Genomic DNA, 57,197 nt, shown 5'->3' on the forward strand with positions numbered 1-57,197 from the left:
TCGCCGGGTTTCGGCACGTCGCGACGTTTCAAGCCGAGCGCCTCGGAGATGCGCAGGCCCGAGCCATAGAGCAGTGCCATCACCGCCGCATCACGTACCAGGATCCAGGTCTCGCGTTCCTCGCCGGCGCGCTCGTCGGCATCGGCGAAGCGTTTTGCCGCCGCCACGTGGATCGGCTTCGGCAGGCTCTTTGCAACCTTGGGCGCGCGGATCGCGGAGAGGGCGCCGACCTTGCCCTTGCCTTCGCGCTCGAGGAATCGGCCGAACGAGCGCAGGCCAGCCAGGGCCCGCATCAGCGAGCGTCCGGCGACATCGTCGGCGCGGCGCATCGCCATGAACGCCCTGATATCGGTGGCCTCGAGGGCCGCAAAACCTTGCAGCGTTACCCGCGTGCCCCAGTGCTGGGCAAGAAAGGCGAGGCATTGGCGGACGTCGCGGGCATAGGCCTCCAGCGTTTTCGGCGACAATCGCCGTTCGGCACGCAGATGCGATAGCCAGTGCGCCATCTCCTGCGTGACGGTTTCGTCGGCGCAGTCGAGTTCGATCACGGGAACGGCGGGAAGCGCTTTGGCCATGGACCTGTCTTATGGACCTGTCTTGACGGACCTGTCTTGGAGGCGATCTTGGAGGCGATGGTTTAAGCCATTATATCGCATCGCTTTCGTTTACCGTTCGCTAACTTGCGCCAGCGGCTCTACCCTCACCTGCAATCGGAACTTACGATCTCCTGAATGGACACCGCGCGCAGCCACGCTTCCTCGCTCACGCCGACCTCCATGGTCGATGTACTGGTCCCGGTCGCGCTCGACCAGACCTATTCCTATCGCGTGCCGCGCGGCATGGATCTGAAGGCCGGCGATGTCGTCGCGGTACCGCTCGGTGCGCGCGAGGTGATGGCGGTGGTCTGGGCGGAAAACGCCAAGCCCGATCCGCGGCTGCACAACCGGCTGAAGGATGTCAGCGAGAAGCTCGACGTGCCGCCGCTGAAACCGGAGCTGCGCGCGCTCGTCGATTGGGTGGCCAATTACACGCTGTCCGCCCGCGGCATGGTGCTGCGGATGACGCTGCGCATGGGCGAAAATCTCGGCCCCGAGCGGATGCGCCTGGGCGTACGGCTGGTTGGCGAGCCGCCGCGGCGAATGACGCCGGCGCGGCATCGGGTGATCGAATTGCTCTCCGACCGCCTCTTGCATGGCAAGTCGGAAGCGGCGAGGGAAGCCGGCGTGAGCAGTGGCGTGATCGACGGCCTCGTCGATGAGGGCACGCTGACGGTCGAGCCGATGCCGCCGCCACCAGCGCCGCCCATGCCCGATCCGGATTGCGCGCAGCCGGACTTCTCGGGCCAGCAACGCGCCGCCGCCGATGCGATGCGGACGCTGGCGGCGAGCGGCAGTTTTCATGTGGCCCTGCTCGATGGCGTCACAGGATCGGGCAAGACCGAGGTCTATTTCGAGGCGATCGCCGAAAATATCCGCCGTAACAGGCAGTCGTTGATCCTGATGCCGGAGATCGCGCTGACTGGCCAGTTCCTCGATCGCTTCGCGCAGCGCTTTGGCGTGCGTCCGCTGGAATGGCATTCCGAGCTCTCGCCGCGCACCCGCGCCCGCAATTGGGCGGCGATCTCGGGCGGCGAGGCGCCGGTGGTGGTCGGCGCGCGCTCGGCGCTGTTCCTGCCCTATGCCGATCTCGGGCTCATCATCGTCGATGAAGAGCACGACCAGGCCTATAAGCAGGACGATGGCGCGCATTACCATGCCCGCGACATGGCCGTGGTGCGCGCGCATATCGCCAAGATCCCGATCGTGCTCGCCTCCGCCACGCCATCAATCGAAAGCGAGGTCAATGCGCGCAAGGGGCGTTATCAGCGCATTGCGCTGCCTTCGCGCTTCGGCGGCCAGCACATGCCGCAGATCGAGGCCATCGATTTGCGGCGCGAGCCGCCCTCGCGTGGCCGCTTCATCTCGCCGCGGCTCGCCGAGCAGATCCGCTACGCGGTGGAACGGCGCGAGCAGGCGCTTTTATTCCTCAATCGCCGCGGCTATGCGCCGCTGACGCTGTGCCGCGCCTGCGGACACCGCTTTGCCTGCACCATCTGCGATGCCTGGCTGGTCGATCACCGCTTCCGCCAGCGCCTGGTCTGCCACCATTGCGGTTTCTCGATGCCGCGCCCGAACATCTGCCCACATTGCGCGGCGGAGGAATCGCTGGTGGCGGTCGGCCCGGGCGTGGAGCGGCTGCAGGAAGAGGCTGCGGCGCTGTTTCCCGGCGCGCGCACCATGGTGCTCTCCAGCGACCTCATCACCTCGATCGAGACCATGCGCAGCGAACTGAACGAGATCGCCGAAGGCCGGGTCGACATCATCATCGGCACGCAGCTTGTGGCGAAAGGCCACAACTTCCCGCGCCTCAATCTGGTCGGCGTGGTCGATGCCGATCTCGGCCTCGGCAATGGCGATCCGCGTGCGGCCGAGCGCACGTTCCAGCTCCTCAACCAGGTGATCGGGCGCGCCGGCCGCGAGCAGGGCCGCGGCGTCGGGTATCTGCAGACCCATCAGCCCGAGCATCCCGTGATGAAGGCGCTGGTCGCGAGCGACCGCGAGGCGTTCTACGCCAGCGAGATCGAATCGCGCGAGCGCACCGGCTATCCGCCATTCGGGCGATTGGCGAGCCTGATCATCTCGGCGGGCGACCGGCCCACGGCGGAAGGCTTTGGGCGCAAGCTGGCCTCGGTCGCGCCGCTCGACGAGCGCATCCAGGTGCTCGGCCCGGCGGAGGCGCCGCTTGCGGTCATCAAGGGCCGCTACCGCTTCCGCCTGCTGGTGAAGTCGCTGCGTTCGGTCGATCTGTCGCAGTACTTGCGCGAATGGCTGGCGGCCGGGCCGAAGACCACGGGCAACCTCAAGCTCGAGGTCGACGTCGATCCGCAGAGCTTTTTGTAGCCCTCTCGCCGTCATTCCGGGGCGCGACGAAGTCGCGAGCCCGGAATCCATCGGACCGCGCGCGCAGGTGGCGCGATGGATTCCGGGCTCACGCTACGCGTGCCCCGGAATGACGGCGGCGAACTCATGAAAAAGCCTGCCGTCATTTCTGACGGCAGGCTCTCATCGGTGCGCGGAAAGTTCCGCGGCCGTACTCTACGCAACGCTTACCGAAACTGGTCGGAAACGGCGCCTGAAGGGCGCCTTTAGGAGACGACCTCGGCGGTGACACGGCCGACGCCGGCACCAGTCAGGCCGATGGCACGGGCGGCGCCCGTGGAGAGATCAAGCACGCGGCCACGGATGAACGGGCCGCGGTCGTTGATGGTGACGACCACGCTGCGGCCGCCATGGGTCACGCGCAGCTTGGTGCCGAACGGCAGGCTGCGGTGGGCCGCGGTCATGGCGTTCTGGTTGAAGCGCTGACCGGACGCGGTGCGGCTGCCGGACTCGTTGCCGTAAAAGGACGCCATGCCCGAGAAGCTCCGCCCGCCGGTGCTGGGCGCAAACGCCGCATTGGCATCGCGCGACGCCGCGTCGGTTGCGGCACGGGCCTGGTGATGGTGATGGCGATGATGGTGGTGCCGGGATTTAGCCGACGCTTCGGTGATGCTTCCACCAACCAGGAAAGTTGCGGCGACGACAGCCAGCGCCGCGCGCGACGGCCGGGTTGCGTTGCCCCGAGCCGGCTTCTTGTATTTCAACATTCAAGACCCTCAAACAGTATTGCCACATACGTGGCAAATGGAACCCCCGTCCCTTCGTCGACCAAGGCCGTGTGATTTCGCAATGAGGCATGAATTGGGCAGTAAATTCGGAATGTATCAGACTGAAATATCTTGTTACTGCCGGAGTGCTGCCGGACAGCTTCAGCTATTCTTTAGATTTAACCAAACTTTAACCGTCGTAATACTTACGAATACTGTTTAATTTACGTCTAGGAAAGGTTTCCGCAAGTAATCACGAAATGGAGAGCGAGCGGCGGTTTTGTTCCGTCGCGGGAACTGCGGCCTGGTCTGCGATTGCCAATGGAACGATCGGCGGTCTTCCTGCTTGGCGGTGAAAATTCCTGCGCGCAGAATTTTGCTCGGCAAGGTCCTCGCGGCGCTTCGTTGCGGCCGTGCGGCAAGGCATCACCTAGATGTGACGTCGTGTTGCACCTGCGCGCCTGCCATGCTAGCAAAGCCGCGATTTTAACGATCCCGGCACTCCGCGTGTCGGTCGAAAATCGAAGTCCCGCTTGAATTCCAAGGGCTTGGATCGCTAGGCGCCGCTGCAGCGGCGACGGTTTTTCCCTTGCGAATTTGACAGCAAAAAAGAGCGCGTCTGTGGCTGCTGAAGATCCGTCCGTTTCGGGAGTTGCCGGTCGTTACGCAACGGCCCTGTTCGATCTGGCTCGCGACGAAAAGTCCGTCGATGCCGTGAAGTCCGATCTCGATAAATTCAATGCCCTTCTAGATGAGAGCGCAGATCTGAAGCGCCTCGTTCGCAGCCCGGTGTTTTCCGCCGAAGCGCAATTGAAGGCGCTCTCCGCGGTGCTCGACAAGGCCGGTATCTCCGGCATCACCGCCAAGTTCCTGAAAGTGCTCACCTCCAATCGCCGCTTGTTTGCGGTCGCGGACGTGATCCGCGCCTACAACGCGCTGGTGGCGAACTTCAAGGGCGAGGCGACCGCCGAAGTCACCGTCGCGGAAGCGCTCAATGACAAGAATCTCGACGCGCTGAAGGCCGCACTGAAGTCGGTGACGGGCAAGGACGTCGCGCTCAACGTGAAGATCGATCCCTCCATCATCGGCGGCCTTGTGGTCAAGGTCGGTAGCCGCATGGTGGATAGCTCGCTTCGCACCAAACTCAATTCGATCAAGCACGCGATGAAAGAGGCAGGCTGATGGACATCCGCGCCGCGGAAATTTCCGCGATCCTCAAGGACCAGATCAAGAATTTCGGCCAGGAGGCCGAGGTCACCGAAGTCGGCCAGGTGCTGTCGGTCGGTGACGGTATCGCCCGCGTCTACGGGCTGGACAATGTCCAGGCCGGTGAAATGGTCGAGTTCGAGAACGGCACCCGCGGCATGGCGCTCAACCTCGAAACCGATAACGTCGGCATCGTGATCTTCGGCGCCGACCGCGAGATCAAGGAAGGTCAGACCGTCAAGCGCACCCGCGCCATCGTCGACACGCCGGTCGGCAAGGGCCTGCTCGGCCGCGTCGTCGATGCGCTCGGTAATCCGATCGATGGCAAGGGTCCGATCCAGGCTGACAAGCGCATGCGCGTTGACGTCAAGGCGCCCGGCATCATTCCGCGTAAGTCGGTGAACGAGCCGATGGCGACCGGCCTCAAGGCGATCGATGCGCTGATCCCGATCGGCCGCGGCCAGCGCGAGTTGATCATCGGCGACCGTCAGACCGGCAAGACCGCGATCGCGCTCGACACCATTCTCAATCAGAAGCCGCTCAACGCGCAGCCGGACGAGAATATCAAGCTGTATTGCGTCTACGTCGCGATCGGCCAGAAGCGTTCCACCGTTGCCCAGTTCGTGAAGGTGCTGGAAGAGCAGGGCGCGCTGGAATATTCGATCGTCGTCGCGGCCACCGCGTCCGATCCAGCGCCGATGCAGTACATCGCGCCGTTCACCGCCTGCACGATGGGCGAATTTTTCCGTGACAACGGCATGCACGCCGTCATCATCTATGACGACCTGTCGAAGCAGGCCGTCGCCTATCGCCAGATGTCGCTGCTGCTGCGCCGCCCGCCGGGCCGCGAAGCCTATCCGGGCGACGTGTTCTATCTGCACTCCCGCCTGCTCGAGCGCGCCGCCAAGCTCAACAAGGAGCACGGTTTGGGCTCGCTGACCGCGCTGCCGGTGATCGAAACCCAGGCCAACGACGTGTCGGCCTACATCCCGACCAACGTGATCTCGATTACCGACGGTCAGATCTTCCTGGAAACCGACCTGTTCTTCCAGGGCATCCGTCCCGCGGTGAACGTCGGTCTGTCGGTGTCGCGCGTCGGATCGTCGGCGCAGACCAAGGCGATGAAGAAGGTCGCCGGCAAGATCAAGGGCGAGCTCGCGCAGTACCGCGAAATGGCGGCGTTCGCGCAGTTCGGCTCCGACCTCGACGCCTCGACCCAGCGCCTGCTCAACCGCGGCTCGCGCCTGACCGAGCTGTTGAAGCAGCCGCAGTTCTCGCCGTTGAAGATGGAAGAACAGGTCTGCGTGATCTGGGCCGGCACCAACGGCTATCTCGATCCGCTGCCGCTCAACAAGGTGCGCGCCTTCGAGGATGGCCTGCTGTCGCTGCTGCGTGGCAAGAATGCCGACATCCTCGACGCGATCCGCGATAGCCGCGACCTCAACGACGACGTTGCCGCCAAGCTGAAGAACGTGGTCGAAGGTTTCGCCAAGACGTTTGCCTAAACGTCGTCGCGGCCGGACAAGGGTGCGGAGCTGGTCTTCGCGCCTGCGGCTCCCGGCCGACGAGAAGCGGATGCCCGGCGCAGGCGCCGGGCAGAACAATGGGATAGGCTAGCGGTCGGATCGCTCGATCGGATCGCCGGGGTGGACGAAGAATGGCGTCACTAAAAGACATGCGGGTCCGCATCGCCTCGACCAAGGCGACGCAGAAGATCACCAAGGCCATGCAGATGGTGGCGGCGTCAAAGCTGCGCCGCGCGCAGACCGCTGCCGAGGCCGCTCGGCCCTATGCAGACAAGATGGGCGCCGTGATCGGCAATATCGCCAGCGCCGCCGCAGGCTCGCCCGGCGCGCCGGCGCTGCTCGCCGGGACGGGCAGGGACCAGGTGCATCTGCTCCTGGTCTGCACCGGCGAACGTGGCCTTTGCGGTGCATTCAACTCCGCGATCGTGCGATTGGCGCGTGAGCACGCGCTGTCGCTGCTCGGTCAGGGCAAGGAAGTCAAATTCTTCTGCGTCGGCCGCAAGGGCTATGAGCAGCTTCGCCGCCTGTTCGAACGGCAGATCGTCGAGCATGTCGACCTGCGTGCGGTGCGGCAGCTCGGCTTCGTCAATGCCGAGGACATCGCCAAGAAAGTGTTGGCGCGCTTCGATGCCAGCGAATTCGACGTCTGCACGCTGTTCTATTCACAATTCAAATCGGTGATCGCGCAAGTCCCGACCGCGCAGCAGGTCATTCCGCTGGTGGTGGAAACGCCGGCCGGAAACGGCGGTCCGGCGACCGCCTACGAGTACGAGCCGGAGGAGGACGAGATCCTCACCAGCCTGTTGCCGCGCAACCTCGCCGTGCAGGTATTCCGTGCACTCCTGGAAAACAACGCCTCGTTCTACGGCGCGCAGATGAGCGCGATGGACAACGCGACGCGCAACGCCGGTGAAATGATCCGCAAGCAGACGCTGGTCTACAACCGAACCCGTCAGGCGATGATCACCAAGGAACTGATCGAAATCATTTCCGGCGCCGAGGCGGTCTAACCAAGGGAGCGCGAAATGGCTTACGTCACATCGGCTACCACCAAGGGCGGACGCAACGGCCGCTCCGTGCTCGACAACGGCGGGCTGGCGCTCGCAATGGCGCTGCCGAAGGAATTGGGCGGCGCCGGCGATGGCCACAATCCCGAGCAGCTTTTTGCGCTGGGCTATTCGGCCTGCTTTGGCCAGGCCATCCTCGTGGTCGCCAAGAACCATGGCGTCGACGGCCAGGCGGCAAAGGTCACGGCCGACGTGACGCTCAATACCGATGGCGGCTTTTCGCTCGCCGTCGAACTCAAGGTTTCAATCCCAGGCGCTGATAAGGCCAAGGTCCAGGCGCTGGTCGAGGAAGCTCACACGGTGTGCCCGTATTCGAAGGCCACCAAAGGTAATATCCCGGTCAAGCTGACCGTGGTTTAAAGCATGATCCGGAAAAGTGGGGACCGGTTTTCCGAAGAGATCATGCGCAAAAAAAGATGCGATCATGATCCGACCCGTCGGATCATGATCTGGAAATTCGGATCGAAGGAGACAGAGTAAATGGCTACAGCAGCCAACCAGATCGGTCGCGTCACCCAGGTTATGGGCGCCGTCGTCGACGTCCAGTTCGAGGGCCACCTGCCGGCGATTCTCAACTCGCTGGAAACCAAGAACGGCGGCAGCCGTCTCGTGCTCGAGGTGGCGCAGCATCTCGGCGAATCCACCGTGCGGACGATCGCGATGGATACGACCGAGGGTCTGGTGCGCGGCCAGGAAGTGACCGATACCGGCGAGCCGATCCGGGTGCCGGTCGGCGTCGGTACGCTCGGCCGCATCATCAACGTCATCGGCGAGCCGATCGACGAGGCCGGCCCGATCAAGGCCGAAGGCGTTCGCGCGATCCACCAGGAAGCGCCGACCTATACCGACCAGTCCACCGAGGCGGAAATTCTCGTCACCGGCATCAAGGTCGTCGATTTGCTCGCGCCTTACGCCAAGGGCGGCAAGATCGGCCTGTTCGGCGGCGCCGGCGTCGGCAAGACCGTGCTGATTCAGGAACTGATCAATAACGTTGCGAAAGCGCACGGCGGTTACTCGGTGTTCGCCGGCGTCGGCGAGCGTACCCGCGAAGGCAATGACCTCTATCACGAGTTCATCGAGTCCAAGGTCAACGCGGACCCGCGCAATCCCGATCCGAGCGTACAGTCGAAATGCGCGCTCGTGTTCGGCCAGATGAACGAACCGCCGGGCGCACGCGCGCGCGTCGGCCTCACCGGCCTCACGGTGGCCGAGCACTTCCGCGACCAGGGTCAGGACGTGCTGTTCTTCGTCGACAACATCTTCCGCTTCACGCAGGCCGGCTCCGAAGTGTCGGCGCTGCTCGGCCGCATCCCGTCGGCGGTGGGTTACCAGCCGACGCTTGCGACCGACATGGGCGCGCTGCAGGAGCGCATCACCACCACCCAGAAGGGCTCGATCACTTCGGTGCAGGCGATCTACGTGCCGGCCGACGACCTGACCGACCCGGCGCCGGCGACCTCCTTCGCCCACTTGGACGCCACCACCGTGCTGTCGCGTGCGATCTCGGAGAAGGGCATCTATCCGGCGGTGGACCCGCTCGACTCGACCTCCCGCATGCTGTCGCCGCTGGTCGTCGGCGAGGAGCATTACAACACTGCGCGCATGGTGCAGCAGGTGCTGCAGCGCTATAAGTCGCTGCAGGACATCATCGCCATCCTCGGCATGGACGAGCTTTCGGAAGAGGACAAGCTGACGGTGGCTCGCGCCCGCAAGATCGAGCGCTTCCTGTCGCAGCCCTTCCATGTCGCCGAAGTCTTCACCGGTTCGCCGGGCAAGTTCGTCGAGCTCGCCGACACCATCAAGGGCTTCCGCGGCTTGTGCGAAGGCAAGTACGACCACCTGCCGGAGGCTGCCTTCTACATGGTCGGCACCATCGAAGAGGCGGTCGAGAAGGGCAAGAAGCTGGCTGCCGAAGCAGCTTGAGCACACTCGTCATTGCCGGGCTTGGCCCGGCACTCCATCAAGGCAGAACTCTTTGATCGATGGACCCGCGGGTCACGCCCGCGGGTGACAGCGGAAAGAACGGAAAGACCATGGCCACCTTCCACTTCGACCTCGTCTCCCCCGAAGCGCTCGCTTTCTCCGGCGAGGTCGATCAGGTCGATGTTCCCGGCGTGGAAGGTGATTTCGGCGTGCTCGCCGGTCACGCACCGGTCGTGGCGGCGATCCGTCCGGGTATCCTGACCATCACGACCGGCGGGGCGCATCAGAAGATGGTGGTGCTCGGCGGTCTTGCCGAGGTCTCCGACAATCGCCTGACCGTGCTCGCTGATGTCGCGACCTCGATCCAGGAAGTCGATCGCGCCGAGTTCAGGGAAACCATCGCGGAGATGGAAGAGAACCTGAAAGAGAAGCACGGCTCGGAGCTCGACCGCGAGATCGAGCGGCTCGACCACTTCAAGAGCATCGAGAACATCCTCAACGCGACGGCTATGCACTAGGCCCCGGTGCACCGCGCCGGGGCCGAACAAAAACTTGAACGACCTTCGTCTGTCACATCGTGGCGGACGAGGGTTTTTGGATGCCGAATTCCAAACATTGCGCGGGCTTAGAGCTTCGGTTCTGATTGGATCAGAACCGAAGCTCTAGATTCTTGTTTTGACGCGTTCTTCACGCGAATCGGTATCCACTTCGCTCGAAAACGCTCTAACGGCGCTGCGTCCTGCTTGAAACCGCAGCATTGGCGTCCACCATCGGCGCCACTGCGACCGTGACATTCTGGGTCCCGCCGCCGCGCTCGATTGTCAGCCTGACCTGCTCCCCGATGCGAGCGAGGCCGACACGGTTACGGAGCTGCGCAGCGCTGCGGATCGGACGATCGTCGGCTCGCAGCACGACATCGCCCTTGCGCAGACCGGCGGCCTCCGCAGGCGATCCCGGACTGATGTCGGCGATCCTGGCCCCCTCGCTGCGCCCGCCGTCCGTCGAGGGATGCATATCCTGCAGCGAGACACCGATCCGGCCGCGCACGACCTTGCCGTTCTCGACGATCTGGTCCATCACGCGGCGTGCCATGTTGATCGGGATCGCAAAGCCGATGCCGACATTGCCGCCGGCCGGCGAAATGATCGCCGAGTTGATGCCGATCAGTTCGCCCTTCAGATTGATCAGCGCGCCGCCGGAGTTGCCGGGGTTGATCGCGGCGTCGGTCTGGATGAAATCCTCATAGCCCTGTTTGCCCAGCCCGGTGCGGCCGAGCGCGCTTACAAGCCCCGATGTCACGGTCTGGCCGAGGCCGAAGGGATTGCCGACGGCAATGACGAAATCGCCGACTTCAAGCGCATCGCTGTCGCCCAGTGCAATCGCCTTGAGTGCGGTCGGGGAGTGGATTTTCAGGACCGCGATATCGGTCGCGGGATCGCGGCCCATTACCTTGGCAGAGAACTGACGACCGTCCTTGATTGTGATCTGGACCGCCGAGACCTGATCCACCACGTGATTGTTGGTCAGGATGTAGCCCCGCTCACCGTCGACGATGACGCCGGAGCCGGTTGCGCTGATCTCCTTCTCGAGTTGCTTCGGCACATCGAAGAATTCGCGGAACAGCGGATCGCGATAAAGCGGGTTGTCCTCGCGGATTTTGCCATGCACGGAGATATTGACGACCGCGGGAGTCACTTCGCGTACCAGGGGCGCCAGCGTCGGCACCGTGCCCCCGGTTTTCAGATTCGGGACCTGACCTGCCGCCGGCACGATCATGATGAGCGCGCCGAGCACGGCGCCGAATGCAGTCGATATTGCTCGCTTCACGTCCGCTCTCTCTATCGGTCCAGCTGGAATCCGGCGCGCAAGATGTCGCGAGAAAGCAAATCCCGCTGCCATGCGAACCATGGCATCACCAGCAGCGCGGACGCCTGATTGACCCATGCCAAAGCCAAAATAGTTGGCGTCAACAAGGCGGGGCCTCATGGGAGAGATTGGTTCGCGAAGGCCGCGGCAGCGCAGCGCCGCCGCGTGGCGGCGGATCGTCGTCGTCATCTAGCTGCCGCGGCGCGGAAAGGATATCGGCCAGGCGAATGCTGTGGTCGATCCCCGGGATGTCGCGCAGGCTGGGGCTGGATTCCACCGCGAACATGTCGGATGCCCAGGACGATAGGATGACGCGCTTCTCGGATCGGGATAGCCGCGGGTCCGCCAGGACCTGGGCGGGTGAGTCGCAATGGGCGGCGGGGTGGAAGAGGGGGGGTGTGGCGGCGCTAACACTGGTCTCGCTCATCGAAGTGTCTCCTTTACGCTCCTTTCCAAGGACACCGTTTGAGTTGAAAGGCGGCGCCGGACGCGCCGCCTTTCATGTTATTGCTTGCCGATCGGGATGCGTTTGACGCTCTCGCGCGCTTCCTCCGATTTCGGCAGCGTGATCGTCAATACGCCGTCGCGGAAGGAAGCCTGCGCCTTGTCTTCGGCAACACCATCAAGGGCGATCCGCCGCTCGAACGCGCCGTAGTAGCGTTCGGAGAAGTACTTTCCGTTGTCCGTCCGCTCGGCTTTCTTCTCGCCCCGGAGCGTCAGCACGCCATTGGCGATCTCGACCTGAACGTCCTTCTCCGTCATGCCCGGAAGCTCTGCGGAGACGGTAAGCTCCTTGTCGGTTTCGCTGAGCTCGATCTTCGGCCAACCGAAGCGGCCTTCCAACAGCGGGCTGCTGATGGGACCGAAGGAGCCGAAACCGCGGAACACGTCGTCGAACAGCCGGTTCATCTCGCGGTGAAGCGTGATGAAAGGATCGAAATTCTCGCGCGTCGGCGCAAGCTCCTGGTTCTTCGACCAGGGAATGAGATCACGAAAAGCCATCTTATCCTCCTTGTCTCAGCTACGATCTCCCGCGCGGGCGGCTTGGCCCACGCGTGGCCTCGTCAAGCATCAGGCAAAGTCAGGCCGCCTGCTTCTGCTCGATTGCTTGGGAGCCCGTACCCGCGATCGGGATGCGTCGCGGCTTCATCGATTCCGGCACCTCGCGGACGAGATCGACGATCAAGAGGCCATCCTTGATGGAGGCCTGCCTAACCTGCACATGGTCAGCGAGGCTGAATACCCGCCGGAACGGTCGCGCGGCGATGCCCTGGTAGAGATAATCGCGCGCCGGTCCCTCAGGTTTCCTGCCTTCGATCGTGAGCATGTCCTGCTCGGCGGTGACGGTGATGTCATTCACGCCAAAGCCGGCAACTGCCAGCGAGATCCGATAGCTGTCCTCGCCGGACCGCTCGATATTGTAAGGGGGATAGTTGTCGTCGGCGGACTGCCGTAGGCTCGCATCGAGCAAATCCGCAAGATGGTCAAAGCCGACTGTGGAGCGCCACAGGGGCGAGAAGTCAAAGGTCCTCATAACCAAGTCCTCCTCAGAGCAAGATGGATACGAAGGAGCGTCGGACACTGTCCGCCGCCCAGTTCGCCGGACCCAAGCTGGCATCCGGCACCACCTTTCTTGGCGGCAAAATCGAATTAGAAAACCGGCGCGAACTTTCAAGAGGGGTGTCCGAAATTTTCCGGCCACTCAGGAAAGTTCGCCAATCGCGTAAGGCGACCGGCGGCATTATCCGCGGGCCGCCCTTGTTGTCGATCAGAAGTCCATCGGCGGCGGGGTGGGCGTCTGCTCGGACTTCTTCGGCTTGTCGGCGACCAATGCTTCCGTCGTGATCAGGAGCGAGGCAACGGATGCCGCGTCCTGCAATGCGGTGCGAACCACCTTCGCCGGATCGATCACGCCGGCGCGCACCAGGTCCTCGTACTCGCCGGTCGCGGCATTGAAGCCCCAATTGTAGTCGCCGCGCTCCAGGAGCTTGCCGACCACCAGTGAACCGTCCTCGCCGGCATTCTCGACGATCTGGCGCGCCGGTATCTGCAAGGCACGACGGACGATATCGACGCCCGCCTTCTGGTCGGCATTGGCGGTCTTGATCTTGTCCAGCGCCTTCAAGGCACGCAGCAGCGCCACGCCGCCGCCGGGAAGGATGCCTTCCTCGACGGCTGCGCGGGTGGCGTGCAGCGCGTCCTCGACCCGGTCCTTGCGCTCCTTCACCTCGATTTCGGTCGCGCCGCCGACCCGGATCACGGCGACGCCGCCGGCGAGCTTGGCGAGCCGCTCCTGAAGCTTCTCGCGATCATAGTCAGAAGTGGTTTCGTCGATCTGCGTCCTGATCTGGGCAGTGCGTGCCTCGATGTCCTTCTTGGCGCCGGCGCCATCGACGATGGTCGTGCTCTCCTTCTCGATCACGACCTTCTTGGCACGGCCGAGCATGTTCAGCGTGACATTCTCGAGCTTGATGCCGAGATCTTCGGAGATCGCGGTGCCGCCGGTGAGGATGGCGATATCCTCGAGCATCGCCTTGCGGCGATCGCCGAAACCCGGCGCCTTCACCGCGGCGACCTTCAGGCCGCCGCGCAGCTTGTTGACGACGAGCGTCGCCAGCGCCTCGCCCTCGATGTCCTCCGCGACGATGAGCAGCGGCTTGCCGGACTGCACCACCGCTTCCAGCAGCGGCAACATCGACTGCAGCGTGGTCAGCTTCTTCTCATTGGTCAGGACATAGGGCTCTTCGAGCTCGACCTTCATCTTCTCCGCATTGGTGACGAAATAGGGCGAGACATAGCCGCGGTCGAACTGCATGCCCTCGACCACTTCCAGCTCGGTGTTGAGACTCTTCGCCTCCTCGACCGTGATCACGCCTTCATTGCCGACCTTTTGCATGGCATCGGCAAGGAAGCGGCCGATCTCGGCATCTCCGTTGGCGGAGATGGTGCCGACCTGGGCGATCTCATCATTGGAGGTGATCTTCCTGGCATGGGTCTTGAGGTCAGCGACGATCGCTTCGACCGCGAGGTCGATGCCGCGCTTCAGGTCCATAGGATTCATGCCAGCGGCGACCGATTTGGCGCCCTCCCTGACGATTGCCTGTGCGAGCACAGTGGCGGTGGTTGTGCCGTCACCCGCGATGTCGCTGGTTTTGGACGCGACTTCCCGCACCATCTGTGCGCCCATGTTCTCGAACTTGTCCTCGAGCTCGATCTCCTTGGCGACGGTGACGCCATCCTTGGTGATGCGCGGTGCTCCAAAGGATTTTTCCAGCACGACGTTGCGGCCCTTCGGTCCGAGCGTCACCCTGACCGCATTCGCCAGCAGATCTACACCACGCAACATGCGCTCGCGGGCTTCGGTTGAGAACTTCACGTCTTTCGCGGCCATGACGTTTTCTCCTCTCCCCTTGATGGATCAACTGCGTTCTCTCGTCCTTGTCTGAGCATCGATATTTTCGGGAAAGCGGTATCCGCTTTTCCGGATCGTACTCTAAGCGGCCTTCCGCGCGGCCTCGGCCGTCCGGCCTGGGCCGAGAGGGTTGCTCTGCTCCATGATGTCACAGGACCAGGAGGCCGGGAACCCGTTCCGGCGGCGGAGATCGGGTGAGCCGGGCCGCCCGACCAGAGGAACGATGGTGAGGTGCAGGCGTTTATGTCACCGAAGGGCAGGCCTTCTGATGGATAGATCAGCCGCAGGTCGTGAGCTCGCGCAGGCAGCCCAGTTGCTGCGGCGCTCCGCTGTTCGCGAAGGCAGGCCGTTTCCCCTGGGCGCCACCTGGGACGGCCTGGGTGTCAACTTCGCGCTGTTTTCAGCGCATGCCACCAAGGTGGAGCTATGCCTGTTCGATGACGCCGGCCAAACCGAGGTCGAGCGGATCGAGCTTCCCGAATATACCGACGAAGTCTGGCACGGCTATCTGCCGACCGCGCGGCCAGGATTGGTCTATGGCTATCGCGTCCATGGTCCCTATGAACCCGATGCCGGCCATCGCTTCAATCCGAACAAGCTGGTGATCGACCCTTACGCCCGGCAATTGGTCGGGCAGTTGCAATGGGGTCCCGAACTGTTCGGCTACAAGATCGGCGATGCCGACAAGGACAAATCGTTTGATGACCGCGACAATATCCATCTGGTGCAGAAGTGCCGGGTGATCGATCCCGCTTTCACCTGGGGACGTGACCGCAAGCCCGCGACGCCGTGGGAGCGCACCATCATCTACGAGATGCATGTGAAGGGCTTCACCAAGCTGCATCCATTGGTGCCGGAAGCCGATCGCGGCACGTTCGCGGGCCTCGCCTGCCCGAACGTATCGGCGTATCTGCGCTCGCTCGGCGTCACCAGCGCGGAGCTGTTGCCGATTCATGCTTTCGTCGACGACAGCTATCTGGTCGACAGAGGCCTGCGCAATTATTGGGGCTACAACTCGCTCGCTTTCTTCGCTCCGGATCCGCGCTACCTGCGGACTGGCTTGGCGACCGAGTTCAAGGAGATGGTCAACCAGTTCCATGCCCACGGCATCGAGGTGATCCTCGACGTGGTCTATAACCACACCGCCGAAGGCAACGAACTCGGACCGACGCTGTCCTTCAAGGGCATTGATAACGCGAACTATTATCGGCTGCTGCCCGATCAGAAGCGCTACTACATCAACGATACCGGCACCGGGAACACCATCAATCTATCGCACCAGCGCGTGCTGCAGATGGTCGCCGACTCTCTTCGCTACTGGGCAACGGAGATGCGCGTCGACGGCTTTCGTTTCGATCTTGCCACCATTCTCGCGCGCGAACCCTACGGCTTCGATGAAGGCGGCAGCTTCCTCGATGCCTGTCGGCAGGACCCGGTGCTCTCCAGCGTCAAGCTGATCGCGGAGCCATGGGACATCGGCCCCGGCGGCTACCAGGTCGGCCAGTTCGCGCCGGGCTGGGCGGAATGGAACGACAAATTCCGCGATACGGCGCGACGCTTCTGGAAAGGGGACGCCGGGCAGGTCGCTGATTTCGTCAAGCGCACTACCGGGTCGGGAGACCTGTTCAACAAGCGCGGCCGCAAACCGTGGGCGAGCGTCAACTTCGTCACCGCCCATGACGGCTTCACCCTCAACGATCTCGTCTCCTACAACGACAAGCACAACGAGGCCAATGGCGAGAAAAACCAGGACGGCCATTCCAACAATCACTCGTGGAATCACGGCGTCGAAGGTCCAACATCGGATGCGGAGATTGTCGCGTTACGCGAGCGGCAGAAGCGCAATTTCCTTGCCACGATGGTCCTGTCGCACGGCACGCCGATGCTGCTCGCCGGCGACGAATTCGGTCACAGCCAGAAGGGCAACAACAACGCCTATGCGCAGGACAACGAGACCACCTGGCTCGATTGGATGAAGATATCGCCTGAAGGACGTGCCTTGCGCGAATTCACGCGAAAGCTGATCGCGATGCGCAAGGCGTTTCCGATCCTTTATCGGAGCCGTTTCCTGATCGGCACGCATAATGAGGAGCTCGACGTCAAGGACGTGACCTGGCTTGCCCCGTCGGGCGAAGAAATGACCGTCGAGCAGTGGCAGGACGGCAATGTGCGCTGCTTCGGGATGCTGCTTGATGGTCGCGCCCAGGAAACCGGAATCAAACGTCGCGGATCGGACGCGACCCTGCTGTTGATCTACAACGCCCATTATGACGTCGTGAACTTTACGCTGCCGGAAGTTCCGGAAGGACAGCACTGGCAGGGGTTGATCGACACCAACCAGCCGGAGGGGCAACTGCCAAGCTTTCCGTTCGGCCACGTCTACGCCGTGACCGGACGCTCCATGCTGGCGTTCGGTCTTGCGAGCGAAGACAGCGCCGTGCGCCGCTTGCGGCATGGCATCGGCAGCATCCTTGATGTCGCCGAGTTCCCGCTATCCGAGTAATGCGTTCACCTAGCGCATGATCCGGAAAAGTGTGAAGCGGTTTTCCGAAAAGATCATGCTCAAACAATAACCTAAAGCGCGATAATGATTCATCCTCATCTCATCGCGCTTTAGACGAGGTGAGGTTCTGCAATCCGGTCTCAGCGCGCTTGCGCAAAGGCGGCAAAGCTGCGGGCGACATGCCGGTACACTTCGCGGCGGAACGGCACGACGAGATCCGGGACGCGGTCGAGCCGCTCCCAGCGCCAGGCGTCGAATTCGGCCGGTTGTCCGTTGCGCGGTGTCAGCGGGTCGATTTCCTCGTCGCGCCCGGTGAATCGCAGCGCGAACCATTTTTGCCGCTGTCCGTGGAATTTGCCGAGACGATGCGGCGGTCCATTGTAGGGCGGGAATTCATAAGTGACCCAATCGGTCTCGCCGAGATAGTCGGCGGAAACGGCGCCCGTCTCCTCCCAGAGTTCACGCATCACCGTCTGGCGCGGTTCCTCGCCAGCATCGATGCCGCCCTGCGGCATCTGCCATTCAAGCCCGGGAAGGATGATTTCCGGACCATCGTCCCTGAATCTGTGGCCGATCAGCACGTGGCCGGACGTGTTGAACAGCGCGATCCCGACATTGGGGCGGTATAGTTTTTCCTCGGACATTCCTATCGGCCCGCGAGCCTGGAAAACTCCTGCACGACGCGCTCATACACCGGCCGCTTGAACGGCACGATCAATTCGGGGAGATTCTTCATCGGCTCCCAGCGCCAGTTCGAGAACTCGGCCTTGTGGCCGCCGCCGGGATTTTCCACGTCGATCTCATTGTCCTTGCCGGTGAAGCGAACCGCGAACCATTTCTGGCGCTGGCCGCGGTAGCGGCCCTTCCAGGCGCGCCCTGCGACCGTGCGCGGAATATCGTAGATCAGCCAGTCCTCGACCTCACCGAGTTTCTCGACCGATCGGACGCTGGTCTCCTCGTAGAGCTCGCGCTTGGCGGCTTCCCAGACGTCTTCACCGGGATCCACGCCGCCTTGCGGCATCTGCCAGATGTGGGTGTCGTCGACATGCTCAATGCCGCCGGCGCGGCGTCCGATAAAGACCAGCCCGTCTCGGTTGAGCAGCATCACGCCGACGCAGGTCCGGTAGGGCAGTTCCTCGTAACGCGTCATTCGATCAGGACTCCCAGAGCGTGATCCGGAACCAGTCGGAAATCGTTTCTCCCTCGCGACAAACGTAAAGCGTTCGCGTGGGAAGATCACGCTCCAACAAAAAGACGAGACCATGACCCGATTCACCTGGCGGATCATGATCTGGAAGACGGGCGGGTCCGGAAGTCCGAAGTCGCGCCATCAGGTTGAAGTTCTAGCCCGATTTTGATTTCAGCATCGCGGTTGTCAATGGCACAAGCAGTATACCGCGCGCCTCCAGCGTCTTGGTCCAGGCTGCGAGGCGCTCGATCGAAATCGGCAGCGCCGAGGCCACGCCGACCGCGACGCCGCGTTCCTTGGCGAGCGTCTCGAGCTTGACCAGCACGCGGTCGATCTCCACCGACGTCGGAACCGCATCGATGGTGAAATCGGCCTTGGCAAAGGGCAGCGCCTGGCCGGCGGCGAGCGAGGCCGCGACGCTGCGTGGCGTGGCGCCGTCGTCGAAATAGCTCAAGCCGCGCTTGGCTGCTTCACGCATGATCGGCTGCATCACCGGATCGGTCGCCACGAAACGGGCGCCCATGAAATTGGCGATGCCGGCATAGCCCTGGATGCGGCTGAAGTGCCAATAAAGCCGGTCGAGATTCTGTTCCGCGTTCAGGGTCGTCAGCAGCGTTTGGGGGCCCGGGTCATTGTCCGGGTAGTCGAACGGCTCCATCGGGACCTGCAGCAGGATCTCGTGGCGCTGCGCACGCGCCCGTTCGGCAAGCTTGGTCGGGTCGGCGCCATAGGGCGTGAAGGCTAGCGTCACCGCCGGCGGCAGTTTCATGATGGCGTCGGTGGTTTTGGCGGCGCCGACGCCGAGCCCGCCGACCACGATCGCCACCACGGGTGTTTTTGCCGCCTTGGCGCGGTCGGCATCGGCCGCATAGACCGTAAACGGCCTCAAGCCGTCGGCGACCACAGGGATCATGCCATAGCGCGATTTTTCCAGGAGGCGCTGGTCTACGCCGGCCATCGGCCCTGGCGCGGCGTCGGACTCGGCCTTGTCGGCGGCATCGCCGCTGACGACGACGTCATGCCGCGCGCCGCTCGAGCCGTCGATGATGGTGACCGTCTTGCTCTCGCCGGCAGCCTGCCTGGGCGGCGATTTCGCCATGGGCTCGGCGGCAGGGCCGGCCGCTGCGGGTTTTTCCTCCGCCATCGGCGCCTTGCGCAAGGCGATATGGGCGATCGGCTCGCCGCCGAGCGGATCATCGTTGAACAAGGCGATGCCGGCGAAAGTGACCAGGATCAGGCCGAGCATCACCGCCAGCACCTGCGTGGCCGTGAACGGCACCTGGAACCGGCGTTTTTTGGCCACGGTTTCCTGTCCGAGCGGTGCGCTCAGTTCGTCGGCCGCCTCTGCCATGAACCCCCCGAATCAGATGTGCCGACGATAGCACAGCCGCTTCAAGGGGAAGGCTGGACCCCGTAGCCCGGGGTGAAGCCAACGGGTCGCGCGAACGCGCGCCCGATGACAGGCTCCGCGCAACCCGGGGGGCTGTATCCGTGTCTACGAGCGGTCCCGGGTTACGCTGGCGCTTCACGCGGGCTACGGGACTACGGGCTCCCAAATAAAAAGGGCGGCCGAAAGGGCCGCCCTTGGTCTGAATTCGCGATGGCCGATCAGTTCGCGGCCTTGCTGCCTGGCTTGTTGTCGACCGCAGCCTTGTCACCGCCGGGCGGCGGCGCCGAGCTTGCGGTGGACTTGATGCCATGCAGGAGGTCGTCGGCCAGCTTGAGTGCCTTGTCGTCCTTGGCGTCCGGCGGCACGTAGGACTGCGAGCCGGTCTTCTCGTCGCCGTCGGATTTCAGATGGCCGCGCAGCGAGGCCTCACCCTTGGTGTCGGTGCGGGCCTTCAGTTCATCCGGCACATCCTGCAGCACCTCGATATCCGGCACGATGCCCTTGGCCTGGATCGATTTGCCTGACGGCGTGTAGTAGCGCGCGGTGGTCAGCCGCAACGCGCCGTTGCCGCTGCCGAGCGGGATGATGGTCTGGACCGAACCCTTGCCGAAGGAGCGGGTGCCGACCAGCGTCGCCCGCTTGTGGTCCTGCAACGCGCCGGCGACGATTTCCGAGGCCGAGGCCGAGCCGCCGTTGATCAGCACGATGACCGGCTTGCCCTTGGTCAGGTCGCCCGCATGGGCGGCGCGGCGCTGGGTTTCCTCGGCATTGCGGCCGCGGGTCGAGACGATCTCGCCGCGCTCCAGGAAGGCGTCGGAGACCGTCACGGCTTCCTCCAGCAGACCGCCGGGATTGTTGCGGAGATCGATGATGTAGCCCTTCAACTTGTCGCCGATCTGGTTAGAGAGATTGGCGATCTCCTTCTTCAGGCCCTCGGTGGTCTGCTCGTTGAAGGTGGTGATGCGGATATAGGCGATGTCGTCGGCCTCGACGCGGGCGCGCACCGAGCGGACGCGGATGTTGTCACGCACCAGCGTGACCTCGATCGGATTGTCCTGGCCCTTGCGGACGATCTTCAGCCGGATCTTGGTGTTCACCGGCCCGCGCATCTTCTCGACGGCCTGGTTGAGGGTCAGACCCTGCACGGCTTCGTCGTCGAGGGTGGTGATGATGTCGTTGGCCATGATGCCGGCCTTCGACGCGGGGGTATCGTCGATCGGGGAGACGACCTTGATCAGCCCGTCTTCCATCGTGACCTCGATGCCGAGGCCGCCGAACTCGCCGCGCGTCTGCACCTGCATGTCGCGGAAGCTCTTGGCGTCCATGTAGCTCGAGTGCGGATCGAGCCCGGCCAGCATGCCGCTGATGGCGGATTCCACGAGCTTGCTGTCATCGGGCTTCTCGACATAGTCGCTGCGCACGCGCTCGAACACGTCGCCGAACAGATTGAGCTGGCGGTAGGTATCCGAGGTCGCGGCGCGCGCGCTTGATCCCATCAGCACGGCGCGCGGTTGGGTAACGAACAGCGTCAACGCTGCACCGCATGCGGCGCTGAGGAGAACTACAGAAGTCTTGCGCATCATCCGCGAACCTTTTCGCCTTCATTTGCGGCCCACCATGGGCCTGGATCGATTGGAGTGCCGTCCTTACGGAACTCGACGTAGAGCACGGGTTGGCTCGCGTTTGTAGCGAAAATAGAGGCAACCTGGGACGTAGACCCCATGGTCGCGACCGGCTCCCCCGTAAGTACAAACTGGCCGATGTTTACCGAAATACGCTCCATCCCGGCGATCAAAACATGATACCCGCCCCCGGCGTTGAGGATCAAGAGTTGACCGTAGCTTCGGAAGGGTCCGGCATAGACGACCCAGCCGTCACACGGGGTTGTGACCTGGGCACCGGGCAGCGCTGCCAAAGAAATGCCTTTTTGCACGCCGCCAGCACCGTCAGACCCGCCAAAATCACGAATCCTGGTACCGTTAACAGGGTAGGCGAACAGGCCCTTGGCCGAGGCAAAGGCGACCGCCGGCCTCAGCCGCGCCGAATCCTTCAAAGCGCCCAGATTTGGCTTGCCGTTCGGGGCGGCGGGCGTGCCCTGGAGGTTGGCGGTGGCGGCCGCTTTCGCGGCGCTCTTCAGATCCTGTTCCATCTTGGCGATCAGGCCCTGCAGGTCGTCGACCTGCTTGGACAGGGCGATGGCCCGCGCGCCTTCCGCTGCCATGTCCTTTTCGATCGCGCTCTGCTGGCGTTGCCGCTCCTCGACCAGCGCCGCGAGCCGGACCTGGTCTTCCCTGAGCTTGTCGCGGTCGCGCGCCATTGCATCGCGCTCGCTGGCGATGGTTTTGCGCAGCGCAACCAGCTCGCCGAGGTCGGCGGTCAGCTTTTCCGCGCGCCCCCGCAATTCAGGCACGACCGCACCGAGCAGCATCGCGGTCCGCAGCGACTGCAGTGCGTCTTCTGGCCGCACCAGGAGCGCCGGCGGCGTGCGCCGGCCGGCACGTTGCAGCGCCGCCAGCACCTCGATGATCTCGGCGCGGCGAGAATCGAGCGAGGCGCGGATCTCCTGCTCGCGGCCGTCGAGCGGGCGCAGCCGCGCCTCCGCATCGACGATCCGGCCTTCGACGCCGCGCACTTGGCCCGCAATGTCGATGATCTGCTGGTTGAGCTTGCTGCGGTCCTGACCGATCGCGGCAATGTCGGCCTTCAATTTCTCCTGCAGCTCGGTGGCTTTTCGTTGCTGTTCGCGGGCGGCCTCAAGCTCCTGCTCCCGCTGCTTGATGATATCGGGCGAAGGCGCGGTTGCCGCGGTCTGTTGCTGTTGCGGCGGTGTTTGCGCGATCGCGGCTGTGGCAAGGGTTGCCGACAGCAACACGACCGGAAGGGGAAGCCAGGATGCCGGATACCGGCCGCGGTGCGCGGCGTCGGGATAACGGTGAAGGTCGCGCAGCGACGGCATCGGATTGTTCAGCGCTTTCTCTTGACGGTTCACGCGCGATGATAGGGGTGGCCGGCCAAAATGGTCGCCGCCCGATAAATCTGTTCCAGAAGCATGACCCGGACCATCTGGTGCGGCCAAGTCGCCGCGCCGAATGCGACGCGCAGCTTGGCCTTGCGCTGCAAATCAGGCGAAAGTCCGTCGGCGCCGCCGATGACGAAAATAGTGTTGGCGACCGATTGGTCCCGCCAGCGCCCGAGATACCCGGCAAAAGCCGCGCTGTCGACGTTCTCGCCGCGCTCATCCAGCGCCACGAGCAGGTGTTTTTCCGGGATCAGCGCCGAGATCGCCGCCGCTTCCTCGGCCATCCTTGTGGCGGCGTCGCGCGCACGGCTTTCCGAAATTTCATGAACGTCCAGGCCGCGGAAGCCGAGCTTGCGACCGATATCGTCGAAGCGCTCGCGATAGCGCTCCGCCAGTTCCCGCTCCGGGCCCTGCTTCAATCGGCCGATCGCGATGACAACTAACCGCATTAACGCATGTTAGCATGCGCATCGGCCGATTTGCATCGGCTCAGAGATCTAGACCGCCGCGACCGGGCTTTGCGTCCACAACCGCTCGAGATTGTAGAACTCGCGCACCTCGGGCCTGAACACGTGCACGATCACATCGCCGGAATCGATCAGCACCCAGTCGCAATTGGGCAAGCCTTCGACATGGATTTTGCTGATGCCGTTTTCCTTCAGGGCTTTCGTGACGTTCTCCGCGATCGCACCGACGTGCCGGTTGGCCCGGCCCGAGGTGATGACCATGTAGTCGGAGTATGCTGATTTGCCGCGAAGGTCGATGGTGACCGTTTCTTCCGCCTTCATATCGTCGAGGCGGGAGAGGATCATATTCAGGGTCTTGTCGGCGTCGCCTTGCGCCTTCAAGGCCGCTGTCGGGGTCGATGTTTTACGCGCAGGTTTTGCTGCCTTGTTGGCTGCCTTGGGTAAAACAGACTTGGACAATACAGGTGTGGCCAGGGACCATTCCTTTCACTGTATCGCGAACGCCGAATCTCGGTGCCCGCCGCCTATACTACGCATGTGGGGTTAAGGGTTTCAATATTCCAGTAAGCCCCACGCCACTTGCCGCATGATCCACCTCGATCATGCGCTAGACCGTCCTCCAGCTCCCATCAGGGTTCCGAAGGCCGGTCGAAGACAGATTGGATTTCATGCCAGTGAGAAAGACCCAGGCCGGCGCCCGCTGATCCGCCAGCCGGGGCGCCTGATTCTCGGGCAGACGATAGCGGGCGAGCGCCTGTGCGGCGGGCGCGGCGAGCGCGCGGAAACTTTGTGGCGGACGGTCGATCACGGCGATCGGCACATCGGAGGCGATGCGCCGCCAGTCTTTCCAACGGTGGAACTGCGCGAGGTTATCGGCGCCCATGATCCAGACAAAATGCACGCCGGAGACGCGGCGCCGCAAATGGATGATCGTGTCTACAGTGTAGCGCGTGCCGATGACAGCTTCGAGACAGCTCACATCGATACGAGGATCGTCGGCCACTTTCAGTGCGGCTGCAGCGCGCTCGGCGAGCGCATGCAGGCCGTCGTGACTCTTGAGCGGGTTGCCGGGCGTGAGCAGCCACCAGACGCGGTCGAGCTGCAGCCGCTTGAGCGCGAACTGGCTGATCGCGCGATGCGCTGCATGCGGCGGATTGAAGGAGCCGCCAAGCAGGCCGATGCGCATTCCGTTGGTGTAGAACGGAAGCGCCCGCGCGACCGATGGCGACGCGATCTGGGCTGGCTTCAATGGGATCACAAGTTTGGCTTCACGGCCGTGTCTGTCCGGTGCCGTGGATGCGATACTTGAAGCTCGTCAGTTGCTCGGCGCCGACCGGCCCGCGGGCGTGGAATTTGCCGGTGGCTATCCCGATCTCCGCGCCGAAGCCGAACTCGCCGCCGTCGGCGAACTGGGTCGAGGCGTTGTGCAGCACGATCGCGGAGTCGACCTCATTGAGGAATTTCTCCGCAACAGCCTTATCATCCGTCACGACGGCATCGGTATGCCGCGAGCCGTGCTGGTGGATATGCGCGATCGCTTCATCGACGCCGTCGACGATTCGAGCCGCGATGATCGCGTCCTCATATTCGGTGTCCCAGTCTTCCTCGGCTGCCGGCTTCACGCGGGCATCGACGCGTTGCACCGTCTCGTCACCGCGCACTTCGCAGCCGGCATCGATCAGCATCTCGACCAGCGGCTTCAGGCTGGCGGAGGCGCCGGCGCGGTCGACCAGAAGCGTCTCGGCCGCGCCGCAGACGCCGGGACGCCGCATCTTGGCGTTCAGCACGATCGACTTCGCCATATCGAGATTGGCGGAGCGGTCGACATAGACGTGGTTGACGCCCTCCAGATGGGCGAACACCGGCACGCGCGCTTCGGCTTCCACCCGCGCGACCAGGCTCTTGCCGCCGCGCGGCACGATCACATCGACGCCGCCGTTCAACCCGGTGAGCAATAGCCCAACCGCGGCGCGATCGCGGGTCGGCACTAGCGTGATCGCGGCTTCCGGCAGACCCGCCTCGCGCAGGCCCTGCGCCAGGCACTCATGGATCGCGCGGCAGGAGCGGAAACTGTCGGAGCCGCCGCGCAGGATCACGGCGTTGCCGGATTTCAGGCACAGCACGCCGGCATCGGCCGCGACATTGGGGCGGCTTTCGAAGATTACGGCGATAACGCCGAGCGGCACGCGGACACGTTCGATGGTCATGCCGTTAGGCCGCTGCCAGCTCTCGGTGACGGCGCCGACCGGATCGGGAATGTTGCGCACGGTGGCGACGCCATCGGCCATCGCCTCGATGCGCGCCTGCGTCAGCGTCAAGCGGTCGACGAATGCCGAGGTCGCACCGCTCGCGCGCGTCTCGGCGACATCCTCGGCATTGGCGGCAAGGATGGTCGGTGCATTCTCGCGGATGGCACGCTCGATCGCGGCAAGGGCCCTGTTCTTCTGCTCGGGCGGCGCGAGCGCCAGCACGCGCGCAGCGGCACGCGCTTGTGTCGCGAGTTCGTTCATGAGGGTCGGCAGATCGGCGTTACCGTCGATCGCCTTCAGCGGCGCAGTCATGGAGTGTCCCAGCGTTCTGTTAAGACCATGGTCTAGCACGGAAATCGGGGCCTTGGCGAGGCGAGGAACCGGCATGGCAGGTCGAACCGGGTCGGTTTCACCAACCGCCGGGAAGCCCGCAGGAGCTCGGCCAATGGCCTATTTGGCCGCAATAACCCCTGCAGGGCCGACCACCAGATCGTCGCGGTGGATCATCTCCGCCCGGCCGCTGATGCCCAGGATGGCCATCACGTCGGGGGAGGAGCGCCCCTTGATCTTGTCGGCCTCCTCTGCGTCGTAGGCGACGAGGCCGCGGCCGATCTCATGGGTATCGGGGCCACGGACGATCACCGCGTCGCCGCGGGCGAACTGGCCGTCGATCCGGATCACGCCGGCCGGCAACAGGCTCTTTCCGGCGCGTAGCGCGGCCACCGCGCCGGCGTCGATGGTCAGCGTGCCCTTCGGTTCCAGCGAGCCGGCGATCCAGCGTTTACGCGCTGTGATCGGGTTGGCCGGCGTCAGGAACCAGGTGCAGCGCCCGCCGTCCGCGATCGCCTGCAACGGATGCTCGATCTTGCCGGAGGCGATCAGCATGTGCGTGCCGCCGGTGGTCGCGATCTTGGCCGCTTCGATCTTGGTGCGCATGCCGCCGCGCGACAGCTCGGATCCAGCCTCGCCCGCCATCGCCTCTATCTCCGCGCTGATGCTTTCGACCACCGGGATCAGTTTTGCGTTGGGGTTGCCGGCCGGCGGAGCGTCATAGAGGCCGTCGATGTCGGACAGCAGGACGAGGAGATCGGCGCTCGCCATCGTAGCGACGCGGGCGGCGAGGCGGTCATTGTCGCCATAGCGGATCTCGTTGGTGGCGACCGTGTCGTTCTCGTTGATCACGGGCACCGCGCGCCATTCCAGGAGCTTGGCGATCGTCGAGCGCGCATTCAGATAGCGGCGGCGCTCCTCGGTATCCTGCAGTGTGACCAGGATCTGCCCGGCACGAATCCCGTGATCGCCAAGCACTTCCGACCAGATCCGTGCCAGCGCGATCTGCCCGACGGCGGCTGCACCCTGGCTCTCCTCGAGCTTGAGGGGCCCGCGCGGCAGTTTCAACTGGCTACGTCCGAGCGCGATCGAACCGGAGGAGACGACCAACACCTCCCGGCCTTCCCGGTGCAGCTTGGCGATGTCGGCGGCGAGCGCAGACAGCCACGACGACTTGACCTCGCCCGCCTCGGAATCGATCAGGAGCGATGAGCCGACCTTGACGACGATACGGCGAAAGCGATTGAGCGCGGGGCGTTTCATGGGTTCGGTCGGAGTAGAGCAGCGGAGGGATGCGCACCACCCCTTACTTTGAAAGCGGCGCTCGGGAAAGAGCGTTGGAATCAGCCCTGCGGCGTCGGTTGCGCCCAGGGTTCGGCATCAGTGCCGCCTTTGGCCTTGGCCGACACCGGCGCCTCGCCGATCACCTCGACCAGCGCCTTCAACGCGTCCGGAATGCCCTCGCCGGTGGCGGCGGAGACCAGCAGCGGCGTTTTCTTGGCCGCCCGTTTCAGCCGGTCCTTCTGCTTCTTCAATTCGTCCGGCGCGACCGCGTCGATCTTGTTCAGCGCGACGATCTCGATCTTCTCGGCGAGATGGCCCTCATAGGCCTCGAGTTCGGTACGTACCGTCTTGTAGGCCTTGCCGGCATGCTCGCAGGTGGCGTCGATCAGGTGCAACAGCACGCGGCAGCGCTCGACATGGCCCAAGAAGCGGTCGCCGAGGCCAGCGCCTTCATGCGCGCCCTCGATCAGCCCGGGGATGTCGGCGAGCACGAATTCGCGGCCCTGCGCGCTGACGACGCCGAGCTGCGGGTGCAGCGTGGTGAAGGGATAGTCCGCGATCTTCGGCTTGGCGGCGCTGACCACGGACAGGAAGGTCGATTTGCCGGCGTTCGGCAGTCCGACCAGGCCCGCATCGGCGATCAGTTTCAGGCGGAGCCAGATCCAGCGTTCCTCGCCGGGCAGGCCGGGATTGGCATTGCGGGGGGCGCGGTTGGTGGACGACTTGAAATGCGCGTTGCCGAAACCGCCATTGCCCCCCTCGGCCAGCACGAATTTCTCGCCGAGCTTGGTGAAATCGTAGATCAGCGTCTCGCGGTCCTCGTCGAACACCTGGGTTCCGACCGGCACCTTCAGCACGATCGGCTTGCCATTGGCGCCATGGCGGTCCTTGCCCATGCCATTGGTGCCCTTTTGCGCCTTGAAATGCTGCTGGTAGCGGTAGTCGATCAGCGTGTTCAGCCCGTCGACCGCCTCGATGATGACGTCGCCGCCGCGCCCGCCATTGCCCCCGGAGGGCCCGCCGAACTCGATGAATTTCTCGCGCCGGAACGCGACGCAGCCGTTGCCGCCGTCGCCGGAGCGAATATAGACCTTTGCTTCATCGAGGAATTTCATGAGCCTACCATAGCGTTTTCGAGCGAAGCATGCCCTCGGACTTGATCCGAGGGTGGATACCGGTTCGCGCCAGAAAACGCGTCGAAACAAAAGGCTAGAGCCACGGTTTACCAAGGCTCTAGGTAAGGCAGCGGCGTTGAGGCGGCAACCCTGAAGCTGGCTGATCGGATAAAAGGCTTAACTGTCAGCCGGTTGCTGGTTCCGTAAAATCGCGGCGAAGGTTCAGGCCGCCGGCTGGGCCGCCGCGTTCTCGTCGGCCAGCAGGTGCAACAGCGCACTCTTGATCGCGGCCTGCCGGGTCGGCGCAGTGATCTGCGCGCCCAGGAGGTCGGTGACATAGAACACGTCGCGGGCGCGCTCGCCGAAGGTCGCGACATGGGCGGAGGCGATATTGAGGTTGAGCTTCGAGATCGCGGTGGTGAGCTGGTACAGCAGGCCGGGTCGGTCGAGGCCGGAAACCTCGATCACGGTGTAGCGGTCCGACCACTGGTTGTTGATCGTCACTTCGGGCTCGACGGTGAACGCCTTCACCTTGTTGCCGCTGCTGCGATGGACGGCGCGGCGTGCCATCGCCTCGGGCAGGCGCAATTTGCCTTCCAGCACGTCCTCGATCATCTCGCCGATCCGGGTGGCGCGGCGGCCTTCATCCTCGTCGCGGTCGTATTCGCGGGAGATCGCGATGGTGTCGAGCGCGCGGCCGTCGGTCGTGGTGTAGATCTGGGCGTCGACGATATTGGCGCCAGCGGAAGCGCAGGCACCGGCGATGATCGACAACAGCCAGGGATGGTCGGTTGCCCAGATCGTCAGTTCGGTGACGCCGCGCGCCTCGTCGAATCCGACATTGATCGCAAGCTTGTGCCCGGCCTGCTCGCTGGCGCGGATGAAGCGCGCCTGGCGGATCTTGCGCGGCAATTCGACCTTGAGCCAGTACGCCGGATAGTGCCGCTCGATATAGGCGTTGAGCTCCGCCTCCGGCCATTCGGTGAAGGCGGCCCGGAATTCGGCCTGCGCCACCGCGATGCGGCGGGCGCGGTTCACTTCCGAGAAGCCGCCGGTCAACACCGGCTCGGTCTCGTAATAGAGCGTGCGCAGGAGTTGCGCCTTCCAGCCGTTCCAGACGCCGGGGCCGACGCCGCGGATGTCGGCGGTGGTGAGGATCGTGAGCAGTTTCATCTGCTCGACCGATTGCACGACGGCGGCAAAATTCTCGATCGTCTTGCGGTCGGAGAGATCGCGCGACTGCGCGACCGTCGACATCGTCAGGTGGTCCTCGATCAGCCACGCGACGAGCTCGGTGTCGGCGTTGCTGAAGCCGAGCCGGGGGCATAGCCGTCGCGCCACCTTCGCGCCGGCGACCGAATGATCCTCGGGCCGGCCTTTGGCGATATCGTGCAAAAGGGTCGCGATATAGAGCACCGGGCGATGCTCGGGGCGGATCTTGCGGAACAGGTCGCTGGCGACAATGAACTCGTCATTGCCGCCGCGCTCGATCTCCTGCAGGAAGCCGATGCAGCGGATCAGATGCTCGTCCACCGTGTAGTGGTGGTACATGTTGAACTGCATCATCGACACGATCTTGCCGAAGGCGCGGATGAAGTGACCGAGCACGCCGGTCTCGTTCATTCGCCGCAGCACGATCTCGGCATTGTCTGACGTCAGGATTTCCATGAACAGCCGATTGGCTTCCGCGTCTTCGCGAAGCTGCGTGTTCACGAGCTTGAGCGAGCGCGTCACGGTGCGCATCGCGTCGGGATGGAAGGCGAGGTTGTTCTTCTGCGCCAGGCGGAAGATGCGGATCAGGTTGACCGGATCGTGCTTGAAGACGTCGGGCGCGGCCAGGTTGATGCGGTTGTTGTCGACGATGAAGTCGTCGCTCTCGGGCACGCGCCGCTTGGTGCTGCCGGGCCGCAGGCGCGCCACCATGCGGCTCAGCACCGGCGCCGGCTTCTTCTGCTCTTCCTCCAGCTTGGCGCACAGGATCGCGGTGAGGTCGCCGACATCCTTGGCGATCAGGAAGTAATGCTTCATGAAGCGCTCGACGTCCTGCATCCCGGGATGCGAGGTGTAGCCGAGCCTGACCGCGATCTCGCGCTGGACGTCGAACGACAGCCGCTCCTCGGCGCGGCCGGCGAAGAAATGGATGTTGCAGCGCACCGACCACAGGAAATCGGCGCAGCGGCGGAAGGTGCGGTATTCCTGCGCGTCGAACACGCCGCGTTCGAGCAATTCATCGGTCTCGCGCACGCGGTAGACGTATTTCGCGATCCAGAACAGCGTGTGCAGGTCGCGCAGGCCGCCCTTGCCGTCCTTGACATTGGGCTCGACCAGATAGCGCGACTGTCCGGCGCGGCGGTGCCGCTCCTCGCGCTCGGCCAGCTTGGCGGTGACGAATTCGGCAGCGGTGCCCTGCACGACGTCCTTGTCAAAGCGGTCGACCAGTTCGTCATAGAGCGGCCGGTCGCCGGTCAGGAACCGCGTTTCCAGGATCGCGGTGCGGATCGTCATGTCGCCGCGCGCCTGGCGGATCGATTCGTCGACCGAGCGCGTGGCGTGGCCGACCTTCAGTCCCATGTCCCACAGGCAATAAAGGATCGCTTCGGCGACCTGCTCGCCCCAGGCGGTCTGCTTGTAGGGCAGGATGAACAACAGATCGATGTCGGATTCCGGCGCCATCAGGCCGCGGCCGTAACCGCCGGTGGCGACGACTGCCATGCGCTCCTCGCCGGAGGGGATCGGCGAGTGATAGAGGTGCTTGGTCGCCGCCGCATAGAGGATGCGGATGATCTCGTCCTGCACGATGCAGAGCCGCTCCGCGCAGCGTCGGCCGTGGCGGTCCTTGAGCAGTACGGCCTGTGCCGTGGCGCGTGCCGCGATCAGTTCCGCCTTGAGCAGTTGCGCCATGGCCGAGCGGAATTGGTCCTCGCGTCCCGCGTGTTTCTCGGCGAGCGCGTCGACCGCGGCGGTGATCCGCGCGGTATCGAAACGGTCATCCACTTCCGAGCGGGGTTCGGCCACGACACTATCCATGGTCTATCCCGATAAAGGACGGCGCCTGTGCTGTCACGGGACATTGTGGCCCCGCGATCACTCTGTGCTGAATTCCAGTTGATTTGGGCAAATTCATTCTCGCGCTGCCGCCTTCAGGATCCGGATTTTCTCATTGACCTTGCGGCCTAACTCATTGAGATGAAATGACGTTTTAACAAGATTTTCCAGTACCTGGAGGCTGAGGATGGTCCGGATTTCACGGCGCACTGTGGCTGCGATGATTTCAGGTTTGGCGCTTGCGCCCGCGGCAAGTTTTGCGGCGGAGCCGCTCAAGGAGATACGCATCGACTGGGCGACCTACAATCCGGTCTCGCTGGTCCTGAAGCAGAAAGGGCTCCTGGAAAAGGAGTTCGCCAAGGACGGCATCAGCATCGTCTGGGTGCAATCCGCCGGCTCCAACAAGGCGCTCGAATTCCTCAACGCGGGATCGATCGATTTGGGTTCGACGGCGGGCTCGGCCGCGCTGGTCGCCAAGATCAACGGCAACCCGATCAAGTCGATCTATGTCTATTCGCGTCCCGAATGGACCGCGCTGGTCACGGGCAAGGATTCTAAGATCGCCTCGGTCGCCGACCTCAAGGGCAAGCGCGTCGCGGTGACCCGCGGTACCGATCCGCACATCTTCCTGGTGCGGGCACTACTTGATGCCGGCCTCTCCGAAAAGGACATCACGCCGGTGCTGCTCCAGCACGCCGACGGCAAGACCGCGCTAATCCGCGGCGATGTCGACGCCTGGGCCGGCCTCGATCCGATGATGGCGCAGGCCGAAGTCGAGGACGGCGCAAAATTGTTCTTCCGCAAGGCGGACGCCAACACCTGGGGCATCCTTAATGTGCGCGAGCAGTTCCTGAAGGACCACCCGGACGTCGTGCGCCGCGTGCTCGCTACTTACGAAGAGGCCCGCAAATATTCGCTGGCGAATTACGACGAGCTGAAGAAGACCTTCATTGCCGTAACCAAGCTGCCGGAGGCCGTGGTCGACAAGCAGCTCAAGGAGCGCACCGAGTTGACCCACAGCCGGATCGGCGCCCCGCAGCGCGATTCGATCCTCGCCGCAGGGCTCGCGCTGCAGCAGGCCGGCGTGGTCGATGCCAAGGTCGACGTGAAGGCGGTGCTGAATTCGCTGATCGACGACCAAGTCCCTCTGCCGACGAATTGACGATCCGTAGCCCGGGTGGAGCGCAGCGAAACTCGGGCTACGAAGCCTCGACGAATACCCACCTTGCAATCTGGCGCGGGAAAGGGTTCTTGCCGTGGCGATGACCATTGAAGTGCCAGTGCTGGAACAACCCGACGCCGCCATGCCGCCTGCGGCGGTGCGGCTGTCGCGTTTTGTGCGGCCCGCGCTCGGGCTGCTGCTGCCAGCGGGTCTCGCCCTCGGCTGGGAGCTCGCGGTCTGGCTCGGCTATTCCAACGGCCGGCTGGTGCCGCCGCCGACGAAAGTCTTCGCCACGATCGTGGAACTGGCGAAAAGCGGTGAGCTGTCGCGGCACATCACCACGACACTCTCTCGCGTTGCCGCGGGCTTTGCGCTCGGCGTCGTCGCCGGCACGCTGCTCGGCGCCGTCTCCGGCTATTGGGGACTGGCGCGGCGGCTGCTCGATCCGACCGTGCAGGCGCTGCGGGCGATCCCCTCGATCGCCTGGGTGCCGCTGTTCATCCTCTGGCTCGGCATTTTCGAAACCTCGAAGGTCGCGCTGATCGCGGTCGGCGTGTTCTTCCCGGTCTATCTCGGCGTGATGGGCGCGATCCTCTCGGTCGATCGCAAGATCGTCGAGGTCGGCCGCATCTTCCGCCTCTCGGGCCCGGCGATGATCCGGCGCATCCTGTTGCCGGCGGTCTTGCCGGCTTACGTGGTGGCGCTCCGCGTCGGCCTTGGTCTGGGCTGGATGTTCGTGGTTGCCGCCGAGTTCATGGGCGCCTCCGAGGGGCTCGGCTATCTCCTGATCGACGGCCAGCAGCTCGGCAAGCCGGCGCAGATCGTCGCCGCGATCGTGATCTTCGCGATCCTCGGCAAGACTACCGACTGGCTGATCGAGCTCGCCACCGCGCCGCTCCTGCGCTGGCAGGACGCCTTCGGCCGCGAGCGCGGAGCCGCCTGATGCTCGCGCTCGACAAGGTCGGCAAGACCTATCCCAACGGGGTCCATGCATTGTCGCGCCTCTCTGCCGAGATCAAGCCGGGCGAAATCATCGCCATCATCGGCGGCTCCGGTTGCGGCAAGTCGACGCTGCTCCGCGCCATCGCCGGGCTCGATCGCGCCACGTCGGGCACGGTGACGCTCGATGGCGACACCATCACCGCGCCGCACGCCAAGATCGGCATCATCTTCCAGGAGCCGCGGCTGCTGCCATGGCTCAGCGTCGCCGACAATATCGGCTTTGGCCTGTCAGACCTGCCGGCCGATGCACGGCGTGAAAAGGTGGCGCGCGCGCTGGCCCGTGTCGGTCTCACTGACAAGGCCAATGCCTGGCCGCGCGAGCTTTCCGGCGGGCAGGCGCAGCGGGTGGCGATCGCGCGCGCTTTGGTGCCGCAGCCGGAGGTGCTGTTGCTCGACGAGCCGTTTTCCGCGCTCGACGCCTTCACCCGGCGCGACCTGCAGGATCATTTGCTCGACCTCTGGGCCGACACTCGCCCGACGCTGATCCTGGTGACGCATGACGTCGACGAGGCCGTGGTGCTGGCGGACCGCGTGCTGGTGATGCGGCCGCGGCCGGGCCGGCTGTTCGAGGAGATCGCGATCAACCTGGCGCGGCCGCGCGACCGAAGTTCGGCACATTTCGACAATTTCAAGCGCCGCGTGCTGACGGCGCTCGATCGTTCGCTCGACCGCAACGTGCCTGACAGCGAGGCGGCCGCGAATGCAGGCGAGGCGATGTGGTGGTGACAGCCGTGCGATAAGGCAGTACACCCGGAGGCAGAAAATCCGGGAGAACAACAATGGACGCCACCGAGCTCCGCGCGCTGCAAGCCCCGATCAAGGAACGCTACAAGGCCGACCCCGCCACCGCCGTCATCACGCTGAAAGCCAAAGGCTCGATCGAGAGCGAAGGCATCGCCTGCAAGGTCGAAACCGGCCGCGCCCTCGCGGTCGCGGGCCTCCATCCAGCGACCGGTGGCTCCGGGCTGGAACTCTGCTCCGGCGACATGCTGCTGGAAGCGCTGGTCGCTTGCGCCGGCGTGACCTTGAAATCAGTGGCGACGGCGATCGAAGTGCCGCTCAAGAGCGGCAACGTGTTCGCCGAGGGCGATCTCGATTTCCGCGGCACGCTCGGTGTCGACAAAGAGGCCCCGGTCGGCTTCGCCGAGATCCGCCTGCGCTTCGAGGTCGACACCGACGCGCCGCAGGACAAGCTCGACCTCCTCTTGAAGCTCACCGAGCGCTATTGCGTGGTCTACCAGACCATCAGGCACGGCCCGCAGGTCGCGGTCTCGTTGAAGCGGGTGTGATGTCGTTGCTCTTACCTCTCCCACAGGGAGAGGTCGCGCCCAACGGGTCGCGCCGAAGGCGCGCCCGATGACAGGCTCCGGCGCGGGTGAGGGGCTTCGCTTCCTTGAGGGACCTGAACCCCTCACCCGATTTGCTGCGCAAATCGACCTCTCCCTATGGGAGAGGTGAAAGCGGCCGTCGCTACGGCGATCCTGCAATAAATTCTTCGGCGCCGATGCCCCCCGAATTCATCTTCCTGCTGACGCTGCTATTGCGCATGGCGACTACCGCCGCCTTTGTCGTGACCGCCTCCATCATCACCGAGCGTTCGGGGCCAGTGATCGGCGCGCTGGTGGCAACGCTGCCGATCTCGGCGGGGCCATCCTATGTCTTCCTCGCGCTCGACCATGATGCGGCGTTCATCGCCGAGGGCGCGCTCGCCAGCCTGCCCATCAACGCGGCGACGATCTATCTTGGACTGACCTATGTCGTGCTGGCACAGCGCCATAGTGCGCTGCTCAGCACGGTCGCCGCCGTCGCGGTATGGCTCCTGCTCGCGTCCATCTTCCGCCAGTTTCACTGGACGCTTGCCGCCGGGCTGATCGTGAACGTCATCACCTTTGCGATCTGCGTGCCGCTGTTGCAGCGCTACCGCCATGTGAAGAAGATGCCGCTGATCACGCGCCGCTGGTACGACATCCCGCTGCGCGCCTCGCTGGTCGCCACATTGGTCGCGATCGTGGTGACGTCCTCAGGCTGGGTCGGCCCGCAGGTCAGCGGCATCATCGCCCTGTTTCCGGTGGTGTTCACCTCGATGATGCTGATCCTGCATCCGCGCATCGGCGGCCCGCCGACGGCCGCCGTGATCGCCAACGGCGCCTGGGGCCTGATGGGATTTGGGCTTGCGGTCGCGGTGCTCCACCTCGCCGCGCTGCAGTTCGGCTCGGCGATCGGCCTGAGTCTTGCGCTCGCCACCTGTGTGACCTGGAATCTCGGCCTGTGGTGGCATGGCCGGCGACGATTGCTTCGAACGTAGGGTGGGCAAAGCGTAGCGTGCCCACCTTTCTTGCACCGAACGTGGACGGTGGGCACGCTGCGCTTTGCCCACCCTACGGCAGTGTCTACTGCTTCGGCAGTTTCGCCTTCAGCGCGTAGAGCGCCTCCAGCGCCTCGCGCGGGGACATCTCGTCGGGGTGCAGCGCCTTCACGGCTTCCACCAACAGCTCCGCTTCGCTCGGCGGCGCGGCTTCGGCGGCGGCGCGGGAGGGGACAGCGAACAGCGGGAGGTCGTCGACCAAAGCGCGTGCGGTCTGGCCGCGGTCCTGCGCCTCCAGTTTCGCCAGCACGGACTTTGCGCGGCTGATCACGGCCGGCGGCAATCCTGCGAGCTTTGCCACCTGGATGCCGTAGGAGCGGTCAGCCGAGCCCGGCAGCACCTCATGCAGGAACACGACATTGCCCTGCCATTCCTTCACCCGCACCGTGGCGTTGAACAGCCGCGGCAGTCTTGCCGAGAGCGCGGTGAGCTCGTGATAATGCGTCGCGAACAGCGTACGGCAGCGGTTGTTCTCGTGCAGATGCTCGATCGCGGCCCAGGCGATCGACAGACCGTCGAAGGTGGCCGTGCCGCGGCCGATCTCATCCAGGATCACGAGCGAACGCTCGCTGGCCTGGTTGAGGATCGCCGCCGTCTCGACCATCTCGACCATGAAGGTCGAGCGTCCGCGCGCGAGATCATCAGCCGCGCCGACGCGGGAGAACAGGCGATCGATGATGCCGATCCGCGCTCGTGATGCCGGCACATAGCTGCCGATCTGGGCGAGCAGCGCGATCAGCGCATTCTGGCGCAGGAAGGTCGATTTGCCGGCCATGTTCGGACCGGTGAGCAGCCAGAGCTGTCCGGATTTCTGCGCCGGCCCTGGCGACAGGTCGCAGGCGTTGGCGATGAACGGCTGGCCGTCGCGCTTCAAGGCCTGCTCGACCACCGGATGGCGGCCGCCTTCGATCGCAAAGCCCAGGGAATGATCGACCTCGGGCCGCACATAATTCTCGTCGACCGCGAGCTTTGCCAGCGCGGTCGCGACATCGAGCAGTGCGAAGGCGAGCGCGGCGGCGCGCAGATCGTCGCTTGCGGCGAGTGCCATCGCGGAGAGCCGGTCGAAGATCTCGAGCTCGAGATTGAGCGAGCGGTCGCCGGCATTGGCGATCTTGGCTTCGATCTCGCCGAGTTCGGAGGTGGTGAAGCGGACCTGGCCGGCAAGCGTCTGGCGATGGATGAAGGTCGCGTTCAAGGGCGGCGTCATCAATTTGTCGCCGTGCTGCGCGGTCACCTCGACGAAATAGCCGAGCACGTTGTTATGGCGGATCTTGAGCGCCTTGACGCCGGTGTCCTCGGCGTAGCGCGCCTGCATCGAAGCGACGACGAGGCGCGAGGCGTCGCGCAGGTTGCGGCTCTCGTCCAGCGCCGCCTCATAGCCTTCGCGGACGAAACCGCCGTCGCGCTTGATCAGCGGCAATTGCTCGGCGAGCGCACGCTCGAACTCATGCGCCAAGTCCCGCGACGGACGGCGCAGCGCCTCCATCACGGCCACGATTTCCGCCGGCGGCTGGTCGAGCTGCGCCAGCCGCACCAAGGCCTGATCGGCGGCCAGGATGCCGTCGCGGAGTCCAGCGAGATCGCGCGGGCCGCCGCGGCCGACCGACAGCCGTGCCAACGCGCGCGACATGTCCGGCGCCGCGCGCAGCACGCTGCGGATATCCTCACGTGCCGCACTATCGGCGACGAAGGCCGAGATGGCATCGAGCCGCCGCGTGATCGCAGTGCTGTCGGTGAGCGGCGCCGCGAGCCGCTGTGCCAGCAGGCGTGAGCCGGCGGCGGTCACAGTGCAATCGATCGCATCGAGCAGCGAGCCGCGGCGTTCGCCGGCCAAGGTGCGTGTCAATTCGAGATTGGCGCGCGTCGCCGGGTCGATCGCCATGGTGGTGCCGACTGCCTCGCGCGCGGGTGGTGACAGCGGCGGGCGTTTGCCAACCTGCGTACGGTCGATATAGGTGACGGCGGCCGCGGCGGCCGTTGCTTCCAATCGCGACATCGCGGCGAGGCCGTCCATGGTCGCGACCGCGAAATAGTCGCACAGCCGCCGCTCGGCGGTGGCGCCGTCGAAGACGTCACGAGTAAGCGGCGTCACCGCCGGCAATTCGCGCAACACTGGCCCGAACTCGACGTCGCTGTAGAGCGCGTCGGTGACGATGGCTTCATTCGGATTGATGCGCGCCAGTGTCGCCGGAAGCTCGGCGATTGAGCACTCCGTCACCATGAATTCCGAGGTCGAGATATCGATCCAGGCCAGCCCGATGCGGTCGCCGCCGGACGAGCCGCGGGCGCGGGCGATCGCGAGCAGGTAATTGTTGGTGCGGGCATCGAGTAGCGTGTCCTCGGTCAGCGTGCCCGGCGTCACCAGCCGCACCACGTCGCGCTTCACCACGCTCTTGTTGCCGCGGGCGCGCGCCGTTGCCGGATCCTCGCTCTGCTCGCACACGGCGACGCGGTGGCCCGCCGCGATCAATCGGTGCAGGTAATCCTCGGCGCGTTCCACCGGCACCCCGCACATCGGGATGTCCATACCCTGATGCTTGCCGCGCTTGGTCAGGACAATGCCGAGTGTCTTTGAAGCGATCTCGGCGTCCTCGAAGAACAGTTCGTAGAAATCGCCCATTCGATAGAACAGGAGCAGGCCCTGATTGGCGGACTTGATTTCGAGGTACTGTTCCATCATCGGCGTGATGCGCGCGGGCGTTTCCGCACTCGGTGTCGCCTCGGATGGAACGGGAATGGGCTGCTGGACGGTCATGAGGGGGCGGAAACTACAAAATTTCGCTCTCCCGTCCCACCGCTTTGCCCCGCGATATTGGGTTTTCCACCCTCTCCACGCCCCCGACCTCATTTCAACGCGGGCGAGGGACGCGTCCGCCTCAATTGACCTCCTGCTAACCCGCTCCTAAAACTCGCCATCAATCCAAGCCTAGCGCGCAAGTCCGCGGCAATCAGGGAGAGAAATCAATGCGTGATGTGTATATCTGCGATGCCGTCCGGACCCCGATCGGCCGCTTCGGCGGCTCACTCGCCAAGGTGCGCACCGACGATCTCGCTGCCACCCCGATCAAGGCGCTGATGGCCAAGCATCCGAACCTAGACTGGTCGCAGGTGGATGAGGTCTTTTTCGGCTGCGCCAACCAGGCCGGCGAGGACAACCGCAATGTTGCGCGCATGGCGCTGCTGCTCGCGGGCATGCCTGAGTCGGTTCCCGGCCAGACGCTGAACCGGCTTTGCGCCTCCGGTCTCGACGCGGTCGGCGCGGCCGGCCGCGCCATCCGCGCCGGCGAGATCGATTTCGCGATTGCTGGCGGTGTCGAATCGATGACGCGGGCGCCATTCGTGATGGGCAAGGCGGCGGAAGCGTTCTCGCGCTCGGCCGAAATCTTCGACACCACGATCGGCTGGCGCTTCATCAATCCCCTGATGAAAGCGCAGTATGGCGTCGATGCGATGCCGGAGACCGGCGAGAACGTCGCCGAGGAATTCCAGGTTTCGCGCGCCGACCAGGATGCGTTCGCGATCCGCTCGCAGCAGCGCGCCGGTGCCGCAATCGCGGCCGGCTATTTCGCCGAGGAGATCACCCCGGTCTCCGCGCCGGGTGGCAAGGCGGGCCCCATTACCGTTGACAAGGACGAGCATCCACGTCCGGAGACGACGCTGGAAGGCCTCGCCAAGCTGAAGCCGGTAGTGCGCAACCCCGGCACGGTGACGGCCGGCAACGCCTCCGGCGTCAATGACGGCGCCGCCGCGATGATCCTTGCCTCCGAGGCCGCCGTGAAGAAGCACGGATTGACGCCGCGGGCGCGCATCCTCGGGCTCGCCTCGGCCGCGGTGCCGCCGCGCATCATGGGCATCGGCCCGGTGCCGGCGACGCGCAAATTGATGGAGCGGCTCGGCCTCAAGATCACTGATTTCGATTTGATCGAACTCAATGAGGCCTTCGCCTCGCAGGGCATAGCCTGCCTGCGCCAGCTCGGGGTCAAGGAGGATGCCGACTTCGTGAACCCGCATGGCGGCGCGATCGCGCTCGGCCATCCGCTTGGCATGAGCGGCGCGCGGCTCGTCTTGACAGCGGTGCATGGCATGGAAAAGCGGGGCGGGAAGCTTGCCTTGGCAACCATGTGCGTCGGCGTCGGCCAGGGCGTTGCAGCGGCGATCGAGAAGTTGAACTGACCTCTCTCCGTCATTGCGAGGAGCCAACGGGTCCCGCCTTTGGCGGGCCCGATGACAGGCTCCGCGACCAAGCAATCCATGCCTCGGCAAATGGCGAAATGGATTGCTTCGCTGCGCTCGCAATGACGGGACGAGGGACGGAAAAGCAAAACAGCGCTTTTCCGGATTAGTTATATCTTATAATGATCTGACGGCTGGCTCACCGGCAAGGAGCGCCAGGGAGGAAATCATCATGACCTTGCTCTATCCGCTGCAATCGCTCGCGGCGCACCCGCCGCGGCTGTCGCCGGGCTATCGCTCGACGGTCAAGCGCTCGCCGCAAAAGCCGTTGATCCCGATCCGGCAAACGCTCTCCGAACTGACCGGTCCGGTCTATGGCCACGAAACAGTGCGCGAGAACGATCACGACCTCACCATTCAGCACAAGGGCGAGCCGCTTGGCGAACGCATCATCGTGCACGGCCATGTGCTCGACGAGGACGGCCGCGGCGTGCCCCACGCGCTGGTGGAGTTGTGGCAAGCCAATGCCTGCGGCCGCTACGTCCATGTCGTCGACCAGCATCCGGCGCCGCTCGATCCGAACTTCACCGGCGCCGGCCGCGCGCAGACCGATGCGAGCGGCTATTACAGGTTCGTCACCATCAAGCCCGGCGCCTACCCGTGGGGCAATCACCACAACGCCTGGCGCCCGGCCCACATCCATTTCTCGGTGTTCGGCCATGCCTTCATCTCGCGCCTGGTGACGCAGATGTATTTCCCGGGCGATCCCTTGTTTCCGTTCGATCCGATCTTCAACTCGGTGACGGACGAGAAGGCGCGCGCGCGGATGATCTCCTCGTTCGATCTCGAAAACACCCAGCCGGAATGGGCGCTGTGCTACCGCTTCAACATTGTCCTGCGCGGCAGGAACGCGACGCCGATGGAGAATAAACAGTGAGCGAGCAGCGGCCGGACGGCATCACACCATCGCAGACGGTCGGCCCGTATTTCAAATACGGCCTGACGCCGAACGGCGAGTACGCGTGGAACGACGCCTTCACCAACAACCTGATCACCCCTGACGTTTCCGGCGAGCGCATCCGCGTCGAGGGCACGGTGTTCGACGGCGACGGCGTGCCGGTGCCGGACTGCATGCTGGAGATCTGGCAGGCCGACGCACAGGGCCGGTTCTCCGATCCGCAGGATGCCCGCGCGCTGCCGAACAGCTCATTCAAGGGATTTGGCCGCGTCGGCACCGATGCCAAGGGCGGCTATTCCTTCGACACCATCAAGCCGGGGCAAGTGCCCGACCCCGACGGCAAGCCGCAGGCGCCGCACATCCTGCTCGCGGTGTATGCGCGCGGCATGCTGCTGCATCTCTACACGCGGATCTATTTCGATGATGAGACGGCCAACGCCGCCGACCCCGTGCTGGCGCTGGTGCCGTCCGATCGCCGCGCGACATTGATCGCCAAGCGCAAGGCGGGCGCTGCCAATCCGGCCTATGTGCTCGACATCCACCTGCAGGGCGACAACGAGACCGTGTTCTTCGACGTCTAAGGTCACGCCTCAGCATTCTCTCGTCATGGCCGGGCTTGACCCGGCCATCCATCTCCAATGAGTCGTTTGCGAAGATGGATGGATACGCGGGTCAAGCCCGCGTATGACGGCTCGGTTGCGCGGCAGGCCTCACCGCACATTCGGCAAATAGCGCGATCCCTCCTTTCCGAGGAACTCCAGCATCGCCTGCGCCGGCGGCAGCAGGATCTTGTCGGCGCGGCGGATCGCGTGCCATTGGCGCATCACTGGCAGGCCCACGACCTCGAGCACCACCAGCCGTCCTTCCTCCAACTCGTGGAAGACGGTGTGCTGGGAGATGAAGGCGATGCCGAGCCCGGCCATCACCGCCTGCTTGATGGTCTCGTTGCTGTCCATGGCCATGCCGACCTTGGGCTCGATCCGATGCTTCTGGAGGAACTGCTCCATCAGCAGCCGCGTGCCGGAGCCGTGCTCGCGGGTGATGAAGGTCTCAAAGGCAAGATCAGTCGCGGCGACGCGTTTCTTTCCATTGAGCCGGTGATCGGCGGCGGCGATGATCACGTGCGGATGCCTGCCGAGCGGGCGCATCTCGACCTCGATGTCCGCTGGCGGCTGCCCCATCACGGCGATATCGAGGTCGTAGCCGCGTAGCGCATCGCGGATGTCCTCGCGATTGCCGATTCTGAGCGTCACGTCGATCTTCGGGAAGCGTTGCGAGAACGCCGCGATCGCGAACGGCACGAAATATTTGGCGGTGCTGACTGCGCCCATCGCGACGCGCCCGCCGTTCTTGCCCGCGATCATGTCGAGCGACTGCTCGCAGTCGGCGAGCGCGGATTCGATACGCTCGACCAGCGCGAGAACGGTGCGGCCGGCATCCGTCAACGCCATGCCTTCAACAGTGCGCTGGATCAGGGGCAGGCCGGCAAGATCCTGCAGGTTGCGAAGCTGCAGGGTGACCGCCGGCTGGGTAAGGTTGAGCCGGTTGGCCGCGCCTGTGATCGAGCCGGCCGCATGCACGGCGGTCAACGCGCGCAGCTGACGAATGGTGAGGTCGCGCGAGAAACGTCCCGGCATGAGTACCTCCATAAAAAATACTTTGGCCACACTTAAGATATTAAAATTTCACTAATTCTGCAATTCGCGTGTTGATAGTGGCGACAGCGACTCCGCTCCGGAGCCGCTTCAAGCGAAGCCCCGTCGAGAGGGCTCGGTGAACGGGAGAGCGGCCGTGGATCATCTTCCTGCATTGCAGGCCTATCTCGACGACCCCGCGCGTCAGGACACCGTCCGCGCGGCAGCCGTGGCGGTGGTCGAGGCGCTGGCCGCGGCCGCGGTCGAACTCGCAGGCGTCATCGCCTCGGGCCCGCTGGTCGGCATCACCGGCCGTGACGGTGCGGTCAATCCGGCCGGCGACACCCAAAAGGACATCGATGTTGTCGCAGATCGGCTGATGCGCGACGCCCTGCGCACAGCGCCGGTGGCCGCCGTGCTCTCGGAGGAAGTGGAACTGCCGGAGACGCTCGACGCCGAGGCGCCGCTCTGTGTCGCGATCGATCCGCTCGACGGCTCGGCCAACCTTGCGAACAACATCTCGGTCGGCACCATCTTTTCCATCCGGCCCAAGGCGCGCGACATCCTCTCGACCTTCTTCGAGCCCGGCACCGCGCAGATTGCCGCCGGCTGTTTCATCTACGGCCCGCAGACCGTGCTGGTGCTGGCGCTGGACCAGCGCGTCGACGTCTTCACTCTGTATCCGCCGCGGCGCGAATTCGTGCTGACCGGGCGCGGTATCCGGATTCCGCCCGATACGCCGGAGTTCGCGATCAACGCCTCCAATCGCCGGCACTGGAGCGGCGCGGTGCGCGGCTATATCGACGAATGCCTCGCCGGCGCCAATGGCGAACGCGGCCGCGACTTCAACATGCGCTGGATCGGCTCATTGGTGGCGGAAGCCTACCGCATCCTGGTCCGTGGCGGCGTGTTTCTCTATCCAGCCGATGCGCGCCCGGCCTACCGCGAAGGCCGCCTGCGCCTGCTCTACGAAGCCCATCCCGTGGCGCTGATCATGGAATGGGCTGATGGCGCCGCCTCCAGCGGGCGCGCCCGCATTCTCGAACTTTCGGCGCGGACGCCGCACCAGCGGGTGCCCTTGATCATGGGATCGCCGCGCACCGTGCGCGACATCGATATGATGCACGAGGGCGTCGAGCCGCTGTTCGAAAACGCCGACGCGCCGTTGTTCGCGCGCCGCGGACTGTTTCGCTGAAGGAGGCCGGCATGTCGCGGCGTCACCCCATCATATCGGTCACAGGTTCTTCCGGCGCCGGAACGACATCGGTCAGGAAGACCTTCGAGAACATCTTCCGGCGCGAGAATGTCAGCGCCGCCTATGTCGAAGGCGATGCCTTCCACCGTTACGATCGCGCCGAGATGCGCAGCAAGATGGTTGAGGAGGCCGAGCGCGGCAACAAGCATTTCAGCCATTTCAGCCCCGAAACCAATTTGTTCGAGGAACTCGAAAAACTGTTCCGCGACTATAGCGAGTCCGGCACTGGGACGACGCGGCACTATGTGCACGACGAGCAGGAGGCGCGGCTCTACGGCGGCGATCCCGGCACTTTCACCAAGTGGGAGTCGTTGCCGGAGAGTTCCGATCTGCTGTTCTATGAGGGCCTGCATGGCGCCGTCGTCACCGAGAAGGTGAATGTTGCCAAATATGCCGACCTCAAGATCGGCGTCGTCCCCGTCATCAATCTCGAATGGATCCAGAAGCTGCATCGCGATCGCAGCCACCGCGGCTATTCCACGGAGGCAGTGACCGACACCATCCTGCGGCGCATGCCTGATTATGTGAACTACATCTGCCCGCAGTTCACCGAGACCGACATCAACTTCCAGCGCGTGCCGACGGTCGACACGTCGAACCCGTTCATCGCGCGCTGGATCCCGACGCCGGACGAATCGATGGTCGTGATCCGGCTGAAGAATCCGCGTGGCATCGATTTTCCCTATCTGCTCTCGATGATCCCGCACAGCTTTATGTCGCGCGCCAATTCGATCGTGATCCACGGCGCCAAACTCGACCTGGCGATGCAGCTCATCCTCACCCCGCTGATTCTGCAACTGATGGAACGAAAGAGGCGAACGATATGACCGCACTTGCGTCTGTGGCCAGCCGCACCCAAGTCAGCCATGCCGAGATGGCGAACGCCATCCGCTTCCTCGCCATCGATGCCGTGGAGAAGGCGAAGTCCGGGCATCCCGGCATGCCGATGGGCATGGCCGGTGTTGCGACCGTGCTGTTTTCGCGCTTCCTCAAATTCGACCCCGATGATCCGGCCTGGCCCGACCGCGACCGTTTCGTGCTCTCGGCCGGCCATGGCTCGATGCTGCTCTACGCGCTGCTGCATCTGACCGGCTATGAAGGCGTCACGCTGGATCAGCTCAAGGCCTTCCGCCAGTGGGGATCGGCGACTCCAGGCCATCCCGAATATGGCCACACGCCCGGCGTGGAGACGACGACCGGCCCGCTCGGGCAGGGCATCGCGACCGCCGTCGGCATGGCGCTCGCCGAGCGATTGATGAATGCGCGGTTCGGCGACGAACTCGTCGACCACTTCACCTATGTCATCGCCGGCGATGGCTGTCTGATGGAAGGCATCAGCCACGAGGCGATCTCGCTCGCCGGGCATTTGCGGTTGAACCGGCTGATCGTGCTGTTCGACGACAACCGGATCTCGATCGACGGCGCGACGTCACTGTCCTGTTCCGACCATCAGCTCGCGCGTTTCAGGGCCTCCGGCTGGTCGGCCTGCCGGATCGACGGCCATGATCCGCAAGCGGTTGCGAGGGCGATCGATGAAGCCAGGAAGAGTGACCTGCCGTCGCTGATCGCCTGCCAGACCGTGATCGGCTTCGGCGCGCCGAACCGGGAAGGCAGCGAGAAGGTTCACGGTGCACCGCTCGGATCGGACGAGGTCGCCAAAACGCGGGCAGCGCTCGATTGGCGCTACGAGCCATTTGAAGTTCCGCCAGCCGTGCTTGCCGAATGGCGCGAGATCGGCGCACGCGGCCGGGCGGCGCGCCGCGCCTGGATCGAGCGTTCACGGAGCGCCTGCAATGGCGGCGGCAGGTCGCCGTTCCACGATGCGCTGAACAAAAAGCTGCCCGGCGCCTATACCGAGGCGATGGCGAAGCTGAAGGAGCGTTTCGCGGCCGAGCGTCCCAAGCTTGCGACACGGCAGGCGTCGCAGCAGGTGATCGATGTGATCGCCGAAGCGCTGCCGAACCTGCTCGGCGGCTCGGCCGACCTGACGCACTCCAATCTCACGCTGGCGAAATCACAGGTGCCAGTGCGGTCGGGCTGGCTGCACGGCAGCTATATCCATTACGGCGTCCGCGAGCACGCCATGGCGGCGGCGATGAACGGCATCGCGTTGCACGGCGGCTTCGTCCCCTACGGCGGAACATTCCTCGCATTCGCCGACTATAGCCGCCCCGCGATCCGGCTCGCTGCGCTGATGGGCGTCCGCGTCATCCACGTCATGACGCACGATTCGATCGGACTGGGCGAGGACGGTCCGACGCACCAGCCGGTCGAGCATCTCGCCGCGCTCCGTGCGATCCCCAATCTCCTGGTGTTTCGCCCCGCCGATCCGATCGAGACCGCGGAAGCCTGGGACTGCGCGCTGAAGGCCGAAACCTCGCCGTCGATCCTGTGCCTGTCGCGGCAGGCGCTGACCGCTTTTCGCGATGTTACCGATACCAACCACGTCGCGCTTGGCGCCTATGTGGCGATCGAGCCGGATGGAGGCCGTGACGTCACGCTGATTGCAACCGGCTCAGAAGTCTCGATCGCGCTCGAAGCGGCCAAGCTGCTCGGAAGTGAGAATGTCCGTGCCGCCGTCGTTTCCGCCCCGTGCTTCGATCTGTTCCGGAAGCAGCCGCGCGACTACCAGGCCAAGGTGCTGGGCGATGCGCCACGTGTCGGCATCGAGGCCGCGATCGAGGGCGATTGGGCGCGCTGGCTTGGCGATGATGGCGAGTTCGTCGGCATGAACGGTTTCGGCGCCTCCGCGCCCGCTGATGTGCTCTACCGCGAGTTCGGCATTACGCCGGCCGCCGTCGCGGCTGCGGCCAGGCGCGTGATCCAGCACGCAAGCGAAAGGAAATAAGCATGGCGCGTATAACCTTGAGGCAACTGCTGGATCATGCCGCCGAGCGCGGCTACGGCGTGCCCGCTTTCAACATCAACAATATGGAGCAGGGCCTTGCGATCATGGAGGCGGCGTCGGCCTGCGATGCGCCCGTCATCATCCAGGCCTCACGCGGCGCGCGCGCCTATACGGGTGACATCATGCTGTCGAAGATGATCGATGCGCTCGAGGAGATGTATCCGGACGTGCCGCTGTGCCTGCATCTCGATCATGGCAACGAGGAATCCACCTGCGCCACCGCGATCCGCTATGGCTTCACGTCGGTGATGATGGACGGCTCGCTGAAGGCCGATGCCAAGACGGCAGCCGATTATGACTATAACGTTGACATTACCCGCCGCGTCGTCGACATCGCGCATTGGGTCGGCGCCTCCGTCGAGGGCGAGCTCGGCGTGCTCGGCTCGCTCGAGCATGGCGGCGGCGAGCAGGAGGACGGCCATGGCGTCGAGGGCAAGGTCAGCCATGACAAGCTCCTCACCGATCCGGACCAGGCGGTCGATTTCGTCCGCGCCACCAAGGTGGATGCGCTCGCGATCGCAATGGGCACCTCGCATGGCGCCTACAAGTTCACGCGGCGGCCCGACGGTGACATCCTCGCGATGCGCGTGGTGGAGGAGATACATCAGCGGCTGCCGAATACGCATCTGGTGATGCACGGCTCGTCCTCGGTGCCGCAGCCATTGCAGGACATGTTCAACCAGTTCGGCGGCGAGATGCCGCAGACCTGGGGCGTGCCGGTCGAGGAGATCGTCCGCGGCATCAAGCACGGCGTCCGCAAGGTCAATATCGATACCGATTGCCGGCTCGCGATGGCCGCGGCCTTCCGCAAGGTCGCGACTCAATCGAAAAGCGAATTCGATCCCCGCAAATTCTTGAAACCCGCGATGGAGGCTTTGCGTGACCTCTGCCGCGACCGCTTCGAGCAGTTCGGCACGGCGGGCAATGCCGCGAAGATCAAGGTGATTCCGCTGTCCGAGATGGCGAGGCGCTACCGCGCCGGCGCGCTCGATCCGCAAATTGGGGCGATGACCGAAGCAGCGTGAGGGGCACGCCAGAAAGTTTTCAGGAGGACCATATGAACATGCAGTCGATGACCCTGCGCGGCAAGGATCGCTACAAATCCGGTGTGCTCGAATACAAGCGCATGGGCTATTGGGAGCCCGACTACCAGCCCAAGGACACGGACGTCATCGCGTTGTTCCGCGTCACGCCGCAGGACGGCGTCGATCCGACCGAAGCCTGCGCGGCGGTAGCAGGCGAATCCTCGACCGCGACCTGGACCGTGGTGTGGACCGATCGTCTGACGGCGGCGGAAAAATATCGCGCGAAATGCTACCGCGTCGATCCGGTGCCGGGTTCGCCAGGCAGCTATTTCGCCTACATCGCCTATGACCTCGATCTGTTCGAGCCGGGCTCGATCGCGAATCTCACCGCGTCGATCATCGGCAACGTCTTCGGCTTCAAGCCGCTGAAGGCGCTGCGGCTCGAGGACATGCGGCTTCCCGTTGCCTATGTGAAGACGTTCCAGGGCCCCGCGACCGGCATCGTGGTCGAGCGCGAGCGGCTCGACAAGTTCGGGCGTCCCTTGCTCGGCGCGACTGTGAAGCCGAAGCTCGGCCTCTCCGGCCGCAACTACGGCCGCGTCGTCTACGAAGCGCTGAAGGGTGGGCTCGATTTCACCAAGGACGACGAAAACATCAACTCGCAGCCCTTCATGCACTGGCGGGAGCGCTTCCTCTACTGCATGGAGGCGGTCAACCGCGCGCAGGCCGCGACCGGCGAGATCAAGGGCACCTATCTCAACGTCACCGCGGCGACCATGGAGGACATGTACGAGCGCGCCGATTTCGCCCGCGAACTCGGCTCGACCATCGTCATGATCGATCTTGTGATCGGCTACACCGCGATCCAGTCGATGGCGAAATGGGCGCGCAAGAACGACATGATCCTGCATCTGCATCGCGCCGGCCATTCCACCTACACCCGGCAACGGTCGCATGGCGTCTCGTTCCGCGTCATCGCAAAATGGATGCGGCTCGCGGGCGTGGATCATATTCACGCCGGCACTGTGGTCGGCAAGCTCGAGGGCGATCCGAACACCACGCGCGGCTACTACGATATCTGCCGCGAAGACTTCAATCCGATGCAGCTCGAGCACGGCGTGTTCTTCGACCAGAATTGGGCCAGCCTCAACAAGCTGATGCCGGTGGCCTCGGGCGGCATCCATGCCGGGCAGATGCATCAGCTGCTCGACCTCCTGGGCGAGGACGTCGTGCTGCAGTTCGGCGGCGGCACCATTGGTCACCCGCAGGGCATCCAGGCGGGTGCCACCGCCAACCGCGTCGCGCTGGAAGCGATGATCCTCGCCCGCAACGAGGGGCGCGACTACGTCCATGAAGGTCCAGAGATCCTGGCCAAGGCGGCGCAAAGCTGCACACCGCTGCGCGAGGCGCTCGAGGTCTGGAAGGACGTCACCTTCAACTATGAATCGACCGATGCGCCGGACTTCGTTCCGACGCCGAGCGTCGCGGTCTGAAAGGGGTACATCATGCGCATAACCCAGGGCTGCTTCTCCTTCCTGCCCGATCTCACCGACGAGCAGATCACGGCACAGGTGCAGTACTGCCTCGACAGGGGCTGGGCTGTTAACATCGAATTCACCGACGATCCGCATCCCCGCAACACCTATTGGGAGATGTGGGGCCTGCCGATGTTCGATCTGCGCGACGCCGCGGGTATCATGCGGGAGCTCGGCGAATGCCGGCGCGTGTATGGCGACCGCTATATCCGGATCTCCGGCTTCGATTCGAGCCACGGATGGGAGTCCGTGCGCATCTCCTTCATCGTCAATCGGCCCACGAACGAGCCCGGCTTCCGGCTCGACCGGCAGGAATCCGTCGGTCGCAACCTCCGCTATTCGACGCATGCCTATGCGGCGGAGCGGCCTGAAGGCGAGCGTTACGCAGACCGTTAACCGCGTCCGGTTCAAGCCAGGCGGGTGGCTCCCTCGGCCGACCTGGTCCGGATGCACTTCTCCGTCGTCGCCAGGTTGCGGCGACGGAGCTTTTCGACACGAGAGCAGGATGACGCAACCACAGCCACAGACTGACGAAGCCCCGCTGGAGGCCGTCGATCTCCGCCGCGAATTCGCCGACCTTGGCATCGGCGCCGTGCTCGACCAGCTCGATTCCGAGTTGATCGGCCTGGCGCCAGTGAAGACGCGCATTCGCGAGATCGCAGCGCTGCTGCTGGTGGAGCGCATCAGGCAGAAGATGGCGCTCGCCACCACCTTTCCGACCCTGCATATGTCCTTCACCGGCAATCCTGGCACCGGCAAGACTACGGTAGCAATGCGGATGGCCAGCATCCTGCACCGGCTCGGCTTCGTGCGCCGCGGCCACGTCATCAGCGTCACTCGCGACGACCTGGTCGGGCAATATATCGGCCACACCGCACCAAAGACGAAGGAGATCTTGAAGAAGGCGATGGGCGGCGTGCTGTTCATTGACGAGGCCTACTACCTCTATCGCCCCGACAATGAGCGCGACTACGGCCAGGAGGCGATCGAGATCCTGTTGCAGATCATGGAGCAGCAGCGCGAGGATCTGGTCGTGATCCTCGCCGGCTATGGCGACCGCATGGAAAAATTCTTCCAGAGCAATCCGGGTTTTCGTTCCCGCATCGCCCATCACATCGACTTCCCCGACTATTCGGACCCCGAGTTGCTCGCGATCGCCGAGTTGATGTTGCAGCAGCAGAACTACCACTTCTCAGCGGCGGCGCGCGATGCCTTCATCCGCTACATCGCCGTGCGCAAGACTCAGCCGCTGTTCTCCAACGCGCGCTCGATCCGCAATGCGCTGGATCGCATCCGGCTCCGCCAGGCCAACCGCATCGTCTCCCGGCTCGACCGGGTGCTCACGGCCGACGACGTGATGTCGATCGAGGCCGGCGATGTGCTGGCGAGCCGGGTCTTTTCGAAAGGCGCGACGGACAAGGAGACATGAGCGAGACGCTGACAGCCGTGCGGGCGGCGACCTTCGGAGACCTCCTTGCCCGCGCCCGCGCACTGATCTTTGACGTCGACGGCACAATGGCCGAGACCGAGGAGGTGCACCGCCGCGCCTTCAACGAGGCGTTCTCGCGCGCAGGCCTCAACTGGTACTGGGACCAAGCCACCTACGGACAGTTGCTGCGCGTCGCCGGAGGCAAGGAGCGGATCCGCGCATTTGCCATGCGCAAGCGAACCATGCCGCTGCTGTCGACGCGCGAGATCGCGGAGCTGCACCAGATCAAGACCGCGCGTTATGCCGAACTGATCGCAACGGGCGGCTGCCCGTTGCGGCCGGGCGTGGAGGCTTTGCTGCGAAAGGCACGACGGCGCAGCCAGCGGCTGGCGATCGCGACGACGACCTCGCGTGCCAATATCGATGCGCTATTGTTGGTGGCGCTGGGCGAGGATTGGGCCGAGTGGTTCGAGGCGATCGTCGCGGGTGACGATGTGCCCGAGAAGAAGCCGGCACCCGACGTCTATCTCATGATGCTGGCGCGACTGTCGCTCCCTGCTTCCCGCTGCATAGCCATCGAGGACTCGCGCAACGGATTAATCGCGGCCTCGCGCGCCGGCATTCCCGTGCTGTTCACCCGCAGCGCCTACTTCCGCGACGATGATTGCTCGGAAGCGCTGCTCGCCGTCGATGAACTCACCGAGATCGCCGGCTGACGCTGCCGCGTGCCAGCTGGAGCGCCGTAGCCCGGGTGGAGCGCCAGCGTAACCCGGGGCCGCTCACAAACGTTGATCCAGATGTCCCGGGTTGCGCTTCGCTCCACCCGGGCCACGGCCCTTGACTATCAGCATTCGGTTATATAATAATATAGTTATATAATGGATGCTTGATATGCCAAACCTCGACGCCGCCTTTTCAGCGCTCGCCGACCCGACCCGCCGGGCCATCCTGGCTCGCCTTGCGCTGGGCGAAGCGACCGTCATGGAACTGGTCGAGCCGTTCGAGCTGACGCAGCCCGCCATCTCCCGCCATCTCAAGGTGCTGGAAAGCGCGGGCCTGATCATTCGCCGCGTTGAAGGCACCAAGCGACCGTGCCGGCTCGCGCCGACCGCCGTGGCCGAGATCGACCAGTGGCTTTCGATGCTACGGCAAGCCCTGAACGCGAATTACGACCGGCTCGACCAGGTTCTGGCCGATATGAAAACCGAGAAGTGAAAGGCTTCCCATGACCAGACTGACGCTGAAGACCGAAGGCGATCGATATGTCATCGTCACCCGCCGCTTCGCCGCGCCGCCAGAAGCCGTCTATCGCGCCCATACCGAGCCGGAACTCTTGCAGAAATGGCTGCTCGGTCCGCCGGGCTGGACCATGCCGGTCTGCATCAGCGAAGCCCGTCCTGGCGGCAAGATCCGCTACGAGTGGAGCAATGGCGAAGGCGGCGGGTTCTATCTGACCGGCGAATATCTGGAGCTCGCGCCGTTCAGCCGCATCGTCCACGTCGAGCGCATGCATCTGCCGGACCCGACGCCGGACAATCACGTCGAGACCATTTTCGCGCCCGACGGCAGCGGCACCTTGATGACGATGCGAATGACGCTGCCGGATGCAGCGACGCGGGAGGCGATGCTGGCGGCCGGCATGGAGCACGGAATGGAAGACAGCTACTCCCGGCTCGATGCGCTTGCGTAGCCGGTCTTACGGGATGAGACGCTCGTCGCGTAAACGCGCGAACAGATCGAAGAAGCTATCATCGGTTGTTTGGTAATCGAGAAAGCCGAGCTTGCGGCTCTTGCTCATATCGGTAACGACCTCGATCGGGCGACCGAGGTCGGCGTCGGTATGCCAGGCCGAGGTGAGCACGCCGAGATCGGGCTCGGCCAGCCGATATTTTCTGGCGATGTCGGACCAGATCGGGCCCGCATCGGCCAATTGTCGCTCCAGCGGAATTCCTTCGCCCTGAAATGACGCCGGCTTTAGTCCAAACCAGTCGGCCAGCCGCTGCCACATCCAGCTCCAGCGAAACACGTCGCCATTGACGACATTGAACGCCTGATTGCGGGCGGCCGGCGTTGTCGCCGCCCATTCCAGATGGCGTGCGAGCAGCCGCGCATCCGTCATATCGGTAAGACCATTCCACTGCGTCGCGGAGCCCGGAAACAGGAACGGACGTCCGGTCTCGCGGCAGATGGTGGCGTAGACCGCGAGCGTCACGCCCATGTTCATCGCGTTGCCCACGGCATAGCCGATGATGGTGTGCGGCCGATGGATGCTCCAGCCAAAGCCGTCGCGACCAGCCGCCGCGAACACTTCGTCTTCCTGGGCGTAGTAGAAATTCTCGATCTCGAGCCGGGGCTGGTCTTCCCGAAACGGCGTGGCGGGCAGCTTGCCCTTGCCGTAATTTTCGAACGGACCAAGATAGTGCTTCAGCCCGGTCACGAGCGCGACATGCCTGACCGAGCCTGCAGGCGACAACGCGTCGAGCAGGTTGCGCACCATCGCAGAATTGACCCTGATATTCTCGGCCTCGGTGTTCTGGCGCAACCACGTGCTGATGAACACGTCCGTCGGTCTCAGATCCTGTAGCGCCTTGCGAACCGATGCGGGGTCCAGCAGGTCCGCCGCCACCGGCTGCAGGCCGATGTTGGCTGGTGGCCGGCGCGCCAGCGCGTAGATCTGCCACTCCTGCTGACGCAGGTGCCGGACCAGATTATTGCCGACGATACCGCTTGCGCCCACGACCAGCGCTGAACCCGCCATGTTCCAACCTCCAGTGATATCGGTGGGAGATAGGATTGGTCGACGCATCAACCAGGGCGGCCGCGCCGGGAATAACTCTTTCGTGAGCGAGCCTCGACTACTCCATCACCGCCGCATGGTCCGAGGATGCCTGCGACTGCGACCGCAGCGCCGCCTTGGTCGAACCGATCATGATCGCAAGCGGGATCGAGGCCAGGATGAACACCATCACGAGCTGGTAGTCGTGGGCGAACGCGATGATCTGCGCCTGCACCGCGACGATCTTATCCGCCATCGCGCGGCCGGTGTCGGTGTTGAGATTGATCATGCCACTGACATTGGGCATCTGCAGTGCATGGTTGAAGGGGGTGATGTGCTCGGACAGCGTCGCGTAGATGCGCCGCGAGCCTTCCGTGAGCTGCGCGATCACGATGGAGATGCCGATCGAGCTGGCGACGTTGCGCAGCAGCGTCAGCATCGAGGTGCCGTCAGTGCGCAGGTGATTGGGCAAGCTCAGGAACGCCACGGTCGAGAGCGGTACGAACACCAGTCCGAAGCCGAAACCCTGGACGATGCTCACGACCACGATCTCGGTTGCGCTGGTCTGGTCGGTCCAGCCGGTCATCACGAACAGCGACGCGGCGGTCAGTGCCAGGCCGGAGATGATCAGCGTGCGCGCCTCGATGAAGCGCATCATGCGTCCGACCAGCATCATCGCGACGAAGGTGCCGCAGCCGCGGCTCGCCAGCAGCACACCGGCGGTGATGATGGGATAGCCGATCACGTTCTGCAGGTAAGGCGAGGACAGCGCCATGGTCGAGTAGAGCACAAGCCCCATCACGGTCATGAACACGCAGCCGCCGACGAAATTCCTGTCCTTGAACAGCTCGAACCGGATGAACGGCTTCGACGTCGTGAACGAATGGGCGAAGAAGTAATAGAAACCGATGCCGCTGATGATGAACTCGGCGATGATCTCGTTGGATTCGAGCCAGCCGAGCTGCTCGCCGCGGTCGAGCGCAAGCTGCAGCGAGCCGATCGCGACCGCGAGCGCGCCGAAGCCGAACCAGTCGAAGCGCAGTTCCAGGTTCTGCTTGGTCTCGTCCATGAAGATGATGAGGCCGAGCACGGTGATGGCCCCGAAGGGCAGGTTGACGAAGAACACCCAGTGCCAGGAATAGGTCTCGGTCAGCCAGGCGCCGAGCGAGGGTCCCATGATCGGCCCCATCATCACGCCCATGCCCCAGATCGACATCGCCTTGGCGCGTTCGTGCAGCGCGTAGGAGTCGAGCATCACGGCTTGCGACAGCGGCACCAGCGCTGCGCCGAACACGCCCTGCAGCAGGCGGAACAGCACCATCTGGCTGATGTCCTGCGCCAGGCCGCACAGCACGGAAGCCACGGTGAAGCCGGCGGAGCAGATGATGAAGATGCGCTTTCGGCCGAACCGGTTGGCGATCCATCCCACCGGCGCGGTCATGATCGCGGCCGCCACGATGTAGGACGTGAGCACCCAGTTGATCTGGTCCTGCGATGCCGACAGCGTGCCCTGCATATAGGGCAGCGCGACATTGGCGATGGTGGTGTCCAGCGCCTGCATGACGGTCGCTGTCATCGCGCAGACCGTCACCATGTTCCGGCGCAGTCCGGGCACCATGATGAGCGAGGGGGCCGCCGTCGACATCTGTTCTATCGCCTGTGCTGGTTGGTTGAATCGGTCGGGCCGCGGGCACCACCTCTCCCCGCCGGCGAGAGGTCGCGCCGAAGGGGCGGGTGAGGGGGATCAGGTCCCACGAGAGAGCGTAACCCCCCACCCGGATCGCATCTTGCGATGCGACCCGACCTCTCCCGATAGGAGAGGTGGCGAGTTCCGATGCCGCACCAACTCGATCTGATTTCATTAGACCTAGTCCTGCTCGTGGGTCGCTGCGGCCGAGGACAGGCCGAGCAGGCCGGACAGCGTGCGGCGATGATTGGTGTCGATGGTGGCGTAGACGCTCATGCCCGCCTTCAATTTGCGCACCATCTTGTCGTTCTTGTCGAAATAGATCCTGACCGGCACGCGCTGCACCACCTTGACGAAGTTGCCGGTCGCGTTCTGCGGCGGCAGGATCGCGAATTGCGCGCCGGTGCCGGGCGAGAGCGAGCCGACCGTGCCCTTGAACAAATGGTTCGGGAACGCGTCGACCTCGAGGTCGACCGGCTGGCCGACCGCGACATAGGTGAAGTCTGATTCCTTCGGGTTGGCGTCGACCCAGGGGTTCGCCACGTCGATGATGGAGAACACCGGCGTGCCGGCGGCGATGAAGCGGCCGAGCTGGATCTGCTCGACCTGAGTGGCGGTGCCTGCCATCGGCGCGCGCATCACGGTGTGGTCGAGGTTGCGCTGGGCCTCATCGAGCTTGGCCTTGGCCTGCGCATAAGGTGGGAATTGCTCCAGCGGCAGGTCGGGATCGCCGAGCAGTTGCGCCTTGGAACTGGAGATCTGCTGCTTGATGAACTCGGCCTGCGCGCTCGCGGTCACCAGCGACGTCGCGGCGTTGTCGAGGTCGAGCTGCGAACCGAAATTGCTTTTCACCAGCGACTGCTTGCGGTCGACGTCCCGCTGCTTCAGGTCGACCCCCCGTTGTGCCAGATCGAGCATCTGGCCGTAGATTTTGATATTGGCGACCAGGTTGTCATAGTTCGTGCGTGCCTGATCGAGCGCCCCCTTGGCCTGGTCGACCGCGAGGCGGAACGGCACCGGGTCGATCTCGAACAGCACGTCGCCTTCCTTGACCTGCTGGCCTTCCTTGACCACGACCTTCTCGATCTTGCCGGAGATGTCGGGGGTGATCAGCACCTTCTGTGCGCCGACATAGGCGTCGTCGGTCGACACATAGCGGCCGCCGTTGAGATAGAAGACGACGCCGCCGACCAGCACCACCAGCGGCAACACGACGAGGAGGAGGAATCGGCGATAGCGTCGCAAGCCCGCCACCAGTCCGCGCGGCTGATCGGTCTTCGCCGGGGACGAAGCCGGATTGTCCCTCTGCTCGGGCGCGAGTTTCAGTACGGGATCAGCCATAGCGCTGCTCTTTTCTGGGAGATTCGCCGGCCGGGGTTTGGATGGCATTGCGGACGTTTTCCTTGATAGATTCGAGTTGGACGAGCAGGCGGTGGGCATCGGCGGGGCTGATGCCTTCCAGCGCGGTTGCAGTGAGTTCGGAGCGAAGGCCGGCGAGCTTGGCGAGCAGCGGGCGCGCCGCCTTGCGCAGATAGAGGCGGTTCACTCTGCGGTCATTCTCGTCGCCGCGGCGCTCGATCCAGCCATTGTCGCAGAGCTTGTCGATCAGCCGGGTCAGCGTGATCGGTTGCATCTCGAGCAACTCGGCAAGCTCGGTCTGCTTCATTCCCTCGCTGCGCTCGACCTTGGTCAGCACCGCCCATTGCGCGCGGGTGATTCCGTAGCGCGCGGCCTCCTTGTCGGCGTAGACGCGGATCAGGCGAAACAATTCACCGAGCGTGAACATGAAGTTCGCGTCGACGGACCCCGGCATAATCTACCCTCCATAAGCTTTGGCTATAATAAGCTTGCTTATGATTTCCGCATGTCCGGTTAACGGAAGGCAGCTCCGCTTCCAGAACATGGCTGGGAACGGGGCGAGCCCCGGGGCTTTGGGATCGCCGGTCAGGCTGCTAAAATGGTGCATATGACGTTGACAAAACCCACATTTCCCGCACCTGACCACGATCACG

General features: G+C 64.2%; 52 protein-coding genes (2 of these 52 only partly in view). 27 read left to right on the forward strand and 25 right to left on the reverse strand.

Features of this window, described 5'->3' with window-relative positions:
- Positions 1-575, reverse strand: partial view of a tyrosine recombinase XerC gene (locus AC5ZGW_RS19190; RefSeq protein ID WP_208829777.1) — the 5' portion only. The gene continues 397 nt to the left of window position 1, outside the view; the window shows 575 of its 972 coding nt (coding positions 1-575); its start codon is at positions 573-575; its stop codon lies off the left edge, out of view.
- A 156-nt stretch (positions 576-731) separates the two neighbouring features.
- Here AC5ZGW_RS19190 and AC5ZGW_RS19195 point away from each other — a divergent pair, with 156 nt between their 5' ends.
- On the forward strand, positions 732-2,939 hold the full coding sequence (locus AC5ZGW_RS19195) for a primosomal protein N' (RefSeq protein ID WP_130225343.1): 2,208 nt from the start codon (positions 732-734) through the stop codon (positions 2,937-2,939).
- Between the two features lie 245 nt (positions 2,940-3,184).
- On the opposite strand, the gene AC5ZGW_RS19200 is transcribed toward AC5ZGW_RS19195, so the two are convergent.
- The gene (locus tag AC5ZGW_RS19200; RefSeq protein WP_130225344.1) at positions 3,185-3,685 is read right to left on the reverse strand and encodes a septal ring lytic transglycosylase RlpA family protein; all 501 of its coding nucleotides are present in this window, start codon (positions 3,683-3,685) and stop codon (positions 3,185-3,187) included.
- A 621-nt stretch (positions 3,686-4,306) separates the two neighbouring features.
- Here AC5ZGW_RS19200 and AC5ZGW_RS19205 point away from each other — a divergent pair.
- From AC5ZGW_RS19205 to AC5ZGW_RS19230, 6 genes are all read left to right on the forward strand, one after another.
- Positions 4,307-4,867: a F0F1 ATP synthase subunit delta gene (locus AC5ZGW_RS19205; RefSeq protein WP_130225345.1), complete on the forward strand. Its 561-nt coding sequence runs from the start codon at positions 4,307-4,309 to the stop codon at positions 4,865-4,867.
- The gene (atpA, locus tag AC5ZGW_RS19210) at positions 4,867-6,396 is read left to right on the forward strand and encodes a F0F1 ATP synthase subunit alpha (RefSeq protein ID WP_130225346.1); all 1,530 of its coding nucleotides are present in this window, start codon (positions 4,867-4,869) and stop codon (positions 6,394-6,396) included. Before AC5ZGW_RS19205 ends, atpA begins: the two co-directional genes overlap by 1 nt.
- Positions 6,397-6,548: 152 nt before the next feature.
- Positions 6,549-7,427 carry a F0F1 ATP synthase subunit gamma gene (locus tag AC5ZGW_RS19215; RefSeq protein ID WP_028166252.1) on the forward strand — a complete coding sequence of 293 codons (879 nt, stop codon included), beginning with the start codon at positions 6,549-6,551 and terminating at the stop codon, positions 7,425-7,427.
- A 15-nt stretch (positions 7,428-7,442) separates the two neighbouring features.
- Positions 7,443-7,844, forward strand: a complete 402-nt coding sequence (locus AC5ZGW_RS19220) for an organic hydroperoxide resistance protein (RefSeq protein WP_028166253.1) — start codon at positions 7,443-7,445, stop codon at positions 7,842-7,844.
- Between the two features lie 120 nt (positions 7,845-7,964).
- Entirely contained in the window at positions 7,965-9,407 is a 1,443-nt protein-coding gene (gene atpD, locus AC5ZGW_RS19225) for a F0F1 ATP synthase subunit beta (protein WP_028166254.1), read from the forward strand.
- A gap of 110 nt (positions 9,408-9,517) precedes the next feature.
- Positions 9,518-9,925, forward strand: coding sequence for a F0F1 ATP synthase subunit epsilon (locus AC5ZGW_RS19230; RefSeq protein ID WP_130225347.1), 408 nt, complete (start codon positions 9,518-9,520; stop codon positions 9,923-9,925).
- Positions 9,926-10,130: 205 nt separating this feature from the next.
- Here AC5ZGW_RS19230 and AC5ZGW_RS19235 read toward each other — a convergent pair whose 3' ends face one another.
- The 5 genes from AC5ZGW_RS19235 to groL form a co-directional block, all read right to left on the reverse strand.
- On the reverse strand, positions 10,131-11,183 hold the full coding sequence (locus AC5ZGW_RS19235; protein WP_130225386.1) for a trypsin-like peptidase domain-containing protein: 1,053 nt from the start codon (positions 11,181-11,183) through the stop codon (positions 10,131-10,133).
- 190 nt (positions 11,184-11,373) lie between these two features.
- Entirely contained in the window at positions 11,374-11,700 is a 327-nt protein-coding gene (locus AC5ZGW_RS19240) for a hypothetical protein (protein ID WP_130225348.1), read from the reverse strand.
- A 77-nt stretch (positions 11,701-11,777) separates the two neighbouring features.
- On the reverse strand, positions 11,778-12,275 hold the full coding sequence (locus AC5ZGW_RS19245) for an Hsp20/alpha crystallin family protein (RefSeq protein ID WP_130225349.1): 498 nt from the start codon (positions 12,273-12,275) through the stop codon (positions 11,778-11,780).
- A gap of 79 nt (positions 12,276-12,354) precedes the next feature.
- Entirely contained in the window at positions 12,355-12,807 is a 453-nt protein-coding gene (locus AC5ZGW_RS19250; RefSeq protein WP_130225350.1) for an Hsp20 family protein, read from the reverse strand.
- Between the two features lie 234 nt (positions 12,808-13,041).
- Positions 13,042-14,664: a chaperonin GroEL gene (gene groL / locus AC5ZGW_RS19255; RefSeq protein WP_028166259.1), complete on the reverse strand. Its 1,623-nt coding sequence runs from the start codon at positions 14,662-14,664 to the stop codon at positions 13,042-13,044.
- Positions 14,665-14,953: 289 nt separating this feature from the next.
- Between groL and glgX the strand changes: the two genes are divergently transcribed.
- Positions 14,954-17,188 carry a glycogen debranching protein GlgX gene (gene glgX, locus AC5ZGW_RS19260; RefSeq protein WP_130225351.1) on the forward strand — a complete coding sequence of 745 codons (2,235 nt, stop codon included), beginning with the start codon at positions 14,954-14,956 and terminating at the stop codon, positions 17,186-17,188.
- Positions 17,189-17,328: 140 nt separating this feature from the next.
- Here glgX and AC5ZGW_RS19265 read toward each other — a convergent pair whose 3' ends face one another.
- From AC5ZGW_RS19265 to AC5ZGW_RS19320, 12 genes are all read right to left on the reverse strand, one after another.
- Positions 17,329-17,832, reverse strand: coding sequence for an RNA pyrophosphohydrolase (locus AC5ZGW_RS19265; RefSeq protein WP_130225352.1), 504 nt, complete (start codon positions 17,830-17,832; stop codon positions 17,329-17,331).
- Between the two features lie 2 nt (positions 17,833-17,834).
- The gene (locus AC5ZGW_RS19270; protein ID WP_130225353.1) at positions 17,835-18,338 is read right to left on the reverse strand and encodes an RNA pyrophosphohydrolase; all 504 of its coding nucleotides are present in this window, start codon (positions 18,336-18,338) and stop codon (positions 17,835-17,837) included.
- A gap of 193 nt (positions 18,339-18,531) precedes the next feature.
- Complete coding sequence (locus AC5ZGW_RS19275) at positions 18,532-19,728, reverse strand: divergent polysaccharide deacetylase family protein (protein ID WP_130225354.1); 1,197 nt, start codon at positions 19,726-19,728, stop codon at positions 18,532-18,534.
- Positions 19,729-19,985: 257 nt separating this feature from the next.
- Positions 19,986-21,350: a S41 family peptidase gene (locus AC5ZGW_RS19280; protein ID WP_028166264.1), complete on the reverse strand. Its 1,365-nt coding sequence runs from the start codon at positions 21,348-21,350 to the stop codon at positions 19,986-19,988.
- Positions 21,347-22,723 carry a murein hydrolase activator EnvC family protein gene (locus tag AC5ZGW_RS19285; RefSeq protein WP_463328380.1) on the reverse strand — a complete coding sequence of 459 codons (1,377 nt, stop codon included), beginning with the start codon at positions 22,721-22,723 and terminating at the stop codon, positions 21,347-21,349. The genes AC5ZGW_RS19280 and AC5ZGW_RS19285 overlap by 4 nt, the downstream gene beginning before the upstream one ends.
- Before the next feature lie 29 nt (positions 22,724-22,752).
- Positions 22,753-23,235, reverse strand: coding sequence for a 23S rRNA (pseudouridine(1915)-N(3))-methyltransferase RlmH (gene rlmH, locus AC5ZGW_RS19290; protein ID WP_130225355.1), 483 nt, complete (start codon positions 23,233-23,235; stop codon positions 22,753-22,755).
- A gap of 48 nt (positions 23,236-23,283) precedes the next feature.
- Complete coding sequence (gene rsfS, locus AC5ZGW_RS19295) at positions 23,284-23,634, reverse strand: ribosome silencing factor (RefSeq protein ID WP_028166267.1); 351 nt, start codon at positions 23,632-23,634, stop codon at positions 23,284-23,286.
- A gap of 226 nt (positions 23,635-23,860) precedes the next feature.
- Complete coding sequence (locus tag AC5ZGW_RS19300) at positions 23,861-24,502, reverse strand: nicotinate-nucleotide adenylyltransferase (protein WP_130225356.1); 642 nt, start codon at positions 24,500-24,502, stop codon at positions 23,861-23,863.
- A 19-nt stretch (positions 24,503-24,521) separates the two neighbouring features.
- Complete coding sequence (locus AC5ZGW_RS19305) at positions 24,522-25,814, reverse strand: glutamate-5-semialdehyde dehydrogenase (RefSeq protein ID WP_130225357.1); 1,293 nt, start codon at positions 25,812-25,814, stop codon at positions 24,522-24,524.
- Between the two features lie 138 nt (positions 25,815-25,952).
- Positions 25,953-27,095: a glutamate 5-kinase gene (gene proB, locus AC5ZGW_RS19310; protein ID WP_130225358.1), complete on the reverse strand. Its 1,143-nt coding sequence runs from the start codon at positions 27,093-27,095 to the stop codon at positions 25,953-25,955.
- Between the two features lie 80 nt (positions 27,096-27,175).
- Positions 27,176-28,231, reverse strand: coding sequence for a GTPase ObgE (obgE, locus tag AC5ZGW_RS19315; RefSeq protein ID WP_028166271.1), 1,056 nt, complete (start codon positions 28,229-28,231; stop codon positions 27,176-27,178).
- Between the two features lie 222 nt (positions 28,232-28,453).
- Positions 28,454-31,258: a [protein-PII] uridylyltransferase gene (locus tag AC5ZGW_RS19320; protein WP_130225359.1), complete on the reverse strand. Its 2,805-nt coding sequence runs from the start codon at positions 31,256-31,258 to the stop codon at positions 28,454-28,456.
- Positions 31,259-31,463: 205 nt separating this feature from the next.
- Here AC5ZGW_RS19320 and AC5ZGW_RS19325 point away from each other — a divergent pair, with 205 nt between their 5' ends.
- The 5 genes from AC5ZGW_RS19325 (at position 31,464) to AC5ZGW_RS19345 (ending at position 35,745) form a co-directional block, all read left to right on the forward strand.
- The gene (locus AC5ZGW_RS19325) at positions 31,464-32,438 is read left to right on the forward strand and encodes an aliphatic sulfonate ABC transporter substrate-binding protein (RefSeq protein ID WP_130225360.1); all 975 of its coding nucleotides are present in this window, start codon (positions 31,464-31,466) and stop codon (positions 32,436-32,438) included.
- A 100-nt stretch (positions 32,439-32,538) separates the two neighbouring features.
- Positions 32,539-33,381, forward strand: coding sequence for an ABC transporter permease (locus AC5ZGW_RS19330; RefSeq protein WP_130225388.1), 843 nt, complete (start codon positions 32,539-32,541; stop codon positions 33,379-33,381).
- Positions 33,381-34,166, forward strand: coding sequence for an ABC transporter ATP-binding protein (locus tag AC5ZGW_RS19335; RefSeq protein WP_130225361.1), 786 nt, complete (start codon positions 33,381-33,383; stop codon positions 34,164-34,166). The genes AC5ZGW_RS19330 and AC5ZGW_RS19335 overlap by 1 nt, the downstream gene beginning before the upstream one ends.
- A 53-nt stretch (positions 34,167-34,219) precedes the next feature.
- Positions 34,220-34,729, forward strand: coding sequence for an OsmC family protein (locus AC5ZGW_RS19340; protein ID WP_130225362.1), 510 nt, complete (start codon positions 34,220-34,222; stop codon positions 34,727-34,729).
- A 215-nt stretch (positions 34,730-34,944) separates the two neighbouring features.
- On the forward strand, positions 34,945-35,745 hold the full coding sequence (locus AC5ZGW_RS19345; RefSeq protein WP_130225363.1) for a hypothetical protein: 801 nt from the start codon (positions 34,945-34,947) through the stop codon (positions 35,743-35,745).
- Between the two features lie 85 nt (positions 35,746-35,830).
- Here AC5ZGW_RS19345 and mutS read toward each other — a convergent pair whose 3' ends face one another.
- The gene (gene mutS / locus AC5ZGW_RS19350) at positions 35,831-38,560 is read right to left on the reverse strand and encodes a DNA mismatch repair protein MutS (protein ID WP_130225389.1); all 2,730 of its coding nucleotides are present in this window, start codon (positions 38,558-38,560) and stop codon (positions 35,831-35,833) included.
- 209 nt (positions 38,561-38,769) lie between these two features.
- Here mutS and pcaF point away from each other — a divergent pair, with 209 nt between their 5' ends.
- The 3 genes from pcaF to pcaG all read left to right on the forward strand — a co-directional run bounded on the left by pcaF (position 38,770) and on the right by pcaG (position 41,517).
- The gene (gene pcaF / locus AC5ZGW_RS19355) at positions 38,770-39,978 is read left to right on the forward strand and encodes a 3-oxoadipyl-CoA thiolase (RefSeq protein WP_028167987.1); all 1,209 of its coding nucleotides are present in this window, start codon (positions 38,770-38,772) and stop codon (positions 39,976-39,978) included.
- 232 nt (positions 39,979-40,210) lie between these two features.
- The gene (gene pcaH, locus AC5ZGW_RS19360; protein WP_130225364.1) at positions 40,211-40,915 is read left to right on the forward strand and encodes a protocatechuate 3,4-dioxygenase subunit beta; all 705 of its coding nucleotides are present in this window, start codon (positions 40,211-40,213) and stop codon (positions 40,913-40,915) included.
- The gene (pcaG, locus tag AC5ZGW_RS19365) at positions 40,912-41,517 is read left to right on the forward strand and encodes a protocatechuate 3,4-dioxygenase subunit alpha (RefSeq protein ID WP_130225365.1); all 606 of its coding nucleotides are present in this window, start codon (positions 40,912-40,914) and stop codon (positions 41,515-41,517) included. Before pcaH ends, pcaG begins: the two co-directional genes overlap by 4 nt.
- 129 nt (positions 41,518-41,646) lie before the next feature.
- Here the strand turns inward: pcaG and AC5ZGW_RS19370 are convergent, their stop codons facing one another.
- Positions 41,647-42,573 carry a LysR family transcriptional regulator gene (locus tag AC5ZGW_RS19370; RefSeq protein WP_130225366.1) on the reverse strand — a complete coding sequence of 309 codons (927 nt, stop codon included), beginning with the start codon at positions 42,571-42,573 and terminating at the stop codon, positions 41,647-41,649.
- Positions 42,574-42,727: 154 nt separating this feature from the next.
- Here AC5ZGW_RS19370 and AC5ZGW_RS19375 point away from each other — a divergent pair, with 154 nt between their 5' ends.
- The 10 genes from AC5ZGW_RS19375 to AC5ZGW_RS19420 all read left to right on the forward strand — a co-directional run bounded on the left by AC5ZGW_RS19375 (position 42,728) and on the right by AC5ZGW_RS19420 (position 52,412).
- A complete protein-coding gene (locus AC5ZGW_RS19375; RefSeq protein WP_456641493.1) occupies positions 42,728-43,765 on the forward strand; it encodes a class 1 fructose-bisphosphatase in 1,038 nt (345 codons plus the stop codon).
- 11 nt (positions 43,766-43,776) lie between these two features.
- The gene (locus tag AC5ZGW_RS19380) at positions 43,777-44,652 is read left to right on the forward strand and encodes a phosphoribulokinase (RefSeq protein WP_130225367.1); all 876 of its coding nucleotides are present in this window, start codon (positions 43,777-43,779) and stop codon (positions 44,650-44,652) included.
- Positions 44,649-46,673 (forward strand): transketolase, encoded by a 2,025-nt coding sequence (gene tkt, locus AC5ZGW_RS19385; RefSeq protein ID WP_496113946.1) that lies wholly within the window; start codon positions 44,649-44,651, stop codon positions 46,671-46,673. The genes AC5ZGW_RS19380 and tkt overlap by 4 nt, the downstream gene beginning before the upstream one ends.
- 2 nt (positions 46,674-46,675) lie before the next feature.
- Positions 46,676-47,758, forward strand: coding sequence for a class II fructose-bisphosphate aldolase (gene fba / locus AC5ZGW_RS19390; protein WP_130225368.1), 1,083 nt, complete (start codon positions 46,676-46,678; stop codon positions 47,756-47,758).
- A 32-nt stretch (positions 47,759-47,790) separates the two neighbouring features.
- The gene (locus tag AC5ZGW_RS19395) at positions 47,791-49,251 is read left to right on the forward strand and encodes a form I ribulose bisphosphate carboxylase large subunit (RefSeq protein ID WP_130225369.1); all 1,461 of its coding nucleotides are present in this window, start codon (positions 47,791-47,793) and stop codon (positions 49,249-49,251) included.
- A 12-nt stretch (positions 49,252-49,263) separates the two neighbouring features.
- The gene (locus tag AC5ZGW_RS19400) at positions 49,264-49,689 is read left to right on the forward strand and encodes a ribulose bisphosphate carboxylase small subunit (protein WP_130225370.1); all 426 of its coding nucleotides are present in this window, start codon (positions 49,264-49,266) and stop codon (positions 49,687-49,689) included.
- A gap of 109 nt (positions 49,690-49,798) precedes the next feature.
- On the forward strand, positions 49,799-50,722 hold the full coding sequence (cbbX, locus tag AC5ZGW_RS19405; protein WP_130225371.1) for a CbbX protein: 924 nt from the start codon (positions 49,799-49,801) through the stop codon (positions 50,720-50,722).
- On the forward strand, positions 50,719-51,438 hold the full coding sequence (locus AC5ZGW_RS19410) for an HAD family hydrolase (RefSeq protein ID WP_130225372.1): 720 nt from the start codon (positions 50,719-50,721) through the stop codon (positions 51,436-51,438). Before cbbX ends, AC5ZGW_RS19410 begins: the two co-directional genes overlap by 4 nt.
- Positions 51,439-51,613: 175 nt before the next feature.
- Positions 51,614-51,937, forward strand: a complete 324-nt coding sequence (locus tag AC5ZGW_RS19415) for an ArsR/SmtB family transcription factor (RefSeq protein WP_130225373.1) — start codon at positions 51,614-51,616, stop codon at positions 51,935-51,937.
- A gap of 10 nt (positions 51,938-51,947) precedes the next feature.
- Positions 51,948-52,412, forward strand: a complete 465-nt coding sequence (locus tag AC5ZGW_RS19420; protein WP_130225374.1) for an SRPBCC domain-containing protein — start codon at positions 51,948-51,950, stop codon at positions 52,410-52,412.
- Between the two features lie 6 nt (positions 52,413-52,418).
- Here the strand turns inward: AC5ZGW_RS19420 and AC5ZGW_RS19425 are convergent, their stop codons facing one another.
- The 4 genes from AC5ZGW_RS19425 to AC5ZGW_RS19440 form a co-directional block, all read right to left on the reverse strand.
- The gene (locus AC5ZGW_RS19425) at positions 52,419-53,480 is read right to left on the reverse strand and encodes an SDR family oxidoreductase (RefSeq protein ID WP_130225375.1); all 1,062 of its coding nucleotides are present in this window, start codon (positions 53,478-53,480) and stop codon (positions 52,419-52,421) included.
- Between the two features lie 97 nt (positions 53,481-53,577).
- Complete coding sequence (locus AC5ZGW_RS19430; RefSeq protein WP_130225376.1) at positions 53,578-55,143, reverse strand: MDR family MFS transporter; 1,566 nt, start codon at positions 55,141-55,143, stop codon at positions 53,578-53,580.
- Positions 55,144-55,365: 222 nt separating this feature from the next.
- Positions 55,366-56,526 carry an HlyD family secretion protein gene (locus tag AC5ZGW_RS19435; RefSeq protein ID WP_130225377.1) on the reverse strand — a complete coding sequence of 387 codons (1,161 nt, stop codon included), beginning with the start codon at positions 56,524-56,526 and terminating at the stop codon, positions 55,366-55,368.
- A complete protein-coding gene (locus tag AC5ZGW_RS19440) occupies positions 56,519-56,998 on the reverse strand; it encodes a MarR family winged helix-turn-helix transcriptional regulator (protein ID WP_207231001.1) in 480 nt (159 codons plus the stop codon). Before AC5ZGW_RS19440 ends, AC5ZGW_RS19435 begins: the two co-directional genes overlap by 8 nt.
- A gap of 153 nt (positions 56,999-57,151) precedes the next feature.
- On the opposite strand from AC5ZGW_RS19440, the gene AC5ZGW_RS19445 reads away from it, so the two are divergent.
- Positions 57,152-57,197, forward strand: partial view of a Fur family transcriptional regulator gene (locus AC5ZGW_RS19445; RefSeq protein ID WP_130225391.1) — the start only. 458 nt of this gene lie beyond the right edge of the window; the window shows 46 of its 504 coding nt (coding positions 1-46); it begins with the start codon at positions 57,152-57,154; the stop codon falls past the right edge of the window.

The organism is Bradyrhizobium sp. Crot121 (genome assembly GCF_059512385.1).

Coding starts and splice junctions, on each gene's coding strand:
- AC5ZGW_RS19220 (WP_028166253.1), top strand. CDS start 7,443: ATGGCTTACGTCACATCGGCTACCACCAAGGGCGGACGCAACGGCCGC.
- AC5ZGW_RS19285 (WP_463328380.1), bottom strand. CDS start 22,723: ATGCCGTCGCTGCGCGACCTTCACCGTTATCCCGACGCCGCGCACCGC.
- AC5ZGW_RS19235 (WP_130225386.1), bottom strand. CDS start 11,183: ATGATCGTGCCGGCGGCAGGTCAGGTCCCGAATCTGAAAACCGGGGGC.
- AC5ZGW_RS19335 (WP_130225361.1), top strand. CDS start 33,381: ATGCTCGCGCTCGACAAGGTCGGCAAGACCTATCCCAACGGGGTCCAT.
- groL (WP_028166259.1), bottom strand. CDS start 14,664: ATGGCCGCGAAAGACGTGAAGTTCTCAACCGAAGCCCGCGAGCGCATG.
- AC5ZGW_RS19240 (WP_130225348.1), bottom strand. CDS start 11,700: ATGAGCGAGACCAGTGTTAGCGCCGCCACACCCCCCCTCTTCCACCCC.
- AC5ZGW_RS19230 (WP_130225347.1), top strand. CDS start 9,518: ATGGCCACCTTCCACTTCGACCTCGTCTCCCCCGAAGCGCTCGCTTTC.
- mutS (WP_130225389.1), bottom strand. CDS start 38,560: ATGACCGTCCAGCAGCCCATTCCCGTTCCATCCGAGGCGACACCGAGT.
- AC5ZGW_RS19195 (WP_130225343.1), top strand. CDS start 732: ATGGACACCGCGCGCAGCCACGCTTCCTCGCTCACGCCGACCTCCATG.
- pcaF (WP_028167987.1), top strand. CDS start 38,770: ATGCGTGATGTGTATATCTGCGATGCCGTCCGGACCCCGATCGGCCGC.
- AC5ZGW_RS19415 (WP_130225373.1), top strand. CDS start 51,614: ATGCCAAACCTCGACGCCGCCTTTTCAGCGCTCGCCGACCCGACCCGC.
- AC5ZGW_RS19435 (WP_130225377.1), bottom strand. CDS start 56,526: ATGGCTGATCCCGTACTGAAACTCGCGCCCGAGCAGAGGGACAATCCG.
- AC5ZGW_RS19330 (WP_130225388.1), top strand. CDS start 32,539: ATGACCATTGAAGTGCCAGTGCTGGAACAACCCGACGCCGCCATGCCG.
- AC5ZGW_RS19340 (WP_130225362.1), top strand. CDS start 34,220: ATGGACGCCACCGAGCTCCGCGCGCTGCAAGCCCCGATCAAGGAACGC.
- AC5ZGW_RS19425 (WP_130225375.1), bottom strand. CDS start 53,480: ATGGCGGGTTCAGCGCTGGTCGTGGGCGCAAGCGGTATCGTCGGCAAT.
- AC5ZGW_RS19380 (WP_130225367.1), top strand. CDS start 43,777: ATGTCGCGGCGTCACCCCATCATATCGGTCACAGGTTCTTCCGGCGCC.
- AC5ZGW_RS19370 (WP_130225366.1), bottom strand. CDS start 42,573: ATGCCGGGACGTTTCTCGCGCGACCTCACCATTCGTCAGCTGCGCGCG.
- AC5ZGW_RS19345 (WP_130225363.1), top strand. CDS start 34,945: ATGCCCCCCGAATTCATCTTCCTGCTGACGCTGCTATTGCGCATGGCG.
- atpD (WP_028166254.1), top strand. CDS start 7,965: ATGGCTACAGCAGCCAACCAGATCGGTCGCGTCACCCAGGTTATGGGC.
- AC5ZGW_RS19320 (WP_130225359.1), bottom strand. CDS start 31,258: ATGGATAGTGTCGTGGCCGAACCCCGCTCGGAAGTGGATGACCGTTTC.
- AC5ZGW_RS19280 (WP_028166264.1), bottom strand. CDS start 21,350: ATGATGCGCAAGACTTCTGTAGTTCTCCTCAGCGCCGCATGCGGTGCA.
- AC5ZGW_RS19270 (WP_130225353.1), bottom strand. CDS start 18,338: ATGACGCGTTACGAGGAACTGCCCTACCGGACCTGCGTCGGCGTGATG.
- glgX (WP_130225351.1), top strand. CDS start 14,954: ATGGATAGATCAGCCGCAGGTCGTGAGCTCGCGCAGGCAGCCCAGTTG.
- AC5ZGW_RS19275 (WP_130225354.1), bottom strand. CDS start 19,728: ATGGCAGAGGCGGCCGACGAACTGAGCGCACCGCTCGGACAGGAAACC.
- AC5ZGW_RS19250 (WP_130225350.1), bottom strand. CDS start 12,807: ATGAGGACCTTTGACTTCTCGCCCCTGTGGCGCTCCACAGTCGGCTTT.
- pcaH (WP_130225364.1), top strand. CDS start 40,211: ATGACCTTGCTCTATCCGCTGCAATCGCTCGCGGCGCACCCGCCGCGG.
- AC5ZGW_RS19305 (WP_130225357.1), bottom strand. CDS start 25,814: ATGACTGCGCCGCTGAAGGCGATCGACGGTAACGCCGATCTGCCGACC.
- AC5ZGW_RS19440 (WP_207231001.1), bottom strand. CDS start 56,998: ATGCCGGGGTCCGTCGACGCGAACTTCATGTTCACGCTCGGTGAATTG.
- tkt (WP_496113946.1), top strand. CDS start 44,649: ATGACCGCACTTGCGTCTGTGGCCAGCCGCACCCAAGTCAGCCATGCC.
- AC5ZGW_RS19245 (WP_130225349.1), bottom strand. CDS start 12,275: ATGGCTTTTCGTGATCTCATTCCCTGGTCGAAGAACCAGGAGCTTGCG.
- proB (WP_130225358.1), bottom strand. CDS start 27,095: ATGAAACGCCCCGCGCTCAATCGCTTTCGCCGTATCGTCGTCAAGGTC.
- fba (WP_130225368.1), top strand. CDS start 46,676: ATGGCGCGTATAACCTTGAGGCAACTGCTGGATCATGCCGCCGAGCGC.
- AC5ZGW_RS19420 (WP_130225374.1), top strand. CDS start 51,948: ATGACCAGACTGACGCTGAAGACCGAAGGCGATCGATATGTCATCGTC.
- AC5ZGW_RS19395 (WP_130225369.1), top strand. CDS start 47,791: ATGAACATGCAGTCGATGACCCTGCGCGGCAAGGATCGCTACAAATCC.
- AC5ZGW_RS19400 (WP_130225370.1), top strand. CDS start 49,264: ATGCGCATAACCCAGGGCTGCTTCTCCTTCCTGCCCGATCTCACCGAC.
- atpA (WP_130225346.1), top strand. CDS start 4,867: ATGGACATCCGCGCCGCGGAAATTTCCGCGATCCTCAAGGACCAGATC.
- AC5ZGW_RS19410 (WP_130225372.1), top strand. CDS start 50,719: ATGAGCGAGACGCTGACAGCCGTGCGGGCGGCGACCTTCGGAGACCTC.
- cbbX (WP_130225371.1), top strand. CDS start 49,799: ATGACGCAACCACAGCCACAGACTGACGAAGCCCCGCTGGAGGCCGTC.
- rlmH (WP_130225355.1), bottom strand. CDS start 23,235: ATGCGGTTAGTTGTCATCGCGATCGGCCGATTGAAGCAGGGCCCGGAG.
- AC5ZGW_RS19200 (WP_130225344.1), bottom strand. CDS start 3,685: ATGTTGAAATACAAGAAGCCGGCTCGGGGCAACGCAACCCGGCCGTCG.
- AC5ZGW_RS19430 (WP_130225376.1), bottom strand. CDS start 55,143: ATGTCGACGGCGGCCCCCTCGCTCATCATGGTGCCCGGACTGCGCCGG.
- AC5ZGW_RS19215 (WP_028166252.1), top strand. CDS start 6,549: ATGGCGTCACTAAAAGACATGCGGGTCCGCATCGCCTCGACCAAGGCG.
- AC5ZGW_RS19325 (WP_130225360.1), top strand. CDS start 31,464: ATGGTCCGGATTTCACGGCGCACTGTGGCTGCGATGATTTCAGGTTTG.
- AC5ZGW_RS19265 (WP_130225352.1), bottom strand. CDS start 17,832: ATGTCCGAGGAAAAACTATACCGCCCCAATGTCGGGATCGCGCTGTTC.
- obgE (WP_028166271.1), bottom strand. CDS start 28,231: ATGAAATTCCTCGATGAAGCAAAGGTCTATATTCGCTCCGGCGACGGC.